The organism is Dermacoccus sp. BD5, assembly GCF_044878485.1.
GTDB lineage: Bacteria > Actinomycetota > Actinomycetes > Actinomycetales > Dermatophilaceae > Dermacoccus > Dermacoccus nishinomiyaensis.
In genome coordinates this window covers 114,427-162,577 of the sequence record NZ_JANJER010000006.1, presented here as the reverse complement: position 1 = coordinate 162,577, position 48,151 = coordinate 114,427, and the positions used below count along the sequence as shown (strand labels likewise).

Here is a 48,151-nt window from a genome sequence, read left to right as displayed (position 1 = left end):
CCGTCCCCGTCATGGACCCGTTCCACGTGGTCCGCCTCGCCGGCGACGCGCTGGATGTTTGCCGGCGTCGGGTCCAGCAAGACACCACCGGTCACCGCGGGCTCAAGGGCGACCCGCTCTACAAAGCCCGCCGCACCCTGCACACCGGGGCGAGCCTGCTCACCGACCGGCAGCGGGCACGCCTGGACGCAGTGTTCGCGAGCGAGGAGCACGTCGAGGTCGAGGCGACCTGGGGCATCTACCAGCGCATCGTCGCGGCCTACCGGGAGCCCGACAAGAAGAAAGCGAAGGCGATGATGCAGGGGGTGATCGCTGCGATCAGCAGCGGCGTTCCCGCGGCGCTCGTCGAGGTCCGCAAACTCGGCCGGACCATGAAGCAGCGGGCGGGCGACATCCTCGCGTTCTTCGACCGCCCCGGCACCAGCAACGGCCCGACCGAGGCCATCAACGGGCGACTCGAACACCTCCGCGGCTCCGCCCTCGGATTCCGCAACCTCACCCACTACATCGCTCGGTCGCTGCTCGAAGCCGGAGGGTTCAGACCCGCGCTACACCCTCGTTCGTGAAGAGCCGTTTTTTCGTACCTCGAATCATGAAGGAGAGGGGCATGTCGACCAACGACGAGTCCGGCCAGGGCTCGACCTGGAGCGCAGACAACAACGAGCAGGCCACCCACGTCGCGGGTGGCACCGGCGCCGGCGCGACGCCTGCGGGTTCCACGCCCGCCGGGGCCGCGTCGCCGGACGCGGGAGTCTCGATGTCCAAGGACACTGCTGCCTCCGACGACCACACGCAGGCGATCGGCAGTGACGCGACGCGCGTCGCCCCACGATCGGATGCGCCCGCTCAGCCAGCGTGGGGCCCGTCGAGTCAGGGTGGGCAGCAGAACGCCGCGTCGTCGCAGGCATACCCGAGCGCGCCGGGGGTCGGCTATGCCGGGCCGCAGGGCGGTGGCCAGCCTGGGTACGGCCAGAGCGGGTACGGGCAATACCCCGGGGGCCAGAACCCGGCAGGTCCGTCGTACGGCCAGGGCGGTTACCCGGCCGCTCCGCAGGGCGGTTATCCGTCGGCGCCGCAGGGTGGTCACCCCTCCAACAGCCCGCAGGGCGGCTACGGCTCTGCGCCGCAAGGTGGTTACCCGTCGAACAACCCACAGGGTGGCTACCCCTCGTCCGCCCAGAACGGCTACGCGTCGAACAGCCCGCAGGGCGGCTACCCCTGGTCCCCGCAGGGCGGTTACCCGTCCGCGCCCCAGGGCGGCTACCCGTCGTCCCCGCAGGGCGGTTACCCGTCGTCGCCCCAGGGAGGCTATCCGTCGAACAGCCCTCAGGGCGGCTACGCGTCGTCCCCTCAGGGCGGATACCCGCTCTCGCAGAGTGCGGTGGTGTCGAACCAGCAGCACTACACGTCGGCGCCGTACGGTCGGTCGTTCGCACCGGGCGTCGGGCAGACGGGCGCGGCGACGGCGACCGGCGTCGGCGCGTCGCACGCAACGTCGACCGCCTCGCCTGTCGCCAAGTTCGGGCCGTTCGTGCCCGCGCTGCTCGGGCTGATCGCGCCGTTCGTGGCGTGGGTGACGTTCAAGGCCGGCAGCGAGTCGGTGGCACTCAACGGCATCGGCGGCAACAGCGACGCCGCGAACTCCGCGCTCGGTGGGTCGAAGAACACGGCGGGCATCTTCGTCGCGATCCTCGCCCTCGGCCTCGTCGCGGCCGGGGTGCTCGCCTTGCTGGGCAAGCTCAACGCCAAGGTGGCGGGCCTCGTGACCGCGGCGATCGGACTCGTCATCCTCATCCTCGGCATCGTCCAGTTCCCGTCCGCGTCGAGCGCCGTGAGTTCGAATGGTGCGGCCGCCGGATACACCGCCACGATCGGTGCCGGCGTCTGGCTGACGCTGCTCTCCGGCCTCATCGCGATCGCCGTCGGCGTGGTCGCGTTTCTGCAGTCCCGCAAGGCGGACGCGACGAACCCGTCGGCGCACAACACGTCGAACGTGCAGGGCCCGCAGCAGCCCTGGGGTCAGCAGACCCACTGACACGCTCAACGGCACGCACCTGACGAGTCCGGCTCGCCCAAGACGGGGTGGGCCGGCCTCGTCGACGCGGTGGTGACGCTGCGTCGACTCCCCTGTCGGACACGGCTGGACCCCGGCCGTGTACGTCCCGCGACGGATGGTCGCCGTCAGGAGGGCCGTTGCGCCTAGGGTGGGTACGTGACTGTCTCTGACACCTGCGCGCCGCCCCCGTCGACCGGTTCGGCGGTTTCGTCGCAGCCGGATGGCAAGGAGTGGCCGCCACTCATGGTGTGCCTCGACATCGATGGCACCCTGTTGCAGTACGACGGCACGATGCACGACTTCACGCGCGACGCCGTGCGCGCCTGTGTCGAGGCGGGGCATCAGGTCGTGCTGTCGACAGGGCGCGCGGTGATCGCGACGAAGCCGATCATCGACATGCTGGGCCTCTCGTCCGGCTACGCGGTGTGCTCGAACGGAGCGATCACGCTGCGTCTCGACAGCTCGCTACCCGACGGGTTCGAGACGATCGAACGCGTCACGTTCGACCCGACGCCCGCGCTGCAGATGCTGCGCGGACAGTGGGAGGACGCCGTCATCGCCGTCGAATCGGGTGACGTGTTCAAGGTGACGGCGCCGTTCCCCGACGGTGAACTCGACGGCGAACAGGTCGTCGTGCCGTGGGAGGAGCTGATGACCGAGCCCGTCACGCGCGTGACGTTCCGCTCGCCGACCGGCACGAGCGAGGACTTCCTCGACCTCGCCGAACGCGTCGGCCTGCACCAGGTCAACTACGCCGTCGGGTTCACGGCCTGGATGGACATCAACCCCGAGGGCGTGACGAAGGCGTCCGCGCTCGAGCAGGTGCGACGCAAACTTTGCGTGGAACCAGCCAACACGGTGGCCGTCGGCGACCAGCGCAACGACGTCGAGATGCTCGAATGGGCCGCGCGCGGCGTCGCCATGGGCCAGGCGCCCGACGAGGTGAAGGCCGCCGCCGACGAGGTCACCGCTCCCATCGACGACGACGGCGCCGCCCTCGTCCTGCGCTCGCTCATCTGACCCCCTTCTGCGATCGACGTCCACATTCGCGATTCCCGTACCCATCTGCGAACGGCGTCCACCTTCGCGTGAGGCGCGTCGATTTGGGATGATGGGGCGTGCCTGATCTTCACCTGACGTCCGCGACGAACCCGCGCCTCAAGGGCCTCGTCGGCCTGCGCAAGCGCCGCACGCGCGAGACCGAGGGCCTGACGCTCGTCGAGGGGTATGACGAACTGGGTCTGGCGCTCGACGCCGGCGTCCGCCCGCAGACGCTCTACGTCTGTGACGAGTTGATGCTCGACGCGGCGCGGCAGCATGACGTCATCGACGCGGCGCGCACTGCGGGCGCGGAGATCGTCACGGTCGCGCGTCAGGCTTTCGAGCGCGTCGCGTATCGCGAGGGGCCGGACGGGTTCCTCGCCGTCGTGCCGGGCGTCAACGCCCATCCGCGCATGCTCGACCTGCCCACCAACCCGCTGCTGCTCGTCGCTGAGGGCGTCGAGAAGCCCGGAAACCTGGGCGCGATGCTGCGCACGGCTGACGCGGTGGGCGTCGACGGTGTCATCGCGGCCGACCCTGTCACCGACTGGGGCAACCCCAACGTCGTCCGCGGCTCGAAGGGCACCGTCTTCAGCGTGCCGGTCGCGGCGGCACCCACGTCAGAGACGCTGGAATGGTTGCGCGTCAACGACATCCCCCTCATCGCGACGACACCCGACACCGACGTCATGCACACCGACATCGACCTGTCCGGGCCCGTCGCCGTCGCCGTCGGCACCGAGAAGTACGGCCTCACCGACGAGATGCTGGACGCCGCGACGTCCCGCGTCCGCATCCCGATGGTCGGGCAGGTCAACTCGCTCAACGTCGCGACGAGCGCCGCCATCGTGCTCTACGAAGCCATGCGACAGCGCGGCGTGCGGGGCTGACGAGCGGCCACCCGACGCACTCAGGTGACCCCGGCGCCGCGAGCGAGGTGCCCCCCCCCGCCACCCGTCCGCACCGGGGCGCCAGCCCGTGACGCGGCCCCGCGTCGCCGAGACGTGACCCTGATTACAAGCTGTGTTGGGTGACGTGGCACAGTGTCTCCATGCGGATTGACCACGTGATGTATGCGGCCGAGAATGACGGCCTGCAGGCCACAGCCGAGCGCCTCTCGCAGCAGCTCGGCATCGAAGTGCGTGACGGCGGCGTGCACCCGCGCTTCGGGACGCGCAACATGATCCTGCCGCTGAGGCAGGGGCGTTTCGTCGAGGTCGTCGAAGCGCTGGAGCACCCGAGCGTCGACAAGATGCCGTTCGGTCAGGCCGTCAAGGCTCGCTCCGCCAACGGCGGCGGCTGGGTCGGCTGGGTCGTCGAGCTCGACGACATGAGCGGCCCCGTCGCCAAGCTCGGCCGCCCCACCACGGAAGGTCGCCGTCACCGCCCCGACGGTGCGGAGATCACGTGGCAGCAGATCGGCGTCAGCGACCTCGTCGTCGACCCGCAGCTGCCGTACTTCATCCACTGGGACGACCCCGCGCAGCACCCGTCGAAGGACGGCGCCACGGACGTCGCGCTCAAGGGCATCATGCTTGCCGGCGCGCCCGAGCGCGTGCGCGAATGGCTCGGCCTGACGGGCGAGCCCGGCGTCGACCGCGAGGACTGGGAGCCCGACATCGACTTCCAGTTCGTCGCGCCGCACGGCACCCCGTCGGTGCTGTCGGTGACGTTCGCGACCGCCAAGGGCGACGTCACGATCTGATGATCTGAGGGGCGGCGTTCCGTCCTGACGTCGAGGGCCGAAACTCTGCAGTCCGGAGTTTCGGCCCTCAACGCATCTGGTGAGGTCTGAAACTCCGCATTGCGGGATTTCAGCCCCCGACAGCCGCGTTGAGAGCTGAGGCCCCGCCATGCAGGATCTCAGCTCTCAGCGAGGCAGCCGCGGGCTTCAGCAGATCGCCAAGGGGCGCACGAGCCTTCGTCGCAGGCCAGTGCACGTCAGGCGTCGAAATGATCCGCTGGGCGTCAGACCTCGAGGAAGTCGACCAGCTGCGGAGCGATACCGACGTACGTCGCGGGCGTCATCTCGACGAAGCGTGCTTCGACGTCGGCGGGCAGGCCGAGGCCGCGCACGAACTCGCGCAGGTCGTCGCCGGTGATGCGGCGTCCGCGCGTCAGTTCCTTGAGGCGCTCGTAGGGCTGCTCCATCCCCGGCACGCCCTGGGCGCCGAGCGCGCGCATCGCCGTCTGGATCGGCTCGCCGAGCACCTCCCAGTTGGCTTCGAGGTCCTTGGCCATGGCGCCCGGCACGGGGTCAAGACCGCCGAGGCCCCGCGCGACGTTGTCCATGGCCAGCACCGAGTGTCCGAATGCGGTGCCGATGTTGCGCTGCATCGAGGAATCCGTGAGGTCGCGCTGCAGGCGCGACGTGACGAGGGTCGAGCCGAGGACGTCGAGCAGCGCCGAGCTGACCTCGAGGTTCGCCTCCGCGTTCTCGAAGCGGATCGGGTTCACCTTGTGCGGCATCGTCGACGATCCGACGGTGCCCTGGCCGCGCACCTGCGCGAAGTAGCCCATCGAGATGTAGGTCCACACGTCGGTGCACAGGTTGTGCAGGATGCGGTTGAAACGCGCCATGTCGGCGTACAGCTCGGCCTGCCAGTCGTGGCTCTCGATCTGCGTCGTGAGCGGGTTCCACGTGAGGCCCAGGCCCTCGACGAAGCTCTGGCTCAGCGCCGGCCAGTCGGCGCTCGGCACGGCGGCGGTGTGCGCGCCGAACGTGCCGGTGGCGCCGTTGAGCTTGCCGAGGAACTCCTGGGCCTCGATGCGGCGCAGCTGTCGGCCGAGGCGGTGCGCGAGCACGGCGAATTCCTTGCCCATGGTCGTCGGCGTCGCCGGCTGGCCGTGCGTGTGCGCGAGCAGCGGCACGTCCCGCATGTCGCGGGCCATCGTCGCGACCTGCTCGACGAGCGTCGTCGCCTTCGGCAGCCACACCTGCTGCGTCGCACGCTGCACCATGAGGGCGTAGCTGAGGTTGTTGATGTCCTCGCTCGTGCAGCAGAAGTGGATGAGTTCCGAGAGCTGTTCGGCGTCGTCGTGGCCCGCGTCGGCCACGATCTGCGTGAGGCGGCGCTTGAGGTAGTACTCGACTGCCTTGACGTCGTGCACCGTCTCGCGCTCGATCTCGGCGAGTTCGGCGATGTCGTCACCGTCGAACTCCTCGACGACGTCGCGCAGCGCCTCCTTCTCGCCGTCGTCCAGCGCGCGCACGCCGTCGAGAATGCCGGCGTCGGTGAGGTGGATGAGCCACTCGACCTCGACGTGGACGCGCATCCGGTTGAGCGCGGCCTCCGACAGGTGGTCGACGAGCGGGGCGACGGCGCCGCGGTAGCGGCCGTCGAGGGCTCCGAGGGCGATGGCGGGCTGGGTGTCGGCGAGGCTGTGCATGCACCCATTGTTCCAAACGACGAGCCCCGGACGCGTGTCGCATCCGAGGCTCGTCCTCACGGTGGAGTCAGCGCTTTCGGGCCCGCAGCGGGAGCCACACCGCCAGGCCCATGAGCGCCATCGCCAGCGGGACATGGACGGCGGCCATGACGTCCTTGCCCTCGTCCACGATGAGCCCCCCGAGATAGGCCTCGAGGATCAACAGCACCGTCAACGCCAGCGCACCGAAGGTCAGGTCGGTGCGTTCACGCAGCTTCAGAAACGCCCACACCGTGGCGAGGAGCGCGAACCCGATGGCGGCCTTCCCGCACCACGAATGGACCTCGAGCCAGGGCGTCTTCTCAGGGTCGGTGTCGGGCGTCGACATGAACAATCCGGCCCACAGGCCCTGCAGCAGCACGGCGAGCGACGCGACGCCGACGAGTGCTGCGAACGTACGAGTGGGTGCCGTCGCGGCTGAGGAATTCGCGGGCGTGGAGCTCGTCATGATGGTCCTTCGCGTGGAATGAAGCAGTGTCACCACAGCCAACCGCGTCCACCTAGGAGAAGGCTCTCGTCCGGAACCGGCAGACCTGACAAGTACCTGGGATTTTCCTGGGTCAGGGCCGGCTTACCTCACCTGCTCGTCACACGGCGTCTCGATCGTTCTCGGCCTCGTTCTCCGCCTCGGGTGAGAAGGCGATGACGTTGAAGGTCTCACCCTCGGGCCCGCGAATCGTCGCCTCCGGCCCGAACGGGGTGTCGAAGCTCATGAGCACCTCGCCGTCGAGCTCTTCGACGATGGCGACGGTGGAGTCGCGGTCGGCGACGACGAAGTGCGTCAACCAGTTCGCGGGAACGTCGTCGGGCAGCTGCGTCGCGAGGTGCATGCCCGCGACGACCTCGCCGTCGCTCGCGCGCTTGATCGTGACGTAGTCGCTGCCCATCTCCTCGTAGGAGAAGCCGAAAACCTTGCCGTAGAACGACTTCGCGCCCTCGAGGTCGCGCGTCATGAGGTCGTTCCAGCCCACGGAACCAGGCTCGTTGAAGATGCCGAACCCGGGGTGCTCGCCGCCCTGCCAGACACCGAACGCGGCCCCCTCGGGATCCTGGAAGAACGCCATGCGTCCTGTGTTCGGCACGTCCATCGGCTCGACGAGCGTGCGGCCGCCGGCGTCGCGGATGGCGCCAGCGGTCGCGTCGACGTCGTCGCTCGCGAAGAACGTGGACCACGCGCTCGGAACGTCGGGCTGCATGCGCGGCGCCAGCCCGGCAGCAGTGTGGTGATGCTTGAGCGCGACGGCGTAGCCGCCCATGTCGTCACCGCCCTCGCGGATCTCCCAGCCGAACAGCTTGGCGTAGAAATCCTTCGCCCGGTGCATGTGGTCGAAGCTGCAGTCGACCCAGTTGGGCGTGCCGGCGGGCCAGTTCGTGGTGCGGGTTGGCATGACGACTCCTTCGGTCGCGGTGAGGCCGGCCGGCCTCGCTCGGTGACGTTCCCAGCCAATCACGTGACGCTGACAACCGCGCGGTTCCGGGCCCGCCGGGAATCGCATCTTGTCCGCGGTGCGTCGGCGCCTCGCGCATGAGGCGCCGACAGGCCTCGCCTACGCCGGCCCCGAGATACCTCAGGATTCGGTAGATGGGCTCGACACCATCGCTCAGCACATCGCCGGTCGACGCCGCGAGGCTGGCCCCCACCGTTCGGTGTGCGCCGAGCTTGGAGAACTGCGTTCGAGACGGGCGCGACGGGTAGCACCTGTGACACCCGTCGATCAGCCTGGACCACCGATCGTCGAGTCACTGCGACCAGGTCGCTCAGACGAGCCGATGCGCCCCCGCACTCGCAAGCGCGACGAAGGGCTCCGGCTCGGGGAAGCCGCCGTCGTGCGCCGCGCGTCGAGCAGCCGCGACGGCATCATCGACGCCTTCGACGTCGACGAGCGCGATGACGCACCCGCCGAAACCCCCGCCCGTCATGCGAGCGCCGTACGCGCCACCGGCGACGAGTGCGGCGGCGAGCGTGTCGACGGCCGGGACGGTGATCTCGAAATCGTCGCGCATGCTGACGTGTGACGCCGTGAGCAGCGCCCCGACGTCACGCGCTTTGTCCCGCGTCACGCCACCGGTCAGGAGAGCATCGACGGCGAGGACCCGCGCGGAGTCGGTGATGACGTGGCGCGCGCGGCGGCGCGGCACGTCGGGCAGCCCGGCGAGGCGCGCATCGACGGCGTCGACGTCGCGTCCGTCGATCTCGGCGCACAGTCGCCCGCGGGCGACGCCCAGGGCGTCGGCGGCCTCCTCACACGCGCGGCGGCGCTCGCCGTACGCACCGTCGACGAGCTCGTGCGGCGCGTGCGAGTTGACGACGAGCAGCGCGAGGCCCGCGTCGGCGAGGTCGAACGGCACCTGCATCGTCTCGTTCGTCAGCGTGTCGAGTCGCAGCGCGTGCCCCGCTTCGCAGAGCACGGACGCGAGCTGATCCATCGTTCCGGTTGGTGCTCCCGCGATCTCGTTCTCGGCGAGGCGCCCGAGCCTGGCGATGCCCGACCCGTCGAGCCCCCAGCCGGCGAGGTCGTTCCACGCCGACGCCGTCGCACAACTCAAGGACGCCGACGACGACAACCCGGCGCCGCGCGGTACATCGGCCGCGAACGCGATGTCGAGCCCCGGCACGTCGAGGCCGTCGCGACGGGCGGCCCATCCCACGCCGGCGGCGTAGGACGCCCATCCGAGGCCCGCCTCCCGCGACACCTCGCCGAGACGCACCTCGACACGCTTGCCTTCGGAGGCGAGGCGCACGAGATCGTCGTCACGCCGACGTGCGACGGCGACCGTACCCGTCGGCAGGGCGATGGGTAGGACGTAACCACCGTTGTAATCGGTGTGCTCACCGATGATGTTGACGCGGCCCGGCGCCCACCACGCACCGTCTGGTTCGCCTGCGTCCGAGCCGAACTCGCGATCGAACAGGGAGCTCGCGTCGTCGAGCAGGCGACGCTGCGTCGAGGTCGGCGTCGTCATGACGACTCACCCACTTCGCGGCCTGAGCCGCCGTCGAACGCGTCTGCCACCTCACGCAGGCGCTGTGCGACAGCTTCGGGGGAGACGTCGTTGCTGAACGCACCCTGCCCCGACTCGGTGCCGGCGAGGTACTTCAGCTTGTCGGCGCTGCGACGAATAGAGAACAGCTCGACATGCAGCCACGCGAGCTCGCGGTCCGGGTGATCGGCCTTGGCCGGCGCCTGCTGCCACGCCGAGATGTACGGCAGCGGCGCGTCGTAGAGGGCATCGAAGCGGGTGAGGACGTCGCGGTACAGCGCCGCGAGCCCGTCGCGCTGGGCGTCGTCGAGGGCCGCAAGGTCGGCCACCTGCGTCCGCGGATACAGGTGCACCTCGACGGGCCAGCGCGCCGCGAACGGCACGAACGCCACCCAGGTGTCGTTCTCGGCGACGATGCGGGCGCCGTCGGCGAGTTCGCGGGCGATGACGTCGCCGAACAGGTTGCGCCCCGTCGCGTCATGGTGGGCGCGGGCGCGCGCCAACTCCGTCGCCGCGCGTGGCGGCACGAACCCGAACGCGTAGATCTGCCCGTGCGGGTGTGGCAGCGTCACCCCGATCTCGACGCCGCGGTTCTCGAACGGATAGACGTACTCGACGCTGTCGCACGCGGACAGTTCGCGCGTGCGGTCGGCCCACGCGTCGACGACGAGGCGCGCCTGCTCGAGGCCGAGATCCTTGAACGACGCGTCGTGTCGTTCGCTGAAGCACACCACCTCGCACGCGCCGTGCGCGGGAGCCGAGGCGAACAGCGGGTCGTCCTCGGTCGGGACGTCGACGACCGCGTCTGACAGTGCCGGGAAGCGGTTGTCGAACACGACGACCTCGTACGAGTCGGACGGCACCTCGCTCGCGTATCCGTCGCGACTGGGGCACAGGGGGCACTCGTCGGCGGGCGGCATGAACGTGCGGTTCTGCCGGTGCGCGGCGAGCACGATCCGTTCGCCGGTCAGGGGATCGCGACGGATCTGCGACATCGGGGTCGTCGTCGGCAGGTCGCGGGTGTCGGGGCTCGGCTCACGGCCCGCGGTGCGGTCGTACCAGCGGATCGTGCGGCCGTCAGCGAGACGGCCGTCGGTTCGGAACATCACAGATGCACCCATTCTGTTGCGTGCGTGCGGAATTCGGCAGGCTCCAGGCTAGCCGCGCCGGTCGGGATGCGGCCGAGGGGCTGGGCGCCGGCCGCGGTGGGCAGGTCGTCGATGTTGGTGCGCTCGGCGAGATCGGGCTCGCTCGGGTAGCTGCCGACGACGTACCCGATGAGGTCGAGCTCGCGGCGAGCGAGGGCCTCGGCGGTCAGCGCCGTGACGTTGAGGGTGCCCAGGCGCGAGGCGACGACGAGGACGAAACCGGCGCGAGCGCCGGCGTCGCGCAACGCGATTCCAAGGTCGGCCAGGGTGTTGCCCTCGCCGTCGAGGTGCACGAGCAGCCCCCCGGCACCTTCGACGATGACGGTGTCGACGTCGTCCCTCTCAGCGATCTCGAGGACGCGACGAGCGTGCTCGGCGACCGTCGGCAGCGTCACCTGGGCCAGCCGAGCTGCGGAATCGGGGGCGAGCGGGTCGGGCAGCCGGACGAACTCGTGCGTCGTGAGCGAGCCCGTGGCCGCGTCGTCGCCACCCAGATCACCGACAAGACGCGCCACCTCGTCGACGTCGCCGGCCTCGCCCGGCGCGAGACCCGTCTGCGTGGGTTTGACGACGGCCACGTGCATGCCCTGAGCGATGAGAGCCGCGGCGATGGCGGCCGTCGTCACCGTCTTGCCGACCTCGGTGTCGGTGCCGGTGACGAGCAGGATGGGCGCGGTCATGCGATCTCCTCGAGAGGTGGGGAAACGGGCGGGCTGGCAGCAGGTCGCGGAGACTCCGAGCTGCCGGCTCGTTCGTGCGACGTCGCGCGAAGCACGCCGTGCAGGATGCGTTCGACGTCGGCGAGGTCGTCGTCAGTGATACCGGCGTTGGCCGTCAGGCGTAGGCGCGAGATGCCGTCGGGTGTGCTCGGTGGGCGGAAGCAGCCGATGCGCAGGCCCTCTCGTCGGGCAGCGTCGACGGCGGACACGGCACTGCGCGGTGACGGCATGGGAACGCTGAGGACGGCGCCCGCAGGCACCTCGACGCCGACGATGTCGGCCAGTCGTGCTGCGACCTCGCGGGTGCGTGCGGCGAGTTCGGGTCGCGCGACGAGCTGGCGCAGAGCACCCAGCGCGGCTCCGGCTGACGCGGGAGCCAGGCCGGTGTCGAAGATGAACGGGCGTGCCGTGTTGACGAGATGCTCGCGCAGCGCGGCCGAGCCGAGGACCGCGCCGCCCTGGGCGGCGAGGGATTTCGACAACGTCACGGTCGTGATGATGCGCTCGCGGCCCGGGCGATCGAGCAGAGCGAGCGCCCGCACAAGGCCTTCGCCCCGCTCGCCGATGACTCCGAGGCCGTGTGCCTCGTCGACGACCAGGAGCGCATCGTGCTCGATCGCGAGGTCGAGCAGTTCGCGCAGCGGGGCAGCATCCCCGAGCACCGAGAAGATCGACTCGACGACGATGACGGCGCGCGGCTCGGTGCGTTCGACGAGCTTGTCGCGGACCGCGGCCACGTCGAGGTGCGGAGTGACGGCGACGCGCGCCTTCGCGAGCCGCATCCCGTCGATGAGGCTCGCATGGTTGTGCGCGTCGCTGATGATGACGGTGTCGGGTGTGCCGAGGGCCGTCATGAGGGAGAGATTGGCGTGGTAGCCCGTGGAGAACACGAGTGCGGCCTCATGCCCCAGGTGCGTGGCGAGTTCGCGTTCGAGCGTGACATGCGAGGCATGCGTGCCCGTCACGAGGCGGCTCGCACCGGCGCCCGCACCGTCGTCCTGGAGCGCGGCGACGGCTGCGGCGATGACGTCAGGGTGTCGCCGCAGCGCGAGGTAGTCGTTGCCGGCGAGGTCGATGCTGACGCCGTCGAGCTGGTCGTCGACGGCCATGCGGGTGAGGCCCAGCTCTTCGCGGCGCTGTGCGGCGTCGCGCAGGAAGACGGCGTACTGATCGACCTGACCGCCGCGGACGGTCGCATCCGCTGGGGCTGAGGCGCCGGCGTCAAGGCCCCCGCGTGGAACGGCTGCGCCGTCCGTCGAGGCTCCGGGCTCCATTCCGTCAGGCCTGCTCATCGCGACTCCTCGCTAGCTCGGTAGCCGGCGTCGACGCTCGCCCGCACTGCGGCCGTGACGCCGCGCACGATCGTCGCGAGATCATCGTCGGTGCACACGTACGGCGGCATCGTGTAGATGAGGCCCCGGAACGGGCGGATCCAGACGCCTTCGGCCAGTGCCGCCTCAGTAGCGCGCGTCATGTCGACGTCGCCCTCCAACTCGACGACGCCGACCGCACCGATGACGCGGACGTCCTTCACACCCGCGATGCTGCGCAGCGGGCCGAGCCCGGCCTCGAGGGCGCCCTCGAACTGTGCTGCGCGCGTGAGGCGTTCGGCGTCGAGCAGGTCGAGGCTCGCAAGTGCGACGGCGCACGCGAGGGGGTTACCCATGAATGTCGGGCCGTGCATGACAGCGCCCGTGCGATCGCTGATGCGCTGGGCCACCTCGTCGCTGCACAGTGTTGCGGCGAGGGTCAGGTACCCACCGGTCAACGCCTTGCCGACGCACATGATGTCGGGTGTGACGCCGACGCGTTCGGCCGCCCAGAGGGTGCCGGTGCGTCCGAAACCGGTGGCGATCTCGTCGAAGATGACGAGCGCCCCGTGCTCACGGGCGAGTTCGGCGAGGAATCGCACGCACTCCGGGTCGTGGATCCGCATGCCGCCGGCGCCCTGCAGCAGGGGTTCGAGGATGACGGCGGCGATGTCGTCGGCGTGCTCGGCGAACAAGCGCGCGGTCTCGTCCTTCCACGCGGCCATCTCGCCCGCGTCAGCGTCGAGACCGGACGACGGGTCCGCGGGCGCGGGCGGCAGCGGAGCGAAGATCTGCTCGGGCAGCGTGCCGCGCCAGAGCGTGTGCATACCGCCGTCGGGGTCGCAGACGCTCATCGGGTGCAGCGTGTCGCCGTGGTAGCCGCCGCGGACGGTGAGGATGCGACGCCGTGGCCGGTCGTCGGCGGCGAAGCACTGCAGCGCCATCTTCATTGCCACCTCGACGCTGACGGAGCCCGAATCGGCGAGGAACACTCGGTTCAACGCCGCACGTTCCGGCTGTGGGTGCGGCGCCATCGCGACGAGGCGCTCGGCGAGCCGGATCGCGGGTTCGTGCGTCAAACCGCCGAACATGACGTGCGACATGCGCTGTAGCTGCCCCGTGGCAGCCGAATCGAGCTCCGGCACGCCGTAGCCGTGCACGGCGCACCACCACGAGCTCATCGCGTCGATGACGTCGCGGCGCGTTCCGTCGGCCTCGACGAGACGCAGCCGCACGCCGGAGGCGGACTCGACGACGTGGGGCGGTACTCCTGCCGTGGCACTCGCGTAGGGGTGCCACACGTGGGCGGCGTCGAGGGTGAGCAGCGCGTCGACGTCCGTGGTCATGGCCGCATCCTCTCATCCCACGCCCGGTTACCCGCGAGTCCGGAAGGCGGTCTCGAGCACGGGCGGCGTGATGCGTCTCACCCTAGGATCGAGCGCCGACAACCGCGTCCTTCCGCGGTTGTCGGCCGTTCTCGCTACTGTGAGGCCATGATCACGGATCTCGCGGTGACCGCCATGATCGGCGCCTGCGTCCTCGCCGCCATCGCAGCAATGACGGCGTGGCTCGCACGCTCGATCACGTCGGGCACGCTGCCCTTCGGCGGTAGGCTCGCGCTGCGCCCGCGCGGCGTTGCACGCACCCCTGAGGCGTTGCTCGACGCCAACCGCGCCGCCGCGCCCTTCATGATGCGTTACGCGCTCATCGTGGGGGTGCTCGCCGTTCTCGTCATCCTGGTCGCGCCGTTCAGCGACATCGCCGCCGTGATCGTGCACCTCGTCGCCATCGTCATGGTGTGCCTCGGCGCATGGGTGTGCTGGGCGAAGGCGCGACGAGCCGCCGCGTCTTCGTCCGTCGTGGATCCCACCGTCGGGACGACGGATGCCGCGCGGCCCGAGTAGCGCAGATCAGATGCCGTAGCGACGAAGGAAACCGCTGAGATCCTTGCCCGCGGCCTTCTGCGCCTCGGCCTTGAACTGGGCGCGGGTGATGCTCGAGTGGGCGTGGCCCGTGGCCAACGTGCGCAGGAATGCCGTGAAGCGCGGTGCGCGCGCCTGCTCGATCGAGCCGTCCATCTCACGGCGCAGCTCCCGCATGAGGCCACCCGCGTACTGATACGTCAGCTTCGCCACCTTCATGTGGGTCGGCACGCGCCAGGTCGTGGGCGGCGTCAGCAGGGGAGCCCACATCGCGGCGGAGGTGCCTGACGTGGCACGCAACATCTGCACATAGTCCCATTCCAGGAGCTGCGCCAGGCCCTCCTGGATCAACACGACGTCCGCCCAACTCGCCGCGGTCACGCTGTTGCCGAACCACATGTGTGCATTCTCGTGGGCGACGAACGCGGCTGTGTTGCAGGACGCGTCGTAGGTCGGCCCGCCGACGGTCTCCTGAGCGCCCACACCAATATCTTCGACCAAGACCCCGCCTGCGTGCGAGAAGGGGAAGCTGCCGTAGCGCGCCGCGAAGTATGACAAGGCCCGCGGGGTGTGATCGAGCAGGGTCGATTTCGTGAGCCCCGGCTGTGCCGCCACGCCGTAGGGAACGTCACGCCCGCCGATCGACCACGTACCCGAGGTGACGCTGAACGGCCCGACGGCGAGGCCGAGTTGGTAGGTGGCGCTGGGTTCGGCGACAGCGAAGCGAATGTTCGTCATCGCGGTGCGGCCCGAGGTGTAGAACGTCTGTGAGGTCGGCCTCGCCAGCATGACCCGGTTGGCCCGCTGGGTCGAGATGCTGACGCCGTAGGTCGATTTCACGTCGAGCCGGTCGTTGCACGGGAACCAGTGCGTGGCGGCGATCGGCTCGCCGGCGACGACGAAGTGCGCCCCGGCGCTCAACAGCGAGGCGGTGCGGTTCGCGTCGGCGGAGACGTTGTAGCCGACCTTGAGCGTGAATCGCGCTCCCGCCGGCAGCGAGAAGCCGCTGACGGTGAATCGGCGATGCCCGCCCTGGTCACCGTACGTCGTGGCGACGCTGGACGTCCTGGAGAATCGCACGGCCTTGCCGTTGATCGACACGACGTTCGGTGTGTGCTGGAAGTCGACGAAGAGGTTCGTCATAGATCGCGCAGCGACGCACGTCATCGTCGTCGAACCGAAGAGCCGCGGCGAGCTGCCGGTGAGGATCGTGTCACCGATCTGGTAGTGCAGCACGCGGTAGCGGCTGTCGCCGAAGCGCGGGTACGAGGGGTCTGTGGTGTCGGCCAGTGCTGACGTCGTCGAAGTGGCGACACAGCCCAGGGCCGCGGCGCCCGCACCGCCCAGGAGCGCATTCCGGCGGCTGACGTGTGAACAGGTCAATTCGGGCATCGTTCCCCCTCGCGACATGGGCCTCGACCCCTGTCGATGCCTGAACCCTCAGGATACGTTCAGATGTGACTCGGGTCACCCCCGACGTCGCTCACGACCTCGCGTCTGCCGGCCACGCGCGGTCAGACGCCGGCGCCGCCACTGATCGCGCCGTGACGGGAGCACTCGGCCGACCATCCCGTCGGGATGATCTGCACCTTCATGCGCCGCGCGCACTGCGCGCAGAAGCGCGGCGGCTCTTCCAAGGCGAGCCACCGAGCGCACGTCGCGTGGTCGGCCGCCTCGGGCGCCAACCCGCACCGCGTGCAGAACGCGGGCTCATCACCCGAGTTGTCCGCCGCCGCGACCTGCGAACCCCGCCCACGCACAGCCGGGCCCCCCACGACCGCACCCTGGTCGCGGCCCGGCAGCGTCGCGTCACTCATCGTCGTCATCTCTCGTGCAGGGCGCGTCAGAGTGTCGCGTTGAGGGCCTTGATCGGCATGTTGAGCTCGCCGAGCAACGACAGGTCTTCCTTCGGGTCGCGCCCGAGCGTCGTCAGGTAGTTGCCGACGATGACGGCGTTGATGCCGCCCATGAGCCCGTCACGCGTGCCGAGGTCACCGAGCGTCAGCTCGCGGCCGCCCGCGTAGCGCAGGATCGTGCGCGGCAGTGCGAGACGGAACGCGGCGATCGTGCGCAGCGCGTCGTTCGACTCCATCGGCTCGATGTCGCCGAACGGCGTGCCGGGGCGCGGGTTGAGGAAGTTGAGCGGCACCTCGTGCGGCTCGAGCTCGGCGAGCTGCGACGCGAGTTCTGCGCGCTGCTCGAGCGTCTCACCCATGCCGACGAGACCACCGCAGCACAGTTCCATGCCGCTGGCCTTGACCATCGTGCACGTCTCCCAGCGCTCCTCGTACGTGTGCGTCGTGACGACGTCGGGGAAGTACGACTTCGCGGCCTCGAGGTTGTGGTTGTAGCGGTGCACACCCATGTCGCGCAGGTCGTCGACCTGCTCCTGCGTCAACATGCCGAGAGACGCCGCGACCTGGATGTCGACCTCGTCGTGGATCGCCTTGACGCCCTCGCGCATCTGCTCCATGAGCTTCGCGTCCGGCCCGCGCACGGCGGCGACGATGCAGAACTCCGACGCGCCCGTCTCGCGCGTCTGCTTCGCGGCGCGCACGAGCTGCGGAATGTTGAGCCACACCGAACGCACCGGCGACGTGAACTGCCCCGACTGTGAGCAGAAGTGGCAGTCCTCGGGGCAGCCGCCCGTCTTGAGGGAGACGATGCCCTCGACCTCGACCTCGTCGCCGTTGTACTTCAGGCGCACCTCATGGGCGAGCTGCAGCAGCTCCTCGAGGCGATCGTTACCTGTGCGCAGCACCTCGACGAGGTCGTCGTAGCCGAGCGGCTTGCCCTCCTCGAGCACGATGCGGCGAGCGCGCGCCAGAACGTCCTCGTCGGACGTGGGAGCCTGCGTGAGCGGTGCGTCGGTGATAGTCATGCGGCCTAGGTTAACGACCATTAACCGAGAATTGGGCGCCGGTCCTGAACCGGCGAGTAGGTGTTGAATGCCTTGCCCCGTCAGGAGCAGGGCGCGCGGGCCCGCCGCGCCTCCCGCATCCCGGGCGGCCGTGGGCATACCCACCCGAGCGGGTGGGGTTGCACCACGCGACGAAGCGCCGCCTCGACGTTTCGGCCCACGCCCTCGCCGTCGAGATCCGCGGCGACGGCAAGGGGCTCGACGTCCTCGTCAACAACGCCGGCGTCATGACGCCCCCGGAGCGCATGCTGACGAAGGACGGCCACGAACTGCAGTGGGGCAGCCACTTCCTCGGCCCGTTCGTCCTGACGAACCTGCTCCTGCCGACGCTGCTGGAGGGGCGCGCGCCGCGTGTCACGACGATGTCGAGCATCGCCGCGCAGGCGGCGTCGATCGACTTCGCCGACCTCGAGTGGGAGAAGAAGTACTCCTCGTGGCGCGCGTACGGCCAGTCGAAGCTCGCCGACCTGCTCATGGGCCTGCATCTCGCCGCAGGAGCGCGGCTGGAGGCTCCTTTCCACCATCGCGCACCCCGGCTACACGAAGACCAACCTGCAGAGCGCCGGCGCCGCGCTCGGTTCCGGACGCACGACGATGATGATGCGCATCGTGGACCCCGACGTGCTGCCGAGCATGGACGCCGTCCAGGGCGCCGGCCCCGAAATCATGGCCGCCACCGACCCGGCGGCCCGGAACGGCGCGTTCTACGGCCCGAAGAGCCGCACCGGCATGACCGGAGAGGCCGCCGAGGTGCCGGTGTACCGCAGCGCCAAGGGCCCGACCCTCGCCGCATCCGTGTGGGCCCTCGCGGCTGCGACGACGGGCGTCGACCTGCCGCGCGTCTGAACCGCTGACGGGCGAAACCCCTGACGGACCAGGCACCTCACGGACGAAAGCTCCTGACACGACGAAGCGGGCTCCGAGACCAGATGGTCGCGGAGCCCGCTTCGTCGGTCAGCGCTCAGCCGGCCGGGTCTCTGACGCTCAGCTCGTACGCGGGCGGTCCTCGTCGTCGCGGGCGAGGTGCTTCGGCGTCGAGTGGCTCTCACCGGCGAAGAGTTCCTCGACGATGCTCGCCGGCGTCGCGCCGTGCAGACCGGGCGTCGTGGCCGCGTGCTCCGAGGCGGCCGCGTCCGTCGTCTCCGTCCCCGCAGCGTCGGACGAGGCGGCCGAGCCGGCAGACGCAGCGGCGACCCCATCGGTCGTGCCGGCGGCTGCGCGCTCCGCAGCGTGCTCGGGCGAGCCGGGGCGCGCGCCGTGCTGGCTGAGGCTTTCACCTTCGACGTCGACGTTGGGCATGATCTTGTCGAGCCACTTCGGGATCCACCAGGCGTGCTTGCCCAGCATGAGCATGACGGCCGGGATGAGGATCATGCGCACGAGGAACGCGTCGAGGAAGACGGCCGTCGCGAGCGACACACCGATCGTCTTGATGAGCGCGTTGTCCTGCGAGGCGAACGCGGCGAACACCGAGATCATGATGAGCGCGGCGGCGACGACGACGCGGCCCGAGTGGCGGAAACCGTCGATGACGGCGTCGCGTGCGTCCATGCCGTGGGCGTACGCCTCACGCATGCGCGTGGTGAGGAAGACCTGGTAGTCCATCGCGAGGCCGAACACGATGCCGATGAGCAACGTCGGCATGAAGCTCATGATGGGCTGCGGGTCGAACCAGCCGAACATACCGTCCTGGACGAGCTTCACCGTCACGCCGAGCGTCGCGAGGATCGAGGCGAGGAAGCCCAGCGTCGCGAGCAGCGGCACGACGATCGAACGGAACACGAGCACGAGCAGGACGAACGCGAGCCCGACGACGATGGCGAGGTACGGCGCGAGCGCGTCGTTGAGCTTCTCCGACACGTCTGCGGCGATCGCCGTCTGGCCGGTGATGCCGACCTTGACGTTGCTCGACTTCTCGATGTCGGCCTGACCGTCGCGCAGGCGCGTCAGCAGGTCGTCGGTCTTCTTGTCGGCGGGGCCCGTCTTCGGCGTGATCATGACGACGGCGCCGTCACCCTTCTTCGCCATCTGGACGATCTGCGCGTTGGCGACGTCGTCCTCCTTCGACGCCCACTGCACGACCTTGCCGTACGCCTGCATCTGCTTGCCGGCGAGTTCCTTCTGCGCCGCGGCGTCCGTGCCGGAGACCTTGATGTCACGTCCGTCGAGTACGGCGATCATCGGGGCGTTCTTGCCCGGGCCGAAGCCCTCGGCGAGCAGGTCGGCGCTCTGACGCGCCTCGGTGTTCTTCTCCGCCGTGGCGTCGGAGGGCAGGCCGAGGTGCAGGTTGCTCACGGGTGCCGCGAGCACGCCCAGAAGGGCGACGACGCCGAGCGCGACGGCCCACGGAGCCTTGCGGATGCCGCGACCGAGTCGGACCGAACCGTTGACGAAGTCGTGGTCGGAGTCGTCGGCGGTCGTGTCCTTGCGCACCCGCCCACCGAACGCCTTGCCCTTGAGCATGCCCATGAGAGCGGGCAGCAGCGTCAGGCTGACCATGACGGCGACGAAGACGGTGCCCGCGGCGCCGAGACCCATCGCCGTCAGCATGCCGATGCCGAGCACCGAGAATGCGGACAGCGCGATGAGGACGGTGAGACCGGCGAACACGACGGCCGAGCCGGCCGTCCCGAGGGCACGACCCATCGCGTGGGCACGCTCGTCGTTCTTCGTCCGGTCGACGTGCCGCAGCTCGCTGCGGTAACGCGACAGGATGAACAGCGCGTAGTCGATGCCGACGGCGAGACCGATCATCGACGCGAGCGCCGTCGTCGTCTCCGGCAGGTCGAAGAAGTACGTCGCACCCGTGATGCCGAGCGTGCCCAGCAGCAGCCCGATGACGGCGTTGAGGATCGGCATGCCCGCCGCGACGAACGAACCGAACGTGATGACGAGGACGACGAGCGCAACGGCGATGCCGATGAGCTCCGAGGTGCCGCCGGGCTGCATCATCTCCTGCATGCCCTGACCGCCGGCGACGATCGTCAGACCGTTCTTCGCCTCGGCCGCGGCATCCGAACGGATCTGCTTCTGCGTGTCCTGCTTGATGTCCATGACGTTCTCGACATCGAAGTTCCACGAGATCGTGCCGATGCGCCCGTCCTTCGACAGCGGCGACAGGGCCTGGGCGTTCGCCTCGGCCTGCTCCTTCGTCATGCCCTGCTTCATCGACTGCGCGACGAGCTGCTTGCTCTGCATCTGCGCGGCGACGACGGGGTTCGCGATGGTCTGCGCCTCAGCGCCCTTCGGCATCTGCGGTGCGCTCTGCAACTTCTTGACGAGCGCGTCGATCCGGCCCTTGTACGGCTGCTCGGAGAGCGTGTGACCCGCCGGCGCCTTCAGGACGATCTGGCCGTTGACCTGCTTGTCGGCAGCTTTGGCATCGGGGAAGAGCTCCTTCTGCATCTCGGCCGCCTTGAGCGACGGGATGCCGGGGATGGTGAACTCGCTGGACATCGGCTTGCTCTTGGCGGCGGCGAAACCACCGACCGCGAGGATCGCGATGAGCCAGCCGACGAGGAAGAACGGCCACTTCTTGTAAGCCGTCCGCCCGAGGCGGTAGAGGATGTTTGCCACGAAGATCTCCTTGCGAGTGGCGGGTGGACGAAGGATGCGCGACGCAGTGCGTCGAGACGGTGGTGATGAGACGGTGGTGCGAGACGGGTGGTGAACGTGGGCCGATCGGGCGGGCTCGCGGACAAGGGCTGATGGGGGTCTGAGAGGGCGGGCGTCGCTGCCTCAGTGCTCTTCGTGCACCTCGACGGCGGCTGCGAGCACCTCGTGGAATCGGGTCGTGAAGTCGATCGGCGGAGCATCCTGGCCGCCCGCGAAATCCTCCAGCGTCAGCTTGAGCATGCTCAGCATCGTCGTGGCGAGGACGCGGGCCCGCAGATCCGACGGCTCCCACCCCTCCCGCTGGGCGATGGCGTCACGCAGCATGGCGGCGACGACCTCGAAGCGGTGGGCGACGAGTTGCATCACCTTCGCGTCGGACATGATCGCCCGATTGACGAGGGCGCGGTGTCCGGGGCTCGTGGCGTCCAGGTCGTCGGCGGAGGCGATGACGGTGTCGATGGCGTGGACGAGATCGTCGACGAGTCGGCCGTGGGGCTGCTTCTCGAGGAACAGTTCGAGCGCCCCGGGGCGCGGGTTGTTCTCGTCGAACGGGCCGAGAACGGCCGAGGCCTTGTCCGGGACGTGATTGAACAGGGTGCGGCGGCTGACGCCGACGCGTTCGGCCAATTCGTCCATCGTCAAACCGTCATAACCCCGTTCGATGACGAGGGTCGCGGCAGCCTCCTGGATCTCGACGAGACGCCGCATCGCGCGCGCCGTGCGAGACGCGGGCTGGGTGCAGGCTGTGGTGTGCACGGGCCCCCTTCGACTGTTGCACTGAAATCTTCAGCAGTGCAATGTTGCACTTTCGTCGCGCTAGGTGCAACTACGGCGGGGGTGACCTGCCTCACGGCGGGTGCTGCTCGCTGCGATGGCGCGACGGGGCGTGGCAGCGGACGTCAGGGCAGGGAGCCTGGGGCGGACATCGGTCGTCACGGTGAAGGGGCTGCAGCGGCGGCCGCGTCCGGCGTCATCGAACGACTCGGCGCGGTGCATGGGCGAACGCGCCGCCGGTGGCTAGGCTCGGTCGAGAACAGCGCCGTTCGACGGCGCACGTCACGACGAAGGGGATTGGCCATGATCACCGCTCGCGAGGTGCACGACGCCGAGTTTCGCCGCGCCGCGGCCGGCACGCCGGGATACGACGAGGTGGCTGTGGACGACTTCCTCGACCGTGTCATCGCGACGCTGACGGCGCTCGAGCAGGGCCACGGCAGCGTCACCGACGCCGTGACGTCCCACGAGGTCGTGGAGGCGGAGTTTCCCGAGCGAGCCGCCGACGTCAACGGCGGCTACGACATGGACGACGTCGACGACCTGCTCGACCGCGTCGCTCAGCGCCTCTTCGCCGCCGAGACCTCCGGTTCGAACGGCGGCGAGACGCTCCACGCCGACGATGAGTGGGAGCCCGCGAGTGAGTTGAGCGACGACGATCTCGTCGACCCCCGGCGCGACGACGGTGGTGCCCGTGACGCCGCGGCGCTCGCCGTCGCGTCAGGCGCGCCGCGCGACGCGGTTCAGAGTGACACCAGGGCCGACGACGAGTGGCAGAACGCCGTGGTGACCGACGGCGTTCGTTCTGGCGCCGACAATCAGCGTGGTGGCGCGGAGCCCACCCCCGAGCGTGGCTACGACCAGGTCGACGACTCGCGTGGGGGCTCGTTCGGCGAGCCCGGGGTGCGCGTGCCGCAGGTTCGCCCCGACGGCACGTGGGACGAGGAGCCGACCGACGAGACCCGTCACGAGAGGCTCGCCGAGCCCGGCGTGCAGGTGCCGCGGGTGCGTCCCGACGGATCGTGGGATGACGCCGACGAGCACGCTGACCACGAGGCGCCTGCTCTCGCGACTGGCGACGCCGAGTCTGAGGGCGACCCGGCGAGGGGATTCCTCGGTGCGCATGATGACGCGGGCGCTCAGGACGGTCACCGCACCCAGCGTGTGGTCGATGCAGAAGATGTCGCGGGCGACTCAGAGCGGCGCGGCCCCAGTGACGAGCACGACGTCGAGGCAGGTGCGGGCGGCCGCGTCGTTGATGACGCCGTCGAGGGTGACGGGCACGCCGTCGATGACGAACGGACCGTCCAGCAGGGCATCAACCCCGTCGGTGGGGAGCCGCTCGACGAAGTTGCCGACGCGCGCGACGAGGCCCAAGGTGAGGCGTCGCAGGCGTCGGCGCAGGTGCACCCTGTTGGTGGCGGACTCGCCGCTAGCGGCCACGAGCTGATCGACGACGAGGGCGCTGACGACGATTCTGGCCGCGACGCGGTCGCGTCCGCCGACGAGGGCGACGACAGGAGCGACGAGGCGTCGCGAGGCGTGCCGATCGAACGCGTCGAGCGATCGGCCGAGTCGGGCGATCAGCGCGCGGCGACCATCCGTCCTTCGATGGGCCAGTCGTGGACGGGCGGCGCTGCCGACCACGCGTCCACCGAGTCGGCCGCGGACGCGAACCACGTCGATGAGCAGGGCGAAGAGGCCCAGAGCGCAGGTGAGGTGCCCGTCGTACACGAGCCTGTCAGCGAAGAATCGATCATCTCCTACCCTGCGACGGATCATCGGGTTCCGTTGCCTCGCGGCGATGTTCGCCGTGCGATGTCCGACGCTGACCGCCAGGCGGAGGGGCACTACCACCCCGAGTTCAGCGCCTACGCCACGCCCGAGGTCTTCGCCGAGCCCGCCGGCTCCGAGATCCCCCCGATCGAGCCGGCGGCGCCCCGCAGCGACGTGGTTGCCGAGCACCAGAGCGGACCGCGTCACCTCGATGAGACCCGCGTCGGCTCGGCCGCCGACCCCGCAGCCGCGGATTCCGTCCTCGGTCACGCTGGCATGGACGGGGGTGCGTTCGACCGCACGCCGTCCGACGCTACTCCCGCTTCGACGCAGACCGGTGCCACGACCGAGTCGTCGCCGTGGGACGAGCCGATCGTGTCGCGTGACCCGGCCGTCGCGTCTCATCCCTCCGACGTAGCCGCGGACGACCCGTTTGCCGACGAGGCGCCGGTCGCCGCGTTCGACCCGCACGCTGGAAACGATTTCGATCCCTTCGCCCAGCCGAGCGGTCCGACCGCGATGACGCCGCGCCTGCCGTCGCCCGAGGCGGATGGCACGTCGCGTGCTCAGGTGGACGACGCCGGCGCACGCCACGACGAGACCCCCACGTCGCGTGATGCGGTGCCCGGCTCGCGTCGCGAAGCGTCGGCGCACGTGGGTGAGGCGTTCGAGTCGCGTGACGAGACCTCCGCGTCCGACGCCCACACTGCTGCGCCCGATGACGAGTCGTCAGTAACAGGTAACGCAGCCGCCGGGGGAGACGACGAGGCACCCGCGCCGGCATTTGCGGCGCTTCGCAGAGTCGCCCCCGCCAAGGAGGAGGTCGCTCGCGTGCGTGAGCCCCACGACGATCGCGACGCGATGGGCGCCCCGACGCCCGTCGCCGCCGAACTCGCCCGCCGCGCGGCCGAGCGCGAACGCCTCGCGGCTGCAGGCCACGCTGCAGAGGGAGAGTCTGCCGAGACGGCCCGGACGGTGGGTGACTCGTCAGACGCGTCCTCCAGCGTCCCCGCGCCCCAGGTGGACGGATCGGGCGGTGACGCAGCGGCCAGTTCGTCGCCGCAACGTGCCTCCGACGACACGCGGGCCGCGAACGGCGGTCAGGCCCCGTCGAGTGATGATGAAGACGACGCCTGGAGTGTCGGACGTCCGGAGCCCATCGACGCAGCCGAGCCGATCGACGCCGTGAAGCAGCCAGAGACGATCGAGGCGCCCAAGCCGTTGCCGGCGCGGGACGACACGTCCCGCAAGGGCATTCTGCGTCGCATCTTCAGGGGCTGATTCAAGGGCTGGGCGAGGCCACTGACGCGCCGCCCCCGGCGCGTCCATCCTGGTGGGCAACGTGTGACGGGCTGAGGAACCGATGGGCGTTCCCTGACTCGCTGGGCGTTGCCCATCGGCGCGTCGCCACCCTGAGACCACGGTGCTCGGCGCACCGACGACCCCGCGCCGGCGGTGCGTTCTTGCCCCAGGGGCAGCGATGCTCGCCGTCCTGGTCCATCGACGCATCGAACGCCGACCGGCCCGAGGTGATCAGGCTCGCGCGAACTCCAACTCGACGACGCGGTCGAGCGCGTCGAAGGCGACGGGGTGGTGGCTCACCATGACAACGGTGCGCCCGCCACTGGCTTCGAGCAGGTCGCGGATGACGGCGTCGGCGGTCGGGCCGTCGAGGTGAGCGACGGGTTCGTCGAGCGCGATCACGGGGCGTTCGCTCAGCAGCGCACGCGCAATGCCGAGGCGGGCGCGTTCGCCGCCGGAGAGGGAGCGCTCGGTGGCCGTGCCAGCCGTCGCGGCGCCGTCACGACCGGCGCCGACGAGGTACTCGCCGAGATGGGTGTCGAGGCCCTCGGTGAGCTCGTCGAGCCACCCACCGAGGCCGGCGCGACGCAGTGCCGCGCGCACCTCGTCGTCACTCGCACCCGGCTGCGCGAGAAGCAGATTGGCGCCAAGCGTCCCGGCGAACAGGTGCGGGTCGTCGTCGACGAACGCGATGCGCGAGCGCACGGCGTCGGCGTCGAGATCACGCACGTCGACGCCGTCCCAGCGGCAGGTGCCGCCGCTGGGGTCGAGGTGACGGGCGAGGACGGCGAGCAGCGTCGACTTGCCGCACCCGTTCGGGCCGGTGATGGCGAGATGCTCGCCCGGCGCGATCGTCAGCGTGTGCGGGCCGGTGTCGGTGCGCGCGCCCGTCCACGACGCGGTGACGTCGTCGAGTTCGATCGTCGGCGCGCCGTCGGCGACGCCGTGCGTGCCGCGGGCGGCGACGGCGGGGTCCTGCGTCAGCAGCGCCTGCAGACGATCCCGGGCCGCGGCCGAGCGCGCGAACGAACCGACCGCGTCCGGGATGAGCCCGACGACGTCGCCGAGCGCCAGCGGCGTCAGCAGCAGCAGCGCGGCGAACGGCCCGTCGATGGCGCCCGACCTGACCTCGCCGTCGAGCGTCCACGCCATGAGCAGGGTGGCGGCGCCCGTCGCGAGGAGCGTGAGCGCAACACCTGCGGCACGGCCGCGTGCCTGCGCCGTCGCGGCCTTCTCGACGTTCTTCTGCGCGTGCGCGAGCCACGCCATCGGCGCGTCCGTCGCGCCGATCGCCGCGAGTTCGGTGGCGCCGGAGCTCACGAGGTGCGCGACGCGATCGACCTGGCCGCGCGCCTTGAGGGACGCCGCCTGCCCGTGCCGCTCGAGGGCGAGATCCAGCCACCCGACGAGCGCCGCGACGACGATGAACCCGAGCATGACGAACCCGGCCGGCGGATGGATGAGGAACGTCGCGACGAGCGCCACCGCGGCAGCACCGACCGTCGTGATGAGGGGGACGATGACGCGCACCTGGATGTCGACCTCGTCGTCGAGATCGCGCACGACACCGGAGAGCAGATCGGCGCGTCGGCGAGTGCCCAACCGCGCGGGCGTGAGCGGCAGCAGCTGACGGTAGGCCGCCGTGCGCCGCTCGGTGAGGTCGGCCAGCGCCGCGTTGTGCGAGACGAGCCGCTCGACGTACCGGAAGACGGGGCGTCCGATGCCGAACGTGCGCACCGCGACGATCGCCGTCAGCAGCGTGAGGACGATGGGGCGCTGGCTCGCGCGCACGATGAGCCAGCCGGATGTCGCCGTCAGCGCCACGCCGCAGGCGAACGCGAGAGCGCCGATGAGGCCCGCGATGATGACGCCGCGCACCGGCACGAGCAGCGGGCGGCGCTGATCCGGGCGCGATCCGCGCTCGCGCGCGAAGCCGCCTCGCGCGTCGTCGGCGGGTGCCACATCGTCGGGTGTCACATCGGCATGTGTCACGCCCTGGCGTGACGCACTGTTCGAATCGGCTCGTGAGGCAACGCTGCTCATGCCGTCACCTCCTGGTCGTAACGCTGGGGTGAGCGGGCAGAGACGCGCCACTGATGGTCGGCTGCGGCGGCAAGGGCGTCGTCGTGGGTGACGACGACGACCGGCTTGCGCTTGCTCAGCGCGACGATGGCCGAGCGGATGTCGGCGGCGCTCGCCGGGTCGAGGTGGGCGGTCGGTTCGTCGAGCAGGACCATGGCCGCGTCGGAGAGCCAGGCGCGCGTCAGCACGAGACGCGCGCGTTGCCCGGCGGACAAGCCGAAGCCGTTGTCGCCGAGCGATGTTCGCACCCCGTCGGGCATCGACAGGACGACGTCGTCGAACCCCGTGGCCGCCATCGCGGTGCGCATCTCGTCGACGCTCGCGTCGTTGCCGAGCTCGAGGTTGGCACGCACCGACATCGGCGCGATGAACGCACGTTGGCTGACGAGGTGCGTGCTGGGCACCTCGAGGCGCCCCGAATCGGGCCTGCGCGCGCCGGCGAGGATCTCGAGCAGCGTCGACTTGCCGGAGCCGCTCGGTCCGGTGAGGGCCGTGAGGCCGTCGCGGACGACTCCCGTCGTGTGCGTGATCGCGGGCGCGCTCTGGCCCGGGTAGGTGTAGGTGACGCCGCTCATCATGGCGCGCGCGAGGCCGCTCGACGTCTCGGGTGCGGGGGCGTGCCAGGGGCGTTCACGCTCGTCGGCGAGCAGCGAGTCGATGGCCTCGACGCCGTCGGCCGCCGCGTGGAACTCCTGTCCGACGCGACGGATCGGCCAGTAGGCCTCCGGGGCGATGAGGATCGCCATGAGGCCGGTCAGCAGGGAGACGTGGCCGTTCGCGAGGCGCAGGCCGACGGCGACAGCGACCATAGCGACGGAGATCGTCGCGAGCAGGTCGAGGGCTGCGGAGGAGAGGAATGCGATGCGGAGCGTCCGCATCGTCGCGCTGCGGTGGCGATCACCGACCTTGCGCACCTGCTCGACCTGATGGTTGCCGCGCCCGTACGCGACGAGCGTCGGCAACCCGGCAACGACGTCGGCGAAGTGACCGGCGAGCATCGTCGTCTCGACCCAGCGTTCCGCCGTGGCGCGCTGCGTGTACTTGCCGATGAGCGCGGCGAACAGCGGCAGCAACGGCAGGGTGACGATGACGATGAGCGCGCTGCGCCAGTCGACCCACAGCATCGCGACGACGGCGAGCACCGGCACGACGCCCGCGGTGACGAGCGCCGGCAGATAGCGCGCGACGTACGGCTCGACGGCGGCGGCACCCTTCGTCGCCATCGTCAGCATCGCGCTCGGTGCGGGGCGTTCGTCCGCCGTCTGCGTCATCCAGCGGCGCATCGCGGCTTCGCGCAGTGCGCCGGAGACGCGTGCACCCGCGTGGGCTGCCGCGAGTTCGGTTGCGCCGGAGAGCATTCCGCGGGCTGCGAACAGCGCCAGCACCCACAGGCCCGGCGTCAGCAGCGCGTGCCCCTCGACGACGGCGACGACGAGGTGCGCCACCGCCACGGCCTGTGCGATCGCCACGATGCCGCCGAGGCCGCCCAGCAGGGCCAGCACGGCGACCGGGAGGCGGGTGGCGGGCGCGGCGCGCAGCAGGTGGGGGTCGAACGGACGCATGGCCCCATTCTCGCAGCCGACGGTGACAGCCCTCGCAACGGGCGAAACGGGATTTATGAGAGAGCCCTCGGGGAACCTTGTGACCCAACTCACTGCGGCGTGTCCGTGCTGGGTAGGGTGAGCGCGGGAGGGCTTCTCATGGCTGCCGGCACCTGTCGGCGTGCGGTTCGGGAGGCTCGCGCACTCTGCGCCTGCGTCGATCGATCCCGGGCGGCGCGCGCGGACGAAACCAGGACCAGCAGATTCTCAGGAGAACCCATGAGCCGCTCGATTCGTGTCACCAAGGCCGTCGCCGTCGCGTCGTTGTTCGGCGCCGCGACGATCGTGGCGCCCGCCGCCAACGCCGCCCAGGAACCGTCGATGACGATCACTCTCGGTGCGACCGTCACGGGCAAGACGGTCGACGTCGCCTACAAGGACAGCGGCGTCCAGTACTACGCCAACGACGGCCGGAAGGCGATGAGCCGCTACGGCGCGATGGCGTTCTTCGTCGACTACGGCGACGACAGCGACCCCGACGGCTACGACGGTCGCCCCGGCCTCACCTGCGAGACGACCGGCCCGACCTCGCCGTTCCGTGACTCGGTCTCCTCGGGCTACTCGCACACCTACCGCAAGGCGGGCACGTACACGATCACGGCCACCGGCTACTACTGCGGTGAGGGCGGCCTGCAGACGGTCGAGAAGACGACGACGGTCAACATCGCCAAGCCGGCGCCCGCGCCGAAGGTGAGAGCCGCCGCGCACATCGAGTACACGGTGGACGGCCTGACCGCGACCCTCGTGCCCTCCGTCACCGGCACGCAGCACGAGATGAAGTACGGCCGCAACAAGCACGCCAAGTACGGTGTGCCGCTCGTGTACACGATGTCGTTCCCGGAAGGTGCCGAGGTCTCCGGCGGCGCCACGAAGGGTGGCATCAAGCGTGCCACCTGCACGAAGCACGGCTCGGTCGAGTTCGACCCGGTGATGCTGAGCGGCGATCCTGTCGTTGTCACCTTCCCGAAGCCGGGCACCTACGAGGTGACGCTGAGCGCCGATGTCTGCACGAGCCAGCGCATCGTGTCGAAGACTGTGACGATCGTCGTCCCGCCGACGGACCCGACGCCGACGGACCCGACCCCGGAGCCCACGACGCCGACGCCGAAGCCGACCGAGCCGACCCCCACCCCGACGACGCCGGTCCCGACCACGCCTGCTCCGACCACCCCGGTTCCGACGACGCCGGTCCCGACCACCCCGGCTCCGACGACGCCGGTCCCGACCACCCCGGCTCCGACGACGCCGGCTCCGACGACGCCGGCTCCGACCACCCCGGTTCCGACGACGCCGACGACCAACACGACCGTCCCGACGACGACGACGTCGACGACGGCTGCGACCACGCCCGGCACGGGCCCCAAGGTCGAGACCGACCGCATGGGTGACGACACCAACGCCCTTTCGCTCGGCGTCGCGGGTCTCGTCGGTGCGGGTGCGCTCGGCGGCATCGTCGTCGCTCGCCGTCGCCTTCAGCAGTGACGCCGCGGTCCTGAACCGCTGACCACGCCCCACCCTGGCCCTCGCCCGGTGGGGGTGTGGTGCGTCCGGCTGGCCTTCGAATCGGCGCGGATCCCAGGTGCCACGCGGGCTGGACACGACGCGGAGCGCAGGGCCGACGGGGTGTGCGCTCGGACGCCGACGTGCGGCGGGTGCGCTCATCGCCTACTGTCGCGAGCGAATCCCTCCCCCTGAGTTCCCACTGAATCGAAGGCGTCTCGTGGCCATTGACCTCGTCTGGATCGTGCTCGGCTTCGCGCTGCTGCTCGCGGTCTTCCTCCCGACCGCCGTCGAGCGCTTCCCGTTGTCGACGCCGATGGTGCTGCTCGGCGTCGGGGCGCTCGTCGGCCTCGCGCCGATGCCGAAGGGGTTCACGTTCTCGCCGCAGGAGCACGAGGCGTTCGTCCTGCATGCCTCCGAGGCGACGGTGCTCGTCGCGCTCATGGGTGTCGGTCTCGCGCTCGATCGGCCGATGCGCGTTCGCAGCCTGACGTCGTGGCGCGCGTGGGCGCCGACGTGGCGTCTGCTCGCCATCGCGATGCCGCTCGGCATCGTGGGCGTCTCACTGCTCGGCTGGACGCTCGGTCTGGCCGCGCCGACGGCGTTGCTGCTCGCCGCGGCGCTCGCCCCGACGGACCCGGTGCTTGCCTCCGACGTCCAGGTCGATGGGCCGCAGACGGAGGCCACGCAGGAGATGACGCAGGACACCGAGATCGACGAGTCGGACGAGGTGCGGTTCGCGCTGACGTCGGAGGCCGGTCTCAACGACGGTCTCGCGTTCCCGTTCGTCTACGCCGCGATCCTGTGGGCGAGCGAGGGCTCGCCGTCGCACTGGGGGTGGAAGTGGCTCGGTTGGGAACTCGTCGGCAAGGTCGCGCTCGGCGTCGCCGTCGGCCTCGTCGTCGGGTGGGTGCTCGGCAAGCTGTTCTTCCGGCTGCCGGCGAAGAAGTATCGCCTCGCCGACGCCGGTGAGCCGCTCGCCGCGCTCGCGGCGATCATGTGCTCGTACGGGCTGACGGAGCTCGCCGGCGGGTACGGGTTCCTCGCCGTGTTCGTCACGGCGATGGCGATGCGTCAGGCCGAGCGCGGCCACCGCTACTACGCGGACATGCACGCGTTCATCGAACGTCTCGAGCAGATCCTCACCCTCGTCATGCTCCTGCTGCTCGGCGCGGCGGCGACGAACGGTGTTCTCTCGCACGCTGATTGGCGCAGTGCCGTCATCGTCGCGGCCCTCATCCTCGTCATCAGGCCCGGCGGGGCGTGGCTGTCGCTGCTCGGGCGGCGCGACGACACGGCGGAGGCCGTCGGCCTGACGACGGGGGAGCGCTGGATCACGTCGTTCTACGGCGTGCGCGGCATCGGCTCGATCTTCTACATCGCGTACGCGACGGGGCACGCCGACTTCGCGGGCAGCGACTGGCTGTGGTCGACGATCGCCCTCGCCATCATCGTCAGCGTCGTCGTGCACGGCTCCACCGTCACGCCCGCGATGAACTGGCTCGAACGTCACCGCACGAACCACCGTCGGGTGCTCGCGGACGCTTGATCCACCGGCGCCCCGGCGGCGCCTGCGCTGCACCCCGGCACCGGGCTGGCCGGGCCGCACACGCGGGCGCGTTTTCCTCACCCCTCGAGGTGAAAAACTGCGTGCAGGAATGCTTCTGGGGGCCGGTGGTGTTGTGATCGATGAGAGAGCTCATCGATCTGAAGGAGACACCTCATGGCCTACCGCACCGAGAACCCCGCCACCGGCGTCGTCGAGAAGGAGTACACCTCCGCGACGGATGCTGACGTCACCCGCGCCATCGAGCGCGCCGACGCCGCGTTCGGCACGTGGCGCACGACGGACGCGTCCGAGCGCGCCTCCGTCCTCGCCAAGGTCGCCGACATCTACGACGAGCGCGCCGACGAGCTCGCCCGCGTCATCGGCGCCGAGATGGGCAAGCCGCTCGCGCAGGCGCAGGGTGAGGTCGCGCTCGCGTCGTCGATCTTCCGCTGGTACTCCGAGCACGGTGAGGAGCTGCTCGTCGAGGAGCAGCTGAACATCGGCGACGACGCGAAGTCGCTCGTCGTCACCGACCCGATCGGTGTGCTCATGGGCGTCATGCCCTGGAACTTCCCGCACTACCAGGTCGCGCGGTTCGTCGCGCCGAACCTCATGCTCGGCAACACGATCCTGCTCAAGCACGCCTCGATCTGCGCGCGCACGGCCGAACTGATCGAGGAGATCCTCCACGCCGCGGGTGTGCCGCAGGATGCCTACATCAACCTGTTCGTCAGCAACGAGCAGATCACGTCGATCATCGAGGACCCGCGCGTGCGCGGCGTCTCGCTGACCGGTAGCGAGGGCGCCGGCAAGGCCGTCGCCGAGACCGCGTCGCAGAACCTCAAGAAGAGCGTCCTCGAACTCGGTGGCTCGGACGCGCTCATCGTCCTCGACGACGTCGACGTCGCCGAGACGGCGAAGGCCGTCGCCACCGCGCGCATGAGCAACGCCGGGCAGGCCTGCAACTCCCCGAAGCGCATCTTCGTTCCGTCGACGATGTTCGACGACTTCGTCAACGGCGTTGTCGCCACCGTCGAGGGCATGAAGGTCGGCAACCCGGACGACGAGGGCACGGACATGGGCCCGCTTTCGTCAGTCGAGGCTCGCGACGACGCGATCGCCCAGGTCGAGCGCGCCGTCGAGCAGGGTGCGACCCTGCGCACGGGTGGCACGGCGCTCGAGCAGGACGGCGCCTGGATGGCCCCCGCCGTGCTCACCGGTGTCACGCGTGAGATGGACGCCTTCAAGGAGGAGATCTTCGGCCCCGTCGCCGTCGTCTACTCCTACGACTCGATCGACGAAGCCGTGGAGCTCGCCAACGACTCCTCCTTCGGCCTGTCCGGCTCCGTCTGGGGCAAGGACACCGACAAGGCGGAGCAGATCGCCCGACGCCTCGAGGTCGGCATGGCCTATGTCAACGAGCACGGCACGACGAAGGCCGGCCTGCCATTCGGTGGTGTGCGCCGCTCCGGTTACGGGCGTGAGCTCGGACGCTGGGGCTTCGGCGAATTCGCCAACACGAAGCTCGTCCGCGTCGCCAAGTGATCGATGCGTCGTGACCCGCGACGCGAGGAGGAAATAACCATGACTCGTTTCACCCGACTGATCGAGTCCGTCCGGTCACTCGCCGAGCCGGCCCCGCCTGCGACCCGTGGGCAGGAGGTGGCCCGTCTCGGCCTCGGAGCCTTCATGTCGTTCGCCGGTGTCTCGCACCTGACGTTCGCCCGCAAGGACTTCCAGGCGCAGGTGCCGGACTGGTTCCCGATGGACAAGGACGTCGTCGTCCTCGCCTCCGGTGTCGTCGAGGTCGCGTTCGGTGCGGCGATGCTCACCCTGCCGCAGCGTCGCGCTGCGGTGGGGGTGGCGCTCGCCGCCTTCTACGCCGCGATCTTCCCCGGCAACATCAGCCAGTACGCGGAGCGGCACGACGCCTTCGGCCTCGACACCGACACCAAGCGCCTCGTCCGCCTGTTCGGCCAGCCCGCCCTCATCGCTGCGGCGCTGTCGGCGGCCGGCTTCCCCCGACGCGGCTCGCGTCGCTGATCTCACCGTTTCGCACCCAAGCGAAGGAGACCCCAATGTCAGACACCACGCAGCTCACGTAGACCGAGAAGGCCAACCTCGACCTCGCGCACGAGTACACATGCGCCCTGTTCCGCGTCGAAGACGGCGAGCTCGTCGAATTCGTCAAGGAGTGGAACAAGCTGCCGATGTGGCAGCAGCTCGGCTGGCCGATCGAGGAGTGCCTCACCTACCACGAGTGACGACTCGCCCCGATGCGGACGCCGCTCACTGAATCACCAAGGAGATTGACATGTCCAACGTTCTCTTCGTCGTCACCGGCGCCCGCTCCTGGACCCTGGCCGACGGCTCGAGCGTCCCGACGGGTTACTGGGCGGAAGAACTTCTCACCCCCTACCGTCTGATCACCGGGGCAGGTCACTCGGTCACGTTCGCCACGCCCGGCGGTGTGACGCCGGTGGCCGATGAGGTCAGCCTCGCCCCCGACGCGAACGGCGGCGCTGACGTGCGTCCTGACCTCGACGCGATCGACGGCCTGCAGCACCCCATGAAGCTCGAGGACGTCGTCCTCGGCGACTATGACGCGGTGTTCTACCCGGGTGGGCACGGCCCGATGGAAGACCTTGCGCAGGACGCCACGTCCGGCAAGCTCATCGCGGACGCACTCGAGGGCAGCAAGCCTGTCGCCATCGTGTGCCACGGCCCGGCAGCGCTGCTTCCGGCGCGGACGTCGGCGGGCGAGACCGTCGTCGCCGGACGCAAGATCACCGGCTTCTCGAATGAGGAGGAGAAGGCCGCCGGCAAGGCTGACAAGGCCAAGTGGTTGCTGGAGGACCGGCTGCGCGAACTCGGCGCCGACGTCTCGACCGGCCCCGCCTGGCAGCCGTTCACCGTCGTCGACGGTGACCTGCTGACGGGTCAGAACCCGGCATCGTCCGAGGCGCTCGCCAAGAAGCTGCTCGAGCGCCTGAGCTGAGCCTGGCTGCGCCACGCGCGAACATGCTGAAGGCGCCTGGATCCCCATGGGGTCCAGGCGCCTTCGGTGTTCACGGGCGGCCGGCGAACGGCCGATTGGGCTCGGCTCTCACGTGGCGTGGCGCCTCGTCGTGCGAGATGAACGGGCTCAGTCCGATGCCCCGCGCATCATGGGGATGCTCGCGACGAGGACGACCAGCGAGGTGAGCGCGCAGAAGAGAGCCAGGCTCGCGCTGATGGACAGGCGTGTCGTGAGCAACCCCGCCAGCACGACGGGGATCGTGATGCCGATGTAGGCGGCCAGGAAGACACCAGCCACGCTTCCCCCGGTGTGTCCGGCCTCGCTGACCGCGGAACCGACGGCGACAGCACTTTGGAAGAGCAGGCCGATCCCGGCCCCCGCCATGACCGCGCCGCCTGCGTACAGGACGAAGGGGTGGGTGAGTGCGGACGCCGCGACGCACCCGAGGCCGGCGACGGCGAACAGGACGCCGCACGCGATCTTCGTTCGCGGGTTGGGGATCGGAAGGGCGACCTGGGCCAGTGCAGATGCCCCCATGGCGAGGAAGGCGACCACGCCGCACACGAGCGGAGACGAGCGATGTGCGACGTGCGCCAAGAACGTCCCCGTCATCGACGTCAGGATGCCCAGTGCAGCGAAGGCCGCGCCGGCCACGACCTGCGCTGAGCGAAAACGGGCTTCATGACCTGGTCGGACGACGGCGCGCTGCGGTCGATACCTCGGGCGCTCGTTCGCCGGGGTTGCCGGGTTGGTCTCGGGAACCAACGTGAGCGCGAGGCCCACCCCGGCGAGCAGGACGAAGAAGACCACGTAGGGCGTCCTCAAGGGGGCCGGGGCCCACTGCACGAGGACTCCACCGACGAGGGGGCCGAGGGCCAGCCCGCCAGTGTTCACGCTCGAGGCCACCGTCGAGGCGAAACTGCTCGGCTCGTGCGGGCGATGAACGCGCCGCAATTCACCGAGCATCGCTGTTGCTGCCGGAGTCAGTATGCCGATCCCCACACCACACAGCAGCCGGGCGACCAACAGCGCCGGCACGGACGGCGAACCGATGAAGATCGCCGCGCTCACCAGAGAGACTGCGGTGGCGATCGCGATCATGCGGCGTCGCCCGAACTGGTCACTCAGGTGGCCCGCGAGGTAGAGGCTTGCCATGACGCCCAGCCCGTAGGCCGCGAAGATGGCGGTGATCATCACGGTGGGGAAGTGATCGTGGCGTTGGTAGAGCGGATAGATCGGCGTCGGCACGGTCGAGTAGGCCATGAGGATGGGAAACGCCGCAGCGAGAAGCCAGAAACCGCGGGCGTGGCGCTCAGCGGCCGCAGGCGTGGTGGGTGTCGTGGTCACGGGGTCAGGATGATACGGGAGCGTCGCGAGAACGACGGCACGAGCTCTTTCGCTTCGTTCTTGTTGATCCCATGCACTCGTCGGTCCATGGCGGACGACGCAGCAAGCGCCACCATCCCGCTCGGGGTGGTGGCGCTTGCTGTTGCACCTTCGCTCACAGCGAAGTCATGGGGCGATCGTGGGCCAGGACGTGAGTCGTCAGTGGACCTTGATCGGGTCGGGGCGGCTCGGGTCGACCGCCTTGGGGATGTGACGCGTCGTGATGCGCTTGCGGAACACCCAGTACGTCCAGCTCTGGTAGATGAGGACGATCGGGGTGAAGATCAGCGCGACCCACGTCATGATGACGAGCGTGTGGTGCGAGCTCGCCGCGTTCGTCGTCGTCAGCGACCACGCCGGGTTCGTCGAGCTCGGCATGACGTTCGGGAACAGCATGAGGAAGTACGTCAGAACGAACAGGGCGATCGCGACGAACGTGCACAGGAACGCCAGGCCCTCCTTGCCGCGCATGTTGAAGAACAGCCCGGTGAGGAAGATGACGGCGAGTGCGACGGTCGTGATCCACGACCACACCGAGCCGCCTTCGATGCCCAGCCACAGCAGCAGGACGACGGCGGCGACGGCGGCCGCGAGGCCGATCTTCGTGCCGAGCGCGCGAGCGTCGTGACGGATGGCGCCGTCGGTCTTGAGCGCGACGAAGAAGCAGCCGTGCGTCATGAACACGAGCATCGTCGTGACGCCGCCGAGAAGCGACACCGGGTTGAGCATGGTGAGCAGGTTGCCCGTGTACTCCATGTCCTGGTTGATCGGCAGGCCGTGGACGATGTTCGTCAGCGCGACGCCCCAGAGGATCGCCGGCAGGAACGAACCGAACACGATGGCGGCGTCCCAGCCGCGGCGCCAGCCGTCGGAGTCACGCTTGTGGCGGTACTCGAAGCCCATGTTGCGCACGATGAGCGCGACGAGGATGAGCAGCAGCGGCAGGTAGGCGCCCGAGAACAGCGTCGCGTACCAGTTCGGGAACGCGGCGAAGGTCGCGCCACCAGCAGTGAGCACCCACACCTCGTTGCCGTCCCAGACCGGGCCGATCGTATTGAGCATGACGCGGCGGCGTCGCTCGTTCTCGCCGATGTGGTCGGTGACCGGGTCGGTGACGCCAGTCGCCTCCGCCTTGCCTTTGCCGAGCACGGGAAGCAGCATGCCAACACCGAAGTCGAAGCCCTCGAGGACGAAGTAACCCGTCCAGAGCACGCCGATGATGATGAACCAGAAAGTGGTGAGTTCCATCGTTCAACCTCGCCTATCAGTACGCGAACGCGAGTTCGTCATCGTCGGAACCGGCGGAGCCGTGGCCATCGTCGTGACCACCGGGCAGATCCTCACCGTCGGAGGCGACGGGCTCGGCGCCCTTCTTCATGTAGTCCATGAACAGCTTCACCTCGACGACGGCGAGTGCGCCGTACAGCAGTGTGAAGACGATCATCGACGTCAGCACCTCACCCGAGGTGACGCTCGGACTGACGCCCTGCTTCGTCGTCATGAGGCCGTTGACGATCCACGGCTGACGGCCGATCTCGGTGAAGATCCAGCCGATGCTCATCGCCGCGACCGGCGACAGCGCGCCGACGAGGGCGGCCGGGCCCATCCAGCGGTTCGTCGCGTTGCGGCCCTTGCGGGTCAGCCACAGCACCCAGCAGGCGATGAGCATGGAGATCGCGCCCCAACCCATCATCCAGCGGAAGCTCCAGTACGACCACATGATGTTAGGCGCGTACGTGTCCGCCGCCGTCAGCTCGTTGCCGCTGTACTTGGCCTTCTGGGATTCCTCGAGGTTGTTGATGCCCTCGACCTTGCCGTGGAAGTCACCCGTCGCGAGGAACGACAGCAGGTTGGGCACGGTGACCGCGAACTTCTCCTGCTTGCCGTCACGCGTACCGACGGTGAAGATCGAGAACGGCGCGTCCTTCTCCTGCGTCTCGTACAACGCCTCGGCGGCAGCCATCTTCATCGGCTGCACCTCGGTCATGACCTTGCCCTGCAGGTCGCCGGTGATGACGACGAACAGGCTCGAGACGAGCAGGACGATCGCGCCGACGCGCGAGCCCTTGCGGTACATCGTGAGGTCGTCGGAGGTCGACGCCAACTTCGTCGCGCCCGTCGAACCGTCGGAACGGCCTTCGAGAGTTTCACCCTTGATTGCTTCGGCAGCAAGAGTGCGCTTGCGCAGATTCCACAGCATGACGCCCATGACGACGGCGCCACCGACCATGTACGAGCTCGCGATGACGTGCGGGAACGTGACGAGCTGGACCTTGTTCGTCAGGACGGCGACGAAGTCGGTGAGCTCCGCGCGGTGCGTCGTCGGGTTGTACTTGTAACCGACGGGGTTCTGCATGAACGAGTTCGCGGCGAGGATGAAGTACGCCGACAGCACCGTGCCGATGTGGACGATCCAGATCGTCGCGGCGTGCAGCTTCTTCGGCAGTCGGCCCCAGCCGAAGATCCACAGACCGAGGAACGTCGACTCGAGGAAGAACGCGAGCAGCGCCTCGATCGCGAGCGGCGCGCCGAAGATGTCGCCGACGAAACGCGAGTAGTCGCTCCAGTTCATGCCGAACTGGAACTCCTGCACGATGCCGGTGACGAGACCGAGCGCGAAGTTGATCGTGAACAGCTTGCCGAGGAACTTCGCGACCCTCAGATGCTGCGTGTTACCCGTGCGCAACCATGCGGTGTGGTAACCGGCGACGACGGCAGACAAGCCGATCGTGATCGGCACGAACAGGAAGTGGTAGACCGTCGTGATGGCGAACTGCCATCTCGCCAGCTCCAAGGCATCCATGAGTGACCCCTCGACGAGACGAATGTGAAGACTTTCACAACCACGCTACGGGGTGAGTTCCGCAATCCGTGGGGACCATGGTCCTGACGTAGGCGTGTCGTGCCTCACGCGGCGCCCGAACCGGCGGCCGGCCACGCGTCAGGTCGTGGCCTCGCCGGACGGTGACGGGTCCGGCGCCATCTCCCCACCGTCGAGAGCGCCGACGGGGCGCGGCACCGCGATCTTCTCGTTCCAGCGTGAGAACGTCGCCGTGCCCAGGTCGTCCGTGCCCGCGGCCTCGTCGACGACCTTGAGGAGGTCGTGCGTGTCGTCGGTGGTCACCCAGGCGCGAGTGTCTCCGTCAGCGCTGACGATCTTGTACGCCGGCCTGCCGTCGAGCGTCTCGGGCGTCAGGGTGCCGTCGCCGAGGTGACCCCACTTGGCGTCGGTGGTGTCGCCCATGGCCTCGATGTACGACTTGGCGCTGAGGTCGGACAGGTCCTTCTGGGCGAAGGCGCTTTCGGGCACCTTGATCCACCGGTTCGCCGGTGGGCTCGAGCCCTGGAGGGACGGGTCGTCCTTGTCGACGGAATCCCAGTACGTGCGATCGCCCTTGAGGTAGACGTCATGGGAGATGCGACGCATCGTCACGTGGCCCACCTCGTCACCCTCGTAGGACATCTCCGACGGCTCGCCGTCCAGCTCGCCGAGGAAGGTGGCCCTGGGGCCGGAGCCGTCCGCGCTGTCCGTTCCCGTCAACGACAGGGAGGTGTAACCGCGCACCGACTGCTGGGTGCGCGACCAGACATCCTTCGCGCTCGGCTGTTCCGCAGGGGCCGAGGCGCTCATCGATGCGGTGCCTGGTGCCGTCGAGCTCCCCGACGGGCCCTTCACCGGACCCGACGCGGGCTGCCCCGCGTCATGCCCCATCGTGCAGCCGCTCAGCACCACCACCGTCACGGCGATGGTGCTGAGCGTGCGGGACGCGGGCAACGCGGTCGTCCTGTCGGGGAGGCGGGGGACACCTCAGCTGCCCATCGCGTCCGTGATGGACGTGGCACCGCTCGGTGCCTTGATGCCGTAATCCTTGTCGTGCGACAGGAACGTCACCGTCTTCATCGACTCATCGGACTTCGCCGACGAGCCCGACGTGGAGGCGACGGAGGCGCTGTCGAAGCCCTCGGTCTTGAGGATGTCGCGGCGATCCTCCTGCGACACCCACGCGGTGACCTTCTTGTCCTCACTCTGGATCTTCCAGGCATCCTTGCCGTCGACCTTGTCCTCCGACACGGTGGCCTTGTCGGAGAGCAGCTTCTTGTTCGGCTCCGAGGAGTCGTTCTTGATGTTGTCGATGAGTTCCTTGAACCCGGTGTTGGACGAACCGTCCGCCGGCATCTCGAGCCACTTGTCGGCGATCTTGTCCGTGTTGGATGCCGCGGGCGAACCCGAACTCGTCTGCGTGAAAAAGGCCTTGTTGGCCTTCATGTAGTTCTTGGAGTCAACTGTGATGAGGTCCATCGTGCCGTCGCCGATCTTGCCGCTCATCTCGAGCTTGCCGCCTTTGACGTCGCCTTTGGCCGTCATCGTGGCCGGCTTGCCGTCCGAGGTGCCTTCGCCCTTGAGCTCGAGGCTCTTGTAGGCGCCGGCGGTGTCCTGGGCCTTGTTCCAGGCGTCCTTGGCCTTCGGAGCCTCCTTGCTCGAGCAGCCGGTGACACCGGCTGCCGTGCCGGCCGCGAGGACGAGGGCGAGGGCGGACGTGCGGAGCTTCGTCATGGTTTTCCTCCCAGAGAAGTTGGATGTGCCCCCAGTGTTGCAGGTGGCCTTCACCGTTCAGACGTGTCGGGCGCCGTCATCGTGCCCTTCGTCGCCGAGGGAGTCGAGCGGTGGGTGCCCCGGCATGATCGTGTGCGTCGTTCGGGCCGCGCGCTGCCGGCGTGCGGAAAGGAATTTGCGCGCGCCACTAATCTTGACGTCATGGACGCCATCTCCGCACTGACCGGTCATCTGAGCAACGCGATCGCCTCGGCCCTCGGTGACGAGTGGCGCGACGCCGACCCCGTCATCCGTCCTGCGAACAAGAAGCAGACGAGCGCCGACGTGCAGGTCAACGCGGCGATGGCGCTCGCGAAGAAGGTCGGCAAGAACCCGCGCGAGGTGGCGTCTGCGATCGTCGAGGCGCTGCGCGCGGACGACGAGGTCATGGCACTCGTCGACGACGTCGAGATCGCCGGGCCCGGCTTCCTCAACATCACGCTGTCGACGGATTGGGTCGCGGCGCAGGCGTCGACGATCCTCGCGGACGGCTCGCTCGGCGTCGCGCCGGCAGCGAAGACCGAGATCATCCCGATCGACTACTCCTCGCCGAACGTCGCGAAGGAGATGCACGTCGGGCACCTGCGCACCACCGTCGTCGGGGATTCGCTGGCGCGTGTGCTCGAGCGGCTCGGGCACACCGTCATCCGGCAGAACCACGTCGGCGACTGGGGCACGCCCTTCGGGATGCTCATCGAGCACCTTCTCGAGGTGGGCGAGGATTCGCCGGAGGCGGCGCTGCTCGAGAGCGACCCGAACGCGTTCTACCAGGCGGCGCGCACCAAGTTCGACACGGCCGAGAAGGCCGAGCCCGCCGGTTCGAAGGGTGACTTCAACACGCGGGCCCGCAAGCGCGTGACGTTGCTGCAGGGCGGTGACCCCGAGACGCTCGCGCACTGGAACAAGCTGATGGAGCGCTCGAAGGCGTACTTCAACAAGGTCTACGGGTTGCTCGGCGTGACGTTGACCGACGCCGACCTCGCTGGTGAGTCGACGTACAACGACGAGCTCGCGGGCATCTGCGACGACCTCGAGTCGCGTGGCATCGCCGTCGTCTCCGACGGGGCGCTGTGCATCTTCCAGGACGAGTTCACCGGGCGCGACGATGCGCCGGTGCCGCTCATCATCCGCAAGTCCGACGGCGGGTACGGCTACGCGACGACCGACCTCGCGACGGTGCGTCACCGCTCGTTCGACCTCCAGGGCGATCGGATGGTGTACGTCGTCGGCGCGCCGCAGAACTTGCACTTCCGCATGACGTGGGCCGCCGCCGACAAGGCCGGCTACATCCGCCCCGAGTCGACGCCGATCCACGTGCAGATCGGGTCGGTGCTCGGCAAGGACGGCAAGATGTTCAAGACGCGCTCGGGCGACTCGGTGCTGCTCATGGACCTGCTCGGCGAGGCCGTCGACCGCGCCGCGGGCGTCGTCAGCGAGTCGAAGGCGGAGATGAGCGACGAGGAGCGCGCCGTCGTCGCGCGTCAGGTCGGCATCGGCGCGGTGAAGTACGCCGACCTGTCGGTCTCGCACGACTCGGAGTACATCTTCGACTTCGACCGCATGCTGGCGTTGACGGGCAACACCGGCCCCTACCTCCAGTACGCGGCGACGCGCATTCGCTCGATACTCGCGCGTGCCGCCGAGGCGGGGTACTCGCCAGCGGCGGAGATCACGCTGGGCGAGGACGCCGAACGCGCCCTCGCGTTGAAACTGCTCGACTACGGCGCCGTCGTGGCTGCCGTCGGCGAGTCGTTGGAGCCGCATCGCCTCGCCGGTTACCTGTTCGAACTGGCGACGACGTTCACGGCGTTCTACGAGAAGTGCCCGGTGCTCAAGGCTGATGACGACGACGTCCGTGCGTCGCGTCTGGCGTTGTGCGAACTGACGCTGGGCGTCCTCGTCGACGGATTGTCGCTGCTGGGCATCGAGACGCCCGAGAAGATGTGACGCTCGGGGCCCTCTCGAACCTGCCCCATCGGCGATTTACCTCCACATTCGCTCGATCCTGCAGGAGCGTCACGGATGTTCCGGGCGGGGCTCGAACCAACGGAACGTCAGGTTGATGCGGGGTTCGGTCACTCGCGTGCGTTTCGGAACGGCGTGCTGCCAGGCGCTCTGCGAGTCCTCGCGCATGACGACGAGGCGCCCGTGCGTGAGTGTAAGCGTCTCCTTCAGGGTGTGATCGTCCTTGCGGCGCATGACGAAGTCGCGCGTGGCGCCGAGCGAGACACTTGCGATGGTGGGCGCAGGGCCCAACTCGGCTTCGTCATCGCTGTGCCAGGAGATGGAGTCCTGGCCGTCGCGGTAGAGGTTGAGCAGCACCGAGTTGTAGGGCGCTCCGGTGTCGGCGGCCAGACGCTCCCGCAGCGCGGCGAGCTTGGGCGTCCACGCGTTCGGCGGCTGTGTCGAGCCGGAGAAGGTGTACGGCGCGTCGGCGTACCAGGCGATGAGGCGTGGCATCGCGATCATGCGGCCGTACATGGTGAGCGACGACGTCCGCCAGGGTGTCGCGCCGACGAGGTGCGACATGAGGTGGTCCGCCTCCTCCGTCGACAGATACGTCGCGCGCAGCTCGATCGGTGCCTCGCCCATGCCGCCCCTTCCCTGGCAGGTGCCCGCCCCCATGATGCGGCACGACGCACGAGTGGGGCATCCCGACGTCGCCCTTCCTCACTCGAGCGATTCCACGCATGGGTGGGGCATCACGAGGCGCGTAACCTCACCTCGGCGCGACAGCGGTGAAGACCGCGACGACGAAGCCGTCGTCATGCGCGGGGGAGCGCATCTCCCACGTCGAGAAGCGCGCGTCGAGGCGCCAGCCGGCGGCGTCGGCGTCGTCGAAGAACTGCTCGAACGTGTAGCCGCGGCCCGCGCCGAAGCCGACGGCGAGGCGCCCGCCGTCACGCACGCACTGACGCATCGCGGCCAGGCCGTCGCGGCGTGCGTCGTCCGGCATGAACGGCATGACGTTGCCCGCGCAGACGATCGCGTCCAACGGCGTGACGTCGAGATCGTCGAGGGACAGCCGTGCGAGGTCGACCACCTCGAAACGCAGCGACGGGTGGTCCTCGCGTGCGGCGGCGATGAGGACGGGGTCGAGGTCGACGCCGACGACGTCATGCCCGAGGGCACTCAACGCGGCGGCCACACGTCCCGGCCCGCAACCCGCGTCGAGAATGCGTGAGCCGGGCGTGACGAGCGCGTTGCGAGCCGCGCCTCGCCACCGAGGTCGTCGCCGCGCGCCGCCATGGCGCGGATGCGGTCGACGTACCACTGCGAACGCGTCGGATCCTCGCTCACCCACTCCGCCCAGCTCGGGTTCTCGCGTCGCGACTCGCGCGTCGGCTCGGTCATGCCAGTCTCCTCGTCGTGGGTCGCACGTCTGCTTCCATCATCGGGGCCGGGGGCACAGGACGGCGCGTGGTTCGGCGCCTCGCCGAAGCCTGAACATGCGGGGCACGGACTCGAGAGACCGTGCCATGCGGTTTCCGAACGGCGTCGGCTCAGCCCCCGAAGCCGTTCGGGTTGGCCGACTGCCAGCGCCACGTGTCAGTGCACATGTCGTCGATGGTCTTCTGGGCCTTCCAACCGAGTTCTTCGCGAGCGCGCGTGGGGTCGGCGAACGTCGTCGGCAGGTCGCCCGCACGTCGCGGCCCGACCTCGTAGGGCAGTTCGCGGCCGCACGCCCGCTCGAACGCGTGCAGCAACTCGAACACGCTCGTGCCCTCACCCGTGCCGAGGTTGAACGCGCGCGCCGAATCGTCCATGGCGTCAAGATGATCCAGCGCCGCGACGTGCCCTGCCGCGAGATCGACGACGTGGATGTAGTCGCGCTCGCCGGTGCCGTCCTTCGTGTCGTAGTCGTCGCCGAAGACCCCGAGCTTCTCGCGGCGCCCGACGGCGACCTGCGCGATGTACGGCATGAGGTTGTTCGGGATGCCGCTCGGATCCTCACCGATCAGCCCCGACGAGTGCGCGCCGATCGGGTTGAAATAACGCAGCAGCGCGGCCTTGAAACCGGGCGAGGCAGCGGCGACGTCGGTGACGATCTGCTCGATCATCGCCTTCGTCCAGCCGTACGGGTTCGTGGCGCGCAGCGGCTCGTACGTCTCGCTGTACGGCAGCGGCGCGTCGGGCCCGTACACCGTCGCCGACGACGAGAACACGAACTTCTCGACGCCGTGCGCCGTCATCGCCGACAGCAGCGAGAACGTCGAGTCGAGGTTGTTCGTGTAGTACATGAGCGGCTTCTCCACGCTCTCACCGACGGCCTTGTACCCCGCGAAGTGGATGACGGCGTCCGGCTTCACCGAGGCGACGAGGGCACTCGTCGCGGCAGCGTCCGTCAGGTCGATCTCGTGCAAGTCGATCGAGCGGCCGGCGATCTTCTCCAGGCGCGGCAGCACGGCCGGGCTCGAGTTCGAGAAGTTGTCGGCGATGACGGGTTCGTGCCCCGCCTCGATCAGGGCAAGGACGGTGTGGGATCCGATGTAGCCGGCACCACCGGCAACGAGTACGCGCATGACCTCAGCCTAGGCGCCCCACCCGCCGAGAACGATGAGACGCGGCTGTGCGCCGGCCCAGGGCATCTCGGGCATCAAGGGCGCCGCGGCCGTAGCCGACATCCCCAGCGCCCCGCGGCGAGGGCTCACCGATACGTGATGAGCGAACGATCCCCGCCGAGATGAGCGTGGTCGTTGAGGCTCACTGCGGTGAGCGCCGACCCGGCAAGCACCGTCGTCACGCCCGTGTTGACGGTCACCTCGTTGAGGCGCCGCCACACCGTCGCCGCACCGTCAGGCAACGCCGCGGGCAGCGTCGATGCCGGTGACGGCGCCGTCAGCAGCCCCGCGGCGACCCACGCGATCGGCCCGCCGGAGCTGACGACGACGGCGCTGCGCCCCGACTCGAGGCGCGAGGTCACGCGCCCGAGCGCGAGCGCGACGCGGTCGCGGAACTGCGAGAACGTCTCGGGATAGTCGTCGTCGAAGTCGCCACTCGCCCAACGCGATGCGGCCGCGACGAACATCTCCTGAAACGCCTTGCGCGGGTGACGGTGACGCGCGAGGTCGGCGCGCATGACGGCGTGGTTGCGGTACGCGGGCTTGTACGCCTCGATGATCGCGTCGTGGTCGTACTCGTTCCACCCCGCATCCGTGCTGACGTCCGACTCCCACCCGGCGGCTTCCCACAGCCGCGACCCGGTGAGTTGCTGACGCCGCATCGTGCCCGTGACGAGGACGTCGGGCGTCACGCCGCGCGCCGCCAACCCCTCGCCGGCGAGGCGTGCCTGACGTTCGCCGAGCTCCGACAGCTGGTCGTATGCCGCGCGCGACGGCCCGGCCTGCCCGTGCCGCACGAGGTGGATGACGCTCACGACAGCCGTCCCGCGCGTCGCATGAGGCGCCGGCAGCGCCATTCGAGGTAGATCACCAAGCCGCGAAACTGCTTGAACGCGGGGTTGCTCGTCTGACCGTTCGCATACCGGTAGTAGATCTGCTGGGCGATGACGGCGAGTCGGAACAGGCCGAAGATCTCGTAGAACAGCTGATCCTTGGGGCTGATCGCACGCCCTGACGCGTGCGCGTAGTACTGCCACACCTCGTCGCGCGTGAGCATGCCGGGCGCGTGCGTGGGCTGACGGCGTGAGCCGCGCATGATGCGGTCATCGTCGGCCTGCACCCAGTAGGCGAGGGCGCCGCCGAGATCCATGAGCGGGTCGCCGAGCGTCGCCATCTCCCAGTCGAGGACACCGATGACGCGCGTCGGGTCGTCGTGCGCGAGGACGAGGTTGTCGAAGCGGAAATCGTTGTGAATCAGGCAGTTTCCGACGTCGTGTGGCTGGTGCTCGTCGAGCCAGGCCATCACCTTCTCGAACGATCCGGTGCCGTGACGCACACCGTGCGTACGTGCCTTGCGGTAGCGCGCCGACCATCCGTCGACCTGCCGCTTGACGTACCCCTCCCCCTTGCCGAAGCGCTCAAGCTCGGTGCCGGCGACGTCGATCGAGTGCAACGCGACGAGCTGGTCGATCGCGGCGGTGCACAGTGCCCGCACCTCGGCCTCGCCGAGACCCAGCTCAGCGGGAATGTTCTTGCGCAGGATGATGCCGTCGAGGCGCTCCATGACGTAGAAGTCGCTGCCGATGACGCCGGCGTCGTCGCAGAACGCGATCATCGGCGCGACGGCGGGGAACACGGGCGCCAGCGCGCGTTGGATGTCGTGCTCACGGCGCATGTCGTGCGCGCCCTTCGCCTTCGTGCCCGCCGGCGGACGACGCAGGATGAGGTCACGGGTCGGGTAACGCAGCAGATACGTCAGATTGCTCGCGCCGCCGGTGAACTGCTTGACCTCCGGCGCCGCGTCGAGTCCGCTCGTGTCTGCGTCGGGGTGCGCGTGCTCACGCAGCCATGCGGCGACGCGTTCGACGTCGAACGCATCCTCGCTGCGCACGTCGGAGGCGTTCGTCGCGACGTCGTCGACGGGCGCCGCCGTGGGGGCGGTGGGGGCCGAGGGAGCGCCAGGAGTGTCCGGGGCCGGGCTCACTTGGCCTCACCCTTCACGGCGGCCAGGTAAGGCTTGAGCTCGGCGCGCGCGACCATGCCGAGGTGCACCTCGTCGGGGCCGTCCGCGAGACGCAGCGAACGCGCCGTCGCATAAGCGGACGTCAGGGGGAAGTCGTCGCTCATGCCGCCGCCGCCGTGCATCTGGATGGCGAAGTCGATGACGTCGCAGGCGATCTGCGGCACGACGGCCTTGATGGCGCTGACGTCGACGCGCGCGCCTTCGGTGCCGTAGGCGTCCAGCTTCGCTGCCGCGTTCTGCACGAGCAGACGCGCCATGTCGATGTCGATGCGGGCCTTCGCGATGCGCTCGCGGTTGCCGCCGAGCTGCACGAGGGGCTTGCCGAACGCGACGCGCTCGGTGCCACGACGGCAGGCGCGCTCGAGCGCCATCTCGGCGAGCCCGATGAGGCGCATGCAGTGATGGATGCGGCCCGGGCCGAGGCGTCCCTGCGCGATGGCGAACGCCTGACCCGGCCCCGACAGCACGTTGGACGCCGGCACGCGGACGTTCTCGAGCGACACCTCGCAGTGCCCGAGCGGCTCGTCGAGCTGACCCATGACGGGCAGCGCACGCTCGATCGTCACACCGGGCGCGTCGGCCGGCACGAGAACCATCGAGTGCTGGGCGTGACGCGGTGCGTCCGGGTCGGTCAGACCCATGAAGACGAACACCTTGCAGTCGGGGTGCGCTGCACCGGAACTCCACCACTTGCGGCCGTTGATGACGATCTCGTCGCCGTCGACCTCGGCGCGCGCCGCCATGTTCGTCGCGTCCGAACTCGCGACCGCGGGCTCCGTCATGAGGAACGCCGAACGAATCTTTCCCTCGAGCAGCGGCACGAGCCACTCCTCCTGCTGCT

At 69.4% G+C, this 48,151-nt stretch carries 41 protein-coding genes (1 of these 41 cut by a window edge); 14 read left to right on the top strand and 27 right to left on the bottom strand.

Going from position 1 to position 48,151, the window contains the following annotated elements; all coding sequences use genetic code 11:
• From NQ706_RS06790 to NQ706_RS06770, 5 genes are all read left to right on the top strand, one after another.
• Positions 1-566, top strand: a 566-nt coding sequence (locus NQ706_RS06790; RefSeq protein WP_404360619.1) for a transposase, incomplete at its 5' end; no start/stop codon positions are given.
• Positions 567-607: 41 nt separating this feature from the next.
• Positions 608-2,035 (top strand): hypothetical protein, encoded by a 1,428-nt coding sequence (locus NQ706_RS06785; RefSeq protein ID WP_038566575.1) that lies wholly within the window; start codon positions 608-610, stop codon positions 2,033-2,035.
• A gap of 177 nt (positions 2,036-2,212) precedes the next feature.
• A complete protein-coding gene (locus NQ706_RS06780; RefSeq protein WP_081873548.1) occupies positions 2,213-3,076 on the top strand; it encodes an HAD family hydrolase in 864 nt (287 codons plus the stop codon).
• A 98-nt stretch (positions 3,077-3,174) separates the two neighbouring features.
• Positions 3,175-3,987, top strand: a complete 813-nt coding sequence (locus tag NQ706_RS06775; RefSeq protein ID WP_038566579.1) for an RNA methyltransferase — start codon at positions 3,175-3,177, stop codon at positions 3,985-3,987.
• A gap of 161 nt (positions 3,988-4,148) precedes the next feature.
• Complete coding sequence (locus tag NQ706_RS06770; RefSeq protein WP_038566581.1) at positions 4,149-4,802, top strand: VOC family protein; 654 nt, start codon at positions 4,149-4,151, stop codon at positions 4,800-4,802.
• Between the two features lie 263 nt (positions 4,803-5,065).
• Here the strand turns inward: NQ706_RS06770 and purB are convergent, their stop codons facing one another.
• From purB to NQ706_RS06730, 8 genes are all read right to left on the bottom strand, one after another.
• On the bottom strand, positions 5,066-6,487 hold the full coding sequence (purB, locus tag NQ706_RS06765; RefSeq protein WP_038566583.1) for an adenylosuccinate lyase: 1,422 nt from the start codon (positions 6,485-6,487) through the stop codon (positions 5,066-5,068).
• A gap of 67 nt (positions 6,488-6,554) precedes the next feature.
• A complete protein-coding gene (locus NQ706_RS06760) occupies positions 6,555-6,974 on the bottom strand; it encodes a hypothetical protein (protein ID WP_038566585.1) in 420 nt (139 codons plus the stop codon).
• 139 nt (positions 6,975-7,113) lie between these two features.
• The gene (locus tag NQ706_RS06755; protein ID WP_038566587.1) at positions 7,114-7,914 is read right to left on the bottom strand and encodes a VOC family protein; all 801 of its coding nucleotides are present in this window, start codon (positions 7,912-7,914) and stop codon (positions 7,114-7,116) included.
• A gap of 370 nt (positions 7,915-8,284) precedes the next feature.
• A complete protein-coding gene (gene galK, locus NQ706_RS06750; protein WP_038566590.1) occupies positions 8,285-9,490 on the bottom strand; it encodes a galactokinase in 1,206 nt (401 codons plus the stop codon).
• Positions 9,487-10,614: a galactose-1-phosphate uridylyltransferase gene (galT, locus tag NQ706_RS06745; RefSeq protein ID WP_038570100.1), complete on the bottom strand. Its 1,128-nt coding sequence runs from the start codon at positions 10,612-10,614 to the stop codon at positions 9,487-9,489. The genes galK and galT overlap by 4 nt, the downstream gene beginning before the upstream one ends.
• Positions 10,614-11,336: a dethiobiotin synthase gene (gene bioD / locus NQ706_RS06740; protein ID WP_038566593.1), complete on the bottom strand. Its 723-nt coding sequence runs from the start codon at positions 11,334-11,336 to the stop codon at positions 10,614-10,616. Before bioD ends, galT begins: the two co-directional genes overlap by 1 nt.
• The gene (locus NQ706_RS06735; RefSeq protein WP_235181988.1) at positions 11,333-12,667 is read right to left on the bottom strand and encodes an 8-amino-7-oxononanoate synthase; all 1,335 of its coding nucleotides are present in this window, start codon (positions 12,665-12,667) and stop codon (positions 11,333-11,335) included. The genes bioD and NQ706_RS06735 overlap by 4 nt, the downstream gene beginning before the upstream one ends.
• A complete protein-coding gene (locus NQ706_RS06730; RefSeq protein ID WP_288756303.1) occupies positions 12,664-14,031 on the bottom strand; it encodes an adenosylmethionine--8-amino-7-oxononanoate transaminase in 1,368 nt (455 codons plus the stop codon). Before NQ706_RS06730 ends, NQ706_RS06735 begins: the two co-directional genes overlap by 4 nt.
• Positions 14,032-14,178: 147 nt before the next feature.
• Here NQ706_RS06730 and NQ706_RS06725 point away from each other — a divergent pair, with 147 nt between their 5' ends.
• Positions 14,179-14,589: a hypothetical protein gene (locus tag NQ706_RS06725; protein WP_006946976.1), complete on the top strand. Its 411-nt coding sequence runs from the start codon at positions 14,179-14,181 to the stop codon at positions 14,587-14,589.
• Positions 14,590-14,595: 6 nt separating this feature from the next.
• Here the strand turns inward: NQ706_RS06725 and NQ706_RS06720 are convergent, their stop codons facing one another.
• The 3 genes from NQ706_RS06720 to bioB form a co-directional block, all read right to left on the bottom strand.
• Entirely contained in the window at positions 14,596-15,990 is a 1,395-nt protein-coding gene (locus NQ706_RS06720) for a M1 family metallopeptidase (protein ID WP_167539821.1), read from the bottom strand.
• Between the two features lie 131 nt (positions 15,991-16,121).
• Positions 16,122-16,424 (bottom strand): hypothetical protein, encoded by a 303-nt coding sequence (locus NQ706_RS06715; RefSeq protein ID WP_150112703.1) that lies wholly within the window; start codon positions 16,422-16,424, stop codon positions 16,122-16,124.
• Positions 16,425-16,450: 26 nt separating this feature from the next.
• Positions 16,451-17,488 carry a biotin synthase BioB gene (gene bioB, locus NQ706_RS06710; protein WP_038566607.1) on the bottom strand — a complete coding sequence of 346 codons (1,038 nt, stop codon included), beginning with the start codon at positions 17,486-17,488 and terminating at the stop codon, positions 16,451-16,453.
• A 648-nt stretch (positions 17,489-18,136) separates the two neighbouring features.
• Between bioB and NQ706_RS06705 the strand changes: the two genes are divergently transcribed.
• Positions 18,137-18,373, top strand: a complete 237-nt coding sequence (locus tag NQ706_RS06705) for a hypothetical protein (RefSeq protein ID WP_235181989.1) — start codon at positions 18,137-18,139, stop codon at positions 18,371-18,373.
• Between the two features lie 138 nt (positions 18,374-18,511).
• On the opposite strand, the gene NQ706_RS06700 is transcribed toward NQ706_RS06705, so the two are convergent.
• Together NQ706_RS06700 and NQ706_RS06695 are read right to left on the bottom strand one after the other, a co-directional pair.
• Complete coding sequence (locus tag NQ706_RS06700) at positions 18,512-21,103, bottom strand: MMPL family transporter (RefSeq protein WP_038566609.1); 2,592 nt, start codon at positions 21,101-21,103, stop codon at positions 18,512-18,514.
• A gap of 162 nt (positions 21,104-21,265) precedes the next feature.
• Positions 21,266-21,898 (bottom strand): TetR/AcrR family transcriptional regulator, encoded by a 633-nt coding sequence (locus tag NQ706_RS06695; RefSeq protein WP_051805526.1) that lies wholly within the window; start codon positions 21,896-21,898, stop codon positions 21,266-21,268.
• 321 nt (positions 21,899-22,219) lie between these two features.
• Between NQ706_RS06695 and NQ706_RS06690 the strand changes: the two genes are divergently transcribed.
• Positions 22,220-24,973: a DivIVA domain-containing protein gene (locus NQ706_RS06690; RefSeq protein ID WP_038566611.1), complete on the top strand. Its 2,754-nt coding sequence runs from the start codon at positions 22,220-22,222 to the stop codon at positions 24,971-24,973.
• Positions 24,974-25,225: 252 nt separating this feature from the next.
• Here the strand turns inward: NQ706_RS06690 and cydC are convergent, their stop codons facing one another.
• Positions 25,226-27,037 (bottom strand): thiol reductant ABC exporter subunit CydC, encoded by a 1,812-nt coding sequence (cydC, locus tag NQ706_RS06685; RefSeq protein ID WP_081873551.1) that lies wholly within the window; start codon positions 27,035-27,037, stop codon positions 25,226-25,228.
• Positions 27,034-28,638: a thiol reductant ABC exporter subunit CydD gene (gene cydD, locus NQ706_RS06680; protein WP_038566614.1), complete on the bottom strand. Its 1,605-nt coding sequence runs from the start codon at positions 28,636-28,638 to the stop codon at positions 27,034-27,036. Before cydD ends, cydC begins: the two co-directional genes overlap by 4 nt.
• A gap of 258 nt (positions 28,639-28,896) precedes the next feature.
• Between cydD and NQ706_RS06675 the strand changes: the two genes are divergently transcribed.
• The 5 genes from NQ706_RS06675 to NQ706_RS06655 all read left to right on the top strand — a co-directional run bounded on the left by NQ706_RS06675 (position 28,897) and on the right by NQ706_RS06655 (position 34,724).
• Positions 28,897-30,159, top strand: coding sequence for a hypothetical protein (locus NQ706_RS06675; protein WP_038566616.1), 1,263 nt, complete (start codon positions 28,897-28,899; stop codon positions 30,157-30,159).
• A gap of 238 nt (positions 30,160-30,397) precedes the next feature.
• Positions 30,398-31,726 (top strand): sodium:proton antiporter, encoded by a 1,329-nt coding sequence (locus NQ706_RS06670; RefSeq protein WP_038566619.1) that lies wholly within the window; start codon positions 30,398-30,400, stop codon positions 31,724-31,726.
• Positions 31,727-31,900: 174 nt separating this feature from the next.
• Positions 31,901-33,271 (top strand): NAD-dependent succinate-semialdehyde dehydrogenase, encoded by a 1,371-nt coding sequence (locus NQ706_RS06665; protein WP_038566622.1) that lies wholly within the window; start codon positions 31,901-31,903, stop codon positions 33,269-33,271.
• A gap of 39 nt (positions 33,272-33,310) precedes the next feature.
• Positions 33,311-33,769: a hypothetical protein gene (locus tag NQ706_RS06660; RefSeq protein WP_006947037.1), complete on the top strand. Its 459-nt coding sequence runs from the start codon at positions 33,311-33,313 to the stop codon at positions 33,767-33,769.
• Positions 33,770-34,040: 271 nt separating this feature from the next.
• Positions 34,041-34,724 carry a type 1 glutamine amidotransferase domain-containing protein gene (locus NQ706_RS06655; RefSeq protein ID WP_038566624.1) on the top strand — a complete coding sequence of 228 codons (684 nt, stop codon included), beginning with the start codon at positions 34,041-34,043 and terminating at the stop codon, positions 34,722-34,724.
• A gap of 147 nt (positions 34,725-34,871) precedes the next feature.
• On the opposite strand, the gene NQ706_RS06650 is transcribed toward NQ706_RS06655, so the two are convergent.
• The 5 genes from NQ706_RS06650 to NQ706_RS06630 all read right to left on the bottom strand — a co-directional run bounded on the left by NQ706_RS06650 (position 34,872) and on the right by NQ706_RS06630 (position 40,686).
• On the bottom strand, positions 34,872-36,092 hold the full coding sequence (locus tag NQ706_RS06650; RefSeq protein ID WP_038566636.1) for an MFS transporter: 1,221 nt from the start codon (positions 36,090-36,092) through the stop codon (positions 34,872-34,874).
• Between the two features lie 198 nt (positions 36,093-36,290).
• On the bottom strand, positions 36,291-37,379 hold the full coding sequence (cydB, locus tag NQ706_RS06645; protein ID WP_006947079.1) for a cytochrome d ubiquinol oxidase subunit II: 1,089 nt from the start codon (positions 37,377-37,379) through the stop codon (positions 36,291-36,293).
• Positions 37,380-37,395: 16 nt separating this feature from the next.
• On the bottom strand, positions 37,396-38,934 hold the full coding sequence (locus NQ706_RS06640; RefSeq protein ID WP_038566639.1) for a cytochrome ubiquinol oxidase subunit I: 1,539 nt from the start codon (positions 38,932-38,934) through the stop codon (positions 37,396-37,398).
• A gap of 138 nt (positions 38,935-39,072) precedes the next feature.
• A complete protein-coding gene (locus NQ706_RS06635) occupies positions 39,073-39,762 on the bottom strand; it encodes a hypothetical protein (RefSeq protein ID WP_038566642.1) in 690 nt (229 codons plus the stop codon).
• A gap of 177 nt (positions 39,763-39,939) precedes the next feature.
• Positions 39,940-40,686 (bottom strand): hypothetical protein, encoded by a 747-nt coding sequence (locus NQ706_RS06630; RefSeq protein ID WP_038566644.1) that lies wholly within the window; start codon positions 40,684-40,686, stop codon positions 39,940-39,942.
• A gap of 201 nt (positions 40,687-40,887) precedes the next feature.
• On the opposite strand from NQ706_RS06630, the gene argS reads away from it, so the two are divergent.
• A complete protein-coding gene (gene argS / locus NQ706_RS06625) occupies positions 40,888-42,672 on the top strand; it encodes an arginine--tRNA ligase (protein ID WP_006947076.1) in 1,785 nt (594 codons plus the stop codon).
• A gap of 69 nt (positions 42,673-42,741) precedes the next feature.
• Here the strand turns inward: argS and NQ706_RS06620 are convergent, their stop codons facing one another.
• The 7 genes from NQ706_RS06620 to NQ706_RS06590 form a co-directional block, all read right to left on the bottom strand.
• Positions 42,742-43,317 carry an alpha-ketoglutarate-dependent dioxygenase AlkB gene (locus tag NQ706_RS06620; RefSeq protein ID WP_051805528.1) on the bottom strand — a complete coding sequence of 192 codons (576 nt, stop codon included), beginning with the start codon at positions 43,315-43,317 and terminating at the stop codon, positions 42,742-42,744.
• Positions 43,318-43,444: 127 nt separating this feature from the next.
• The gene (locus NQ706_RS06615) at positions 43,445-43,873 is read right to left on the bottom strand and encodes a class I SAM-dependent methyltransferase (RefSeq protein WP_338032966.1); all 429 of its coding nucleotides are present in this window, start codon (positions 43,871-43,873) and stop codon (positions 43,445-43,447) included.
• Positions 43,858-44,079, bottom strand: coding sequence for a hypothetical protein (locus NQ706_RS06610; protein ID WP_338032967.1), 222 nt, complete (start codon positions 44,077-44,079; stop codon positions 43,858-43,860). The genes NQ706_RS06615 and NQ706_RS06610 overlap by 16 nt, the downstream gene beginning before the upstream one ends.
• Before the next feature lie 149 nt (positions 44,080-44,228).
• Positions 44,229-45,248, bottom strand: coding sequence for a UDP-glucose 4-epimerase GalE (galE, locus tag NQ706_RS06605; RefSeq protein WP_006947110.1), 1,020 nt, complete (start codon positions 45,246-45,248; stop codon positions 44,229-44,231).
• Positions 45,249-45,373: 125 nt separating this feature from the next.
• Positions 45,374-46,102, bottom strand: coding sequence for a histidine phosphatase family protein (locus NQ706_RS06600; RefSeq protein ID WP_038570111.1), 729 nt, complete (start codon positions 46,100-46,102; stop codon positions 45,374-45,376).
• Positions 46,099-47,271 carry a phosphotransferase family protein gene (locus NQ706_RS06595; protein ID WP_038566649.1) on the bottom strand — a complete coding sequence of 391 codons (1,173 nt, stop codon included), beginning with the start codon at positions 47,269-47,271 and terminating at the stop codon, positions 46,099-46,101. The genes NQ706_RS06600 and NQ706_RS06595 overlap by 4 nt, the downstream gene beginning before the upstream one ends.
• Positions 47,268-48,151 carry the 3' portion of an acyl-CoA dehydrogenase family protein gene (locus NQ706_RS06590; protein ID WP_038566652.1) on the bottom strand. 394 nt of this gene lie beyond the right edge of the window, so 884 of the gene's 1,278 nt are visible here — the last part of the coding sequence; the start codon falls outside the window, past its right edge; it ends in the stop codon at positions 47,268-47,270. The genes NQ706_RS06595 and NQ706_RS06590 overlap by 4 nt, the downstream gene beginning before the upstream one ends.

Bases quoted from the DNA above. Each gene is read 5' to 3' on its own strand.
- NQ706_RS06690 (WP_038566611.1), top strand. From the start codon at position 22,220: ATGATCACCGCTCGCGAGGTGCACGACGCCGAGTTTCGCCGCGCCGCG.
- cydD (WP_038566614.1), bottom strand. From the start codon at position 28,638: ATGCGTCCGTTCGACCCCCACCTGCTGCGCGCCGCGCCCGCCACCCGC.
- galT (WP_038570100.1), bottom strand. From the start codon at position 10,614: ATGTTCCGAACCGACGGCCGTCTCGCTGACGGCCGCACGATCCGCTGG.
- bioD (WP_038566593.1), bottom strand. From the start codon at position 11,336: ATGACCGCGCCCATCCTGCTCGTCACCGGCACCGACACCGAGGTCGGC.
- NQ706_RS06655 (WP_038566624.1), top strand. From the start codon at position 34,041: ATGTCCAACGTTCTCTTCGTCGTCACCGGCGCCCGCTCCTGGACCCTG.
- cydC (WP_081873551.1), bottom strand. From the start codon at position 27,037: ATGAGCAGCGTTGCCTCACGAGCCGATTCGAACAGTGCGTCACGCCAG.
- NQ706_RS06635 (WP_038566642.1), bottom strand. From the start codon at position 39,762: ATGAGCGCCTCGGCCCCTGCGGAACAGCCGAGCGCGAAGGATGTCTGG.
- galE (WP_006947110.1), bottom strand. From the start codon at position 45,248: ATGCGCGTACTCGTTGCCGGTGGTGCCGGCTACATCGGATCCCACACC.
- NQ706_RS06640 (WP_038566639.1), bottom strand. From the start codon at position 38,934: ATGGATGCCTTGGAGCTGGCGAGATGGCAGTTCGCCATCACGACGGTC.
- NQ706_RS06660 (WP_006947037.1), top strand. From the start codon at position 33,311: ATGACTCGTTTCACCCGACTGATCGAGTCCGTCCGGTCACTCGCCGAG.
- purB (WP_038566583.1), bottom strand. From the start codon at position 6,487: ATGCACAGCCTCGCCGACACCCAGCCCGCCATCGCCCTCGGAGCCCTC.
- NQ706_RS06610 (WP_338032967.1), bottom strand. From the start codon at position 44,079: ATGACCGAGCCGACGCGCGAGTCGCGACGCGAGAACCCGAGCTGGGCG.
- NQ706_RS06755 (WP_038566587.1), bottom strand. From the start codon at position 7,914: ATGCCAACCCGCACCACGAACTGGCCCGCCGGCACGCCCAACTGGGTC.
- galK (WP_038566590.1), bottom strand. From the start codon at position 9,490: ATGACGACGCCGACCTCGACGCAGCGTCGCCTGCTCGACGACGCGAGC.
- NQ706_RS06675 (WP_038566616.1), top strand. From the start codon at position 28,897: ATGAGCCGCTCGATTCGTGTCACCAAGGCCGTCGCCGTCGCGTCGTTG.
- NQ706_RS06725 (WP_006946976.1), top strand. From the start codon at position 14,179: ATGATCACGGATCTCGCGGTGACCGCCATGATCGGCGCCTGCGTCCTC.
- NQ706_RS06665 (WP_038566622.1), top strand. From the start codon at position 31,901: ATGGCCTACCGCACCGAGAACCCCGCCACCGGCGTCGTCGAGAAGGAG.
- NQ706_RS06730 (WP_288756303.1), bottom strand. From the start codon at position 14,031: ATGACCACGGACGTCGACGCGCTGCTCACCCTCGACGCCGCCCACGTG.
- NQ706_RS06770 (WP_038566581.1), top strand. From the start codon at position 4,149: ATGCGGATTGACCACGTGATGTATGCGGCCGAGAATGACGGCCTGCAG.
- cydB (WP_006947079.1), bottom strand. From the start codon at position 37,379: ATGGAACTCACCACTTTCTGGTTCATCATCATCGGCGTGCTCTGGACG.
- NQ706_RS06785 (WP_038566575.1), top strand. From the start codon at position 608: ATGTCGACCAACGACGAGTCCGGCCAGGGCTCGACCTGGAGCGCAGAC.
- NQ706_RS06630 (WP_038566644.1), bottom strand. From the start codon at position 40,686: ATGACGAAGCTCCGCACGTCCGCCCTCGCCCTCGTCCTCGCGGCCGGC.
- argS (WP_006947076.1), top strand. From the start codon at position 40,888: ATGGACGCCATCTCCGCACTGACCGGTCATCTGAGCAACGCGATCGCC.
- NQ706_RS06620 (WP_051805528.1), bottom strand. From the start codon at position 43,317: ATGGGCGAGGCACCGATCGAGCTGCGCGCGACGTATCTGTCGACGGAG.
- bioB (WP_038566607.1), bottom strand. From the start codon at position 17,488: ATGACTATCACCGACGCACCGCTCACGCAGGCTCCCACGTCCGACGAG.
- NQ706_RS06735 (WP_235181988.1), bottom strand. From the start codon at position 12,667: ATGAGCAGGCCTGACGGAATGGAGCCCGGAGCCTCGACGGACGGCGCA.
- NQ706_RS06760 (WP_038566585.1), bottom strand. From the start codon at position 6,974: ATGACGAGCTCCACGCCCGCGAATTCCTCAGCCGCGACGGCACCCACT.
- NQ706_RS06715 (WP_150112703.1), bottom strand. From the start codon at position 16,424: ATGAGTGACGCGACGCTGCCGGGCCGCGACCAGGGTGCGGTCGTGGGG.